Here is a 57,671-nt window from a genome sequence, read left to right on the forward strand (position 1 = left end):
TTTTTGCATCCTTGCCCTTGCTTGATGATGAATTCTTGTCGTTCTTTTGAGAAGAAGAAGACTTTGCATCATCCTTCGAATCTGAAGACTTTTTGTCATCATCTTTTGAATCCGAGGATTTTTTATCATCATCCTTAGAATCAGAAGATTTCTTATCATCGGATTTCGACGAAGAAGACTTTTCATCGCATTCATCAGAATCGCAATCATCCTCTTCAGAAGAAGAGGAAATTTCATCCTTGTCATTTACCGGAGACAAAGGGGCTTCATCTTCACCGCAAGCCGCAAAAAGGAATGCAGAAGAAACCAAAAGGGCAAGTAATTTTTTCTTATTCATGTTATGTAATATAAATTATTTAGTCCAATTTAGACCAATAAATGTTTACAATTTATACAGAAAAAGGGCAGAAAACGCCCCAAAGCGCCTTGTTTTAGAAGAAAACGTATTATATGGAAAAGCCCGAATTACTAGAAAGGGCAGCCCGGATGGTAGTCGAGATCTCGTTCAGCCTCATCAATGGACGGGGCTGCATCGTACAGAAATCCCGCCAAAGCCTGCTCGGCAGACACGCGCTTGCCACCAATCCAGTTTTTCAAGACAGCAAGGCGCTTCGATATCCACCACGGGAGCGGAACCATCAGGTGGTGTATCCCGGCGTCGGTCAGCACATGCTTAGCCATTTCCGCCATCGTCATTACCGTTGAACCCGCAAGGGCGTAGGTCTTTCCCACGGCACTTTTCATAAGTCCCGCCACGGCAATTCCCTTGACCAAGTCCACGCTGCGGACCGGGCGTTTTAAGCACATGCCGCCACCCGGCATAAAATAGACTGGGAAACGCTTTACGTAATCGCGGAACATGTTGAACTCCACACCGCCCCCATCGCCAATCACAAGCGTCGGACGCACAATCGTCCAGTCGAGTCCAGAAGCCTGCACCAAAGCCTCGCCCTTCTTTTTGCTTTCGCCATACGGCGTGAGTATCGGGTATGTCACCGAAATACTTGAAACATAGAGGAAACGGCGGACGCCTGCAAGCTTGCTAGCTTCGAGCACATTTCGCGTGCCATCCGTATTTACGTGTTCAAAAGCACCGCGTTTTGTAGATAAAAGAATTGCCGCCAAGTGATAGACGACATCGACGTTTTCAAACGCATCTCGGATAGAATCTAAATCGGTCACATCGCCATAACGGACGTCCACCTCGCTCGGTAAGGACTTCGCCAAAGAATCGCCCGGAAGCGTCAAGACGCGGACACACACTCCCCGTGCTATTAGTTCCCGGCACAACGCCTTCCCTACGACGCCGGCGCCACCCGTTAAAAGAGCAATCATGCTAGGCTTCCAGCATATAACGGATATCTTGAACGCGCCTTGCGAGGGACGCATCCGTTTCCATCTGCTTTTTCAGGGAATTAATGGCGGCGATTACAGTGGCATAGTCCCTGCAGAACATCGCACCGATATTCTGGAGCGAATCGGTCGTAAGTTCGCGGCAAAGGAACATCGCCACCTTGCGGGGCATAGAAATCGCGGCAGACTGGCGCTTGGACGAGAGTTCACAGACCTCGACACGGTAATCCATAGCTACCGCTTCAATAATGTTCTTGGCAGTGAGTTCCACATGGCCGCTATGTTCCGACGGAGCCACGAGGCGCTTCACGCCATTCAAGTTCAAATCTGCCTTGCAGAACATGTTCATCGCACCGAGGAAGTTCAAGAGACCTTCAATCAGGCGCACGTTCTTGCGCGGCGGCATCGAGAGGTAACGGCAAATTTCTTCGCGGTCAGCCTTTGCAAACGGCAAGTCCTCGGACTTCTTGCTAATCAAGTTCATACGGGTTGCAAGGTCCGGTTCGTCAATGCCCACAGCCACACAGGAGGCAAGCGGAGCAAGGAGCTTCTTGGAAATGCTCGGAATCGAAGATCTGGATAAACCACGAGATTCATTATCCGTATCGACAACCTTAAACAGGTTCGGATGGCGGTCGCAAGAAATCACGACCTGCTTGCCTTCAGCGCGCAAATGCTTAATCAAAATAGCAAGGCGGTCCTGCGTCCAGAGGCCTTTTTCCAAAAGCTGCACATCGTCGAGCAAAAGCACATCGCAAAGTTCATAGCGTTCGCGGAACTTCTGCGCAAGCTCGCGCACATTGCCCGTCTTGTTGTGGAGTGCAGACGCCATAGCCGTTGCATCACGCAAAAAGTCATAAGCGTGGCAATAGACAATGGATGCTTCCGGGCGGCTCTTCTGGATTTTTGCGGCAATGGACTGCAGCAAGTGCGTCTTGCCAAGGCCGCTTTCGCCATAGACAAAAAGCGGATTCAAAGCCGGGTCACCCGGATTTTCGGCAACCGCCTGGCAAGCGCGGAAAGCCGTAGAATTGCACTCCCCTTCGACAAAGTTTTCAAAAGTATAGCGGGCATAAAGAGCCAAAGGCTGCTTCGGGCGCTTAACCTCGGCCTTCTTTTTCTCTGGACGCGGAATAACAGGCATCGTGAGCTTGATTTCGGGAATCGGGTCCGAAGGAGCAATCTGACGGATGCGATAATCAACAAATTCACTACCAAATACAGCCGTAAAGGACTTGCGCAACAAATCGCCATAATGGGAATTCACCCAGTTCTCGCGAAGCTCGTCAGGAACAGTGAGCAAGGCATAACCATTGCACATTCCCTCATAACCAAGAGCGTCGAGAATTACGGCACCAAAAAAGTCCTTGCATTCCGAACGCACGCGGTCGAGCACCTGTTGCCAGGGCGACTCTGCAATATCCAACAAAGAAACAGTATTATCCACGATCTAAAAAACCAATCCAAAGTATAAAAGAGCAAGCAAAAAATAAGAAAGGAATTTTAAAGGAAAAGCACCCCGAACGAAAAAAATTTGAAAAGCGTGTTTTTGGTTCAAAAAAGGCAAAAAATTTTTAGAAACATTTTTTATCACCCTTTTTCCAATTTACACCACCCTTACGAACGTATGAGTGACAAAATTATCACTTACTATCAGCACAACTTATCAACAGGTATTTTTTTCAACATCCCTTGACAAGATTTTCCTTACTTAAAACATACAAATTCTTATACAATTGGCGAAATTTGCTCAAAAACGCCAATTTTCAACATTATAAAAAAATGTAACTTGGTGAAAATCAACAAGTTACATGCAGTAATTAGTTATTGAATTTTTGGTTATTAGTCAATAGTCATTAGTCAGTAGTTTTTTTGCTAATGACCTAATTAATTCTAGACGTTTTGCGACTCGTTGCTTGGAGTGGACTGAGGCTCGGTCTTATTTTCACCGAGCTTTTCTTGCAAGTGATCAATCCGGTTTTCAAGCAACTTTTCGATTTCTGGGAGCAAGCGGTCCTTGACCCTATCCAGATAAAGACACTGCAGCTGGATCATGCGATTGCGATGGCGACCAGCAAATTCCTGAATCCAGTGGCTCACGGCCTGCTGGCGGTCCTGGATTTTGTCATGCAAAGAACGCTGGATGAAAGTTCTCTGAACTTCCATATAGCGCTGCATATTGAACGGCATGCGGTAAGTACGAATAAACTGCTTCAACAACACCAACAAGCAAAGATGATCATTGCATTGATGATCGTGAATGAACTGCCGTAACTCTTCCAGATGTTTCTGGAAGAACGGCACAATCGCTTTATCATCAATCTGATAAAGTTCAAGTTCATCCTGTTCTTTTGTCGCTTTATCGACTGCCATGTTCCAAATCTATTTTTTTATGGTATATTATGAATTTGCACGTTTCACAAGAAAGCCAAATTTGGAGTTTTTTTCGCTATTTAAGGTGTTTTTTCCTAGGAAAACGCGTCCTTCCGTTCCCGGATTTAACCGATCTGCGGCAGCGCCGCGGAAATCCAGCATTTCCTCGACTTCGCACTTCTGCATGCCATCAGGAGTCATGAGTTCCAACGTATCATCCATAGAGAAAGGATTTTTCACGTTCACGAGGCATGCCCCCGTAGCTTCATCAAAATCCTTAATCTGGGCAGCAACGCAGCCACCAGCGGCATCCACATGCGTCGCTTCATAGTTCTGCGGCAACGGTCCACGCAAGAATCCAGGCATAAAGCCTCGCCCATCAACAAAGGTTATCGCACGGCGGCTTTCTTCGGGCACGGGCATTCCTTCTGCAACGGCGTCAATAGCCATGCGATAAGCGCGCACGACCTGGCTCAAGTAATACACAGAACGCGTACGGCCTTCAATCTTGAACGAATCAAGCCCACCCGCCACGAGTTCCGGAATCACATCCAGAGCGCAAAGGTCGCGGCTACTCATAAAGTAGGTGCCCCACGTATCTTCGTCGAGCGCAATCGGGTCAAGTTCCGGGCGATCGGTACGCTGGAGCGCAAACGAACCCTCATGTTCGCGATAGTCCTCGACCTGAGGACCGGAGTTCGCATATAAGCGATAAGGCATGCGGCAACTGTTATCGCAAGCGCCCTGGTTGGCATCGCGATGCGTTACCCAGTTCGAAAGCATGCAACGGCCAGACATAGCCATACAAACGGCACCATGAACGAACACTTCAAGTTCAAGGTCTGGAACTTGTTTCTTTATCTCCAAAATTTCAGACAGGCGAAGTTCACGGCTCAAGATGATACGACGAACGCCCAGATTTTTCCAGAACGAAGCTGCAAGATAGTTTGTCGTATTCGCCTGCACAGACAAGTGAACTTCGGTTTCAGGATGTTCTTTCAAAAGCCAGCCCACAAAGCCAGGGTCAGCCACAATCAAGGCATCCGGTTTAAGTTCCAAAGCAGCATTCAAAGCTCTCTGGAACGATTCCACCTTCACGTTTCGCGGAATCACGTTACTCGTGAGGTAGAACTTCTTGCCATGTTCATGCGCATAGGCAATGCCTTCGGCAAGGTCATCGAGATTTTTGAAACCGTTTTCGCGAGCACGCAGCGAGAACGCCGGCTGCCCAGCATAAACAGCATCTGCACCATAGGCAAATGCATACTTCATTCGTACAAGGTCACCCGCAGGTGCTAAAAGTTCTGGCTTTTTCATACACTCTACCACTTGAATCCAGCGCGGATATACGCTTTTTTATCATCAATCAACGTCAGTTCACCCAAGAACGAGAAGCGCAAGCCTTCATAGCAAATCGCAGGAGACAGCATATACTGAAGTTTGGCACCATCGAGGAACTTCTTGGGAATTTTTAAATGATTCTTTGGTGTCGTATCGTTCACAGCGCTACCATAATCCGTTCCCTTCCAGAACCACGTCTGGCGAACAGAAGCAAAGATATGTCCATCCAAACGCGCAAAGACATTCCAGTCAATCGTTCTGCTGTTCGGACCACCCTGGTTACCCAACGGGAATCCGAGATGCGCCACTTGAGCAGTATTCTTTTCAAAGTGCGTGTACACATAAGGTTCTACACGGGCGTATTCAAAAATCGTACCCGCTTCAATCTTGTGTCCTTTGTAATAAAAATCATGACCCGCCTGGAAACCCGCCATCCAAGCCCATTTCGCTTCAATGTTGTCATTACGGATCAAGCTAATCGGGGATTCCATATCATCCAGGAAAAATTCCGTATAAAGGCGCACCGCATTAAACAAGCGGTAGTTGAAGTCAAAAGAAATGGATCCGTTATTGCTGTTTTCAGAATAATTCCCCTTTTCCATAAACAGCGGTGCGGTCGGAATAAAAAGCCATGGTTTCATATTGTCGTAAAGCACCTGGAGTTCGCTGATACCAAACGTTGCATTCCCTACAGCAAGTTCATAGCGATGACCAAAAAGATTTCGCGTAGTCTTGTTCGACATGCTCATGCTGTTATTGTAAATGCGCAAGTCCGCATAAAAACTCATCACGCGGAGAGGGCCAATCATCATGTCGAGGCTCAACATATTATACGGAAGCGCAAACTGGTTCAAGGACAAGTTATTGTAGTAGCCCGGGCCCCAGTGCATCACGTCTCGGCCAAAGTCCAAACGCAACCAGTCATAGTTAAAAGCAAAATGTGTACGGTAACGGGCATAGCTTGTGTATTCCACACCGGAATTATTTTCTTCGTGCTGAACTTCCAAAAATTCACCATCAAAAGATTTCGGAGACTTGGCGGAATGCCCTTCGCTATAAATTCGGGCATCCAAGAAGAAGTCCACAGAATCCACAAAGCCGCGCAAGTAAATACCGCCATCAACGCCCGGCCAAATCGTATCACCAATGGATTTATTAGAAACACGATAATCACGCCCTGTCCAAACCTGGTCGCCGAGTGATTCTCCACTACGATAATCAATGCCGCCAATAATACTAGCCGCAATAGCAATTCTCGGAATCGTATCTTTAACAGAAAGCCCATTCCCTAAAATCCCCGCTCCATGAACATTATCAAAATAGAGAAGAGCGTTGCTTTCCGTTTTCGTGAAATTCTTGCGGAATGTCGTATCCCTGCGCGGATAAGTAAAATACTGGAGGTTGTTTCCTGTCGTCTGTCGATGGTATTCGAACAACATCGGAGCGGTTTCCAGATTACGCAAGTTACGAGAATGTTCCGGTTCAATAACCGGGGATGCAGCAAAAGATTCGCTTACGCCCGCAACCAGTAAAAAACAAGACAAAAAGGGGAATATTTTCTTTAAAAGCATTTTCCAAATTTAGCATTTTCGCTCGCCGGATTCGCCAAAAATGGAAAATTTGAGCCCTTTCGTTCCGTACGGAACTTTTTGTTCCGCTTAAAATTTCAATGTCCGTAAAAAAGAACAATACACACATTTAAAAGCGATTTCATCTAATATAAGTTTTAAGAAAATGTTGAATGGGAGATATTCTATGAATAAAAAATTTCTGACCATGGGCTGTATTTCGAGCCTTTCATTAGCAATGTACTCCGGCTGCTCGGACTCGACTTCGGCTGTAGATTTTTACAACGTCACCGAAGAAATCGCCTCCAGCGATAGCCAGGAAACGGGTTCTCTGGAAAATCCAACAAGTAGCGCAGGAAACGAAATCAGCAGTGCAACTAGTAGCGCCACAAATTCGGGCAACGTTACAGTTTCTAGCAGTTCTGAAATTGTTCCGACAAGTAGCGCCATCAACGCAAGTAGTGCAAGCAACGGCACAAGCAGCGCCGTAATCGCATCTTCAAGCAGCGTTGCCCCGGCCGTCAATTCAAGCAGCTCGACGATACCGACCGTACAGAGTTCCTCTAGCGTTCCTGTTGCACAAAGCTCTTCGAGCGCTCCTGTTACGCAAAGTTCCTCCAGCACTCAGCCTGAACAGGTTAGTGGCAACACCGGGGAACGCCCTGTAATCACTTACGCCGCAAGTGGCGCAACGGTCGCCAATACAAATAACTGCGTCACCGCTACGGGCGGTACAGTTACCATTACTTGCGGCGGCGAATACGACTTTAGCGGTTCTTACAGCGGTAGCGATGCCCAGATTCTCGTGAACACAGCCAAAACGGACTCCTCAGTTTACTTGAACATGAAGGGCCTCACGCTCACAAACACCGCGGACGCCCCGATTTACGTGCAAAAAGCAAGCAAGACTTTTGTCGTTGCCAAAAACGGCACGACCAACACGTTCACGGACGGTTCTTCGCGCACCAAGACTTACAACTACACCAATGACTCCGGCGAAGCCAAGACCGATACGACGGGCGCTTGCATTTACGCCAAGGATGACCTGACCATCAAAGGCGAAGGTACGCTTATCGTCAAGGCCAACTACAACAACGGTATCCATACCAGCAACGACTTGAAAGTGAAAAACGGCCTCATCACCGTGAACGCCAAGAATAACGGCCTCAAGGGTAAAGGCTCCGTCGAAATCAGCGGCGGTACAATCAATATCACCACGACCGAAGGCGACGGCATCAAGAGCGATACCGAGGACGCAACTGATTTGGCAAACGGCAAGGGTTCCATCGAAATCACAGGTGGTACAATCACCGTCACATCCGCTTTTGACGGCATCACGGCAGCTAACGCCGTTGTCATTGCCAATGGCGAATCTGCATCCCCGAGCATCAAGGTTACAGCTGGCGGCGGCCAAAACTGCCTCAGCCTCACCTCCTCTGGTAATGGAGGCGGATTCGGCGGCGGATTCCCAGGCGGCATGGGTGGAAGCTCCTGCTCCCCGAGCGAAAGCATGAAGGGCATCAAGGGCGATTCAAGCATAACCATCAGCGGTGGCGTTATTGACATCAACAGCCGTGATGATGGTCTCCACAGCAGTGGCACGATTACTCTCAGCGGCGGCACAATGACCATCGCTACAGACGACGACGGTGTTCACGCCGAAAAAGCACTCTACGTCAAGGACAACGCCAACGTGAGCGTGACCATCGCCTACGAAGGTATGGAATCTCCGGACATGAACTTTGAAGGCGGCATCACAAGCGTGATCACCACGGACGACGGCTGGAATGCAGCCGGCGGCACAAGCACGACCTCCACAGGCAACACAGGTCGCGGCGGCTGGGGCGGAGCAGGCGGAGGCATGGGCGGTAGCACAGGTTCGCTCAAGGTCACAGGCGGTTACCACTACATCTACGTCGGCACAGGCGACACAGACGGCATTGACAGCAATGGCGGCATCAGCATCACCGGCGGTGTCATCATCGTGGAATGCCGCATGAACGGCGGCATGGGCGGTATGGTCGATTCGGACGGAACGACATCGATTACAGGCGGCAAGTTGCTCGGATTCGGCACAAACAATTCCGAAGAAGGTACGCAGTACAGCGTTAGCTTCTCGACCAGCAATTACTACGGCTCTTCGGACATTGCATTCAAACCGAGCTTCTCGGGCAGCAAGATGGTCTCTAGCGTAGGTAAGCCGGGCGTCGTGAGCAGCGTGAGCGGCATGACCAAGACCTGCTTTGGGAACAGCACCGATCGCTGCGTTTATACGAAGTAGTGCGGCATAGCCGCAGTTACTAGTCAATAGTCATTAGTTACTAGAAAGGCGAGCAATTATGCTCGCCTTTTTCAAATTCAAAAATCGTAAATTTATTGCAGGAGCATTCTGTTTACTGCCTACCGCCTACTGTCTACTAATTACATCCAGCCGCGATCAGATGTACCAGAAATACCACGAATCTTAAGATCAAAGTCATCGCGGTTCGTGGCAGCGTTCATTGCCGTTTCAAGCGAAATCTGCTCGTTTTGGTAAAGTTCCAAAAGTGCCTGGTCGAACGTTTGGCTATGGTATTGAATGTGGCCTTCGGCAACAGCCTGTTCCACCATGTCAATCTTGTTTTTGTCCTGGATGTATTCCTTGATAGCGCCCGTATTCACGAGAATTTCGGCAGCCGGGACTCGCCCCTTGCCATCCTTCGTCGGCAAAAGACGGAGCGAAATAATGCCTGCCAAGACTTCCGCAAGCAAAAGACGCACTTCATCATGCTGGTGCGGCGGATACATCGAAAGCACACGGTGAATCGTTTCCACAGCATTCGTCGTATGGATGGTCGCAAAGACCATGTGGCCCGTATCAGCAGCGGTTAATGCAATCTGCATTGTTTCAAGGTCACGAATTTCGCCCACGAGGAGCACATCCGGGTCCTGACGGAGCGCTGCACGGAGCGCATTCGCATAAGAAAGCGTATCCACGCCGATTTCACGCTGCGAGATAATCGCGACATTATCTTTATAAAGATATTCGATCGGGTCTTCAACCGTAATGACGTTCACAGATTCTTTCTGATTGATATAGTCAATCATTGAAGCAAGCGTCGTAGACTTACCAGAACCCGTCGTACCCGTCACAAGCACAAGACCGCGCTTAGTCAAAGCCAAGTCACGAATCACTTCGGGCAAGTGCAAATCTTCGAAAGCAGGAATCACAGCCTTGATATGACGAATCACAACAGCAATTGTACCACGCTGACGGAACACGTTCACACGGAAGCGTCCCATATCACGGGCGCCCACAGCAAAGTCGCATTCCTTATTAGCCTCAAAACGCTGCTTCTGATCGCGGTTCATGATATCATCCAAGAAGGAATCCATCATAGCGCTATCGATGCGCACATCAAAAAGTCTTTGCAATGCACCATTGATACGGTAAACCGGCGGAACGCCAACTCGTAAATGCAAGTCAGACGCCTTGCGGTTTACCATCTCGCGCAAGAGCTGTTCTATGCGAAGTTCAGCCATATCAGCCTTCTCCAAACTTTTCGCGGCAAAGCTTTTCGACTTCTTCCAGGCGAGCCTTTATTTCGGCATCATCCGGATTTTTCTTGGCGAGGTCCGAATAAATTTCAAGAGCTTTATTGTAAACGCCCTGTTCCATATAAATGTCAGCAAGCGTACGCGTATTCAGACTATCGTCCAAATCAACAGCGCCACGAGAAAGCGGAGCTTCGGCATTTTCAACAAGACTTGCTGCCACTTCATCATCGGAATCGCCGGACATCAGGTAATCGACACCATTATTGTTCGGTTCATCCGATTCTGGCAAAGAGTCGTCTTCGTCAAAGAGACCCTTGAAGGCATTGGAAACTTCAGTGTCAATGGAATCAAGTTCGGCAGACGGAGCCGGTTCTTCAGCGACTGGTTCAGCAGATTCAGGTTCTGCTACCGGTTCTTCAAGTTTTTCTGCAACGGGTTCTTCTGCAGCAACGGATTTTTCGGACTTTTCTTCCGGCAAATCCAAATCTTCGTCTTTACCGAAAATGCTATCGAAAGAGTCGCCAACGCTATCCTTTACAGAGGCTTCTTCAATTTCAGCACCCGTGGCTTCCTGGCTTTCATCACCAAAGAGGGCATCAAAAGCACCATCCACTTCTTCTGCTGCAGTATCTTCTTCAGCAGTTTCCGTAGCAGGAGCAGCAGCCTCATTTACCGGTTCTTCAAGCTTTTCTGCAACAGGCTCTTCTGCAGCAACGGGTTCTTCCAAAATTTCTTCAGCGGTGGGTTCTTCAAGCGATTCAGAAACAGGAGCTTCAGTAGATTCTTTAGCAGCCGGAGTTTCTTCGTCCAAGTTCAGGACAAATTCATCGCCTTCTTTCAGCAAGTCTTCTTCATCCGAGAAATCCATATGGGATGTCGGAACAAGACCTTCTGCCGGAGCAATATTTTCAGCAGATTCAGACGGAACAAATTCCGGAGCCTTTTCAAGAGCAGTTTCGGTTTCTGCCGGAGTTTCTGCAACAGCCTCAGCGCTATTTTCAGCTTCTGCCGGAGCTTCATCGTCCAAGCTAAAGTCTGCATCAGCGGACTTTTCGAACAAGCTACCAAAAGAATCTTCATCTGATTTTTCTTCGGCAGCCGGAGTTTCTGCAACGGGCTCAGCAGTATTTTCTGCTTCTGCCGGAGTCTCATCATTCAGGCTAAAATCAGCATCTGCGGATTTTTCGAACAAGCTTCCAAAAGAATCTTCATCAGATTTTTCTTCAGCAGCCGGTTCATCCAAAGTCAATTCAGAGTTATCTTCTGTTTCAGCAGACTTTTCAAACAAGTTATCGAAGGAATCTTCAACGGATTCTTCAAGAGGCTTTTCTTCAGTTTTCTCGGTAGATTCCGTTGTTTCTGCAGCCGGTTCAACGTCTTCTTCCAGTGCGATTTCAGCTTCAGAATCAGAGTTGTCAGAAGATTCCGCAGTAGCATTTTCTTCGGGAAGTTCATCTTCACCAAGAAGTGAAGAGAATGCATCGTCTACATTCGTCGTAGATTCTTCAGACTTAACATCTTCAGACTTCGGAGTTTCATCTAAATCAAGAAGATTGGCTTCGCCAGCATCTTCTTCATCCGAGAAGTCCATATGCGTCGAAGGAATACCACTATCAGAAGAACCAATTAGGTTTTCTTCATCTGTCGGTTCTTCATCAGGTGCACCGAGATCTTCGGCAACGGATTCAGCAACCTGTTCTGCAGGCTGTTCTTCTGCGGATTGCTCCACAGGTTGTTCCGCAACAGGAGCTTCTTCCGGCAGTTCATCATCACCAAGGAGCGAAGAGAATGCGTCATCGATGTTCGTCGATTTTTCATCCGCCTCTTGCGGTTCGTCCAAACTGTCAAGACTGAATTCATCATCAGACTTTTCTTCAGCAACATCTTCGGACTTCGGTTCTTCCACCACATCGAGTTTTTCTTCTTCATCCGAGAAGTGCGAGAACAGAGACGATGTCGCAGATTCAGTTTTTTCACCAGACTCCGCCACATCAAGATCGTCATCACCGCCCAAGATTCCAGAAATAGCAGAAGAAACTTCGGACGAATTCAGCACATGACCGCTAAAGTCCGGAATTTCAGTACCATCGGGATTCCTTGCAATTTCATCCGAAGCAAAGTTCAGAGAATTGCGCAAGTCATCCATCGAGGCATTGTCTTCTTCGTCTGTATTCGGGAGAGACGCAGCGAGGTTTGCAAAGATGTTGTCTTCACCACCCTCTGCATTTTCAGCATCATCGGAAACATCCATCGTGAACGAGCTATCGTCCATCGGCGGAGCAACAAGCGTCTGGTCCTCTTCAGGCAGAACGTCGTATTCATCTTTCCAGAACGGATCGAGCGGGTCCATATCATGGACACGACGGAAACAAGCATTACGCTCAACTTCCTTGCCTAGCTTATCGTAGGATTCACCCATCCGCTTATGGGCAGAAAGGCAGAACGGATCCTTTGCAAGCACCTTCTTGTATTCTGTAATACTACCGGCAAAATCCTGCTGACCTGCTAATATTCTAGCACGAACCAACATAGCGGGTACATCGGACGGCAATGCGGCAAGTGCGGCATCCACAGTCTTGAGGGCAGCTTCGTAATCACCCGAAGCACGTTCCATATCGGCAAGCCAGGCCAAAGCCTGAGAACGCCCCTTATTCTTTTTTACAGCCTTTCTAAGAGAATCCAACGTTACAGCCATCATTACTCCAATGGAAGAAGAACAGCTTCGTCCGCTAAAAGTACAGGTATGCCTTCACGAACTGGATAGACTCGAGATCCATCAGGAGTCGTAAGCGCTTCGGTCAGGGGTTCAGTAATAGCTTCGCCAGCAACGTTCTTGAGCGTACCAGCCTTAATAGCATTGTTCAAAAGAGCGATGCAATCCTCGCCCGCCTGCGAAAGAGGCTCGCGAGTTTCCGGACAGCAAAGAATACTTAACAATTTAGAATCGAGCATAAGACCTTTCAAATTTGTTATTTCATCAAAAAAATAACACAATTTTTACAAAAAAGAGCGATTTAACGAAGATATTTGAGGTTTACAAGGGCAAAATTGCCGTTTTTGCCATTTCCAATGAGCAAATAGACGCACATCCCCAATTTATCGAGCCAATTCATGTTGAATTCTTCACGGTAACCCGAGAAATTCGAGACCACCAAAAGCTCGCGGCAGCCCGTGCGGTTGCAGATGGACTCCATGTCCGAAAGAGGACCAAGGAGGTGCTTGCGGTTTTCTTCGCTCAACTTTTCGGGTTCAGAACTCACACAGCCGAGAATTTCGATACCCGGGATCACGTTGTAGCTGTCGAACCAGTTGTTGAGGGAATCTTCGCGACCACCCAGCAAGATGGAACGGTGGCGTTTTTTCGCAAAAATACGGTAGAAATAGTTTATCCAGAACGCAATGCGACGCCAAGCGAGGAGCGCAAGCGGGATAAAGAGGCTGGAGCAGACCGCCAAGGTAATCCAATGAGAACCGTATGGCAAATAAGTTGTAGCACCATCGACAACGGGCGTTTGGGTAAAGTAGCGGAATGCCGAATACCCACCGACAATAAGCAGGTTCAACGGAATCAAGTAATGCAAGAACTTTTCGCCCGCGAGACTGGATACCGTATATTCCCCACGGAACATGAGGAACACGATGTTCAAAACAACAGCTAAAATAGCAAGGATCCAGTCTTCAGAACCAGAATGGATGATGACATCGCTTTTGCCTGCACAATCAAGGCATGTCGAGAACACGCCTGTTTCATAGCAGAGAATGAAAAACGCCCAAATCGCCACCACGCCCAAGTCGAGGAACATCTTCCAGAACTTCGGAATCAGGCGCGAGAACATGCCCACGAATGCGGCAAACAAGATACCGAAAGACACGAGGAAATTCGGGACAAAATAAAGGTCCTTGTGCTTCTTCACAAAGATTAACATCGCCTTGTAGAAGTCCACATAAGACCCCCAACGGCGCGTGCGGCAGCTCTGGCCCTTGAAATGCAAGATATTCGTGACCGGCGTGTAATAGTTCTTGAGGCCCATCTGCTTTGTACGGAAGCAGAGGTCCAAGTCTTCGCCGTACATGAAGTAGTCTTCGTCAAAGCCGTTCAGCGTTTCATAGACATCTCGACGGATGCAGAAGAACGAGCCGCTAATGGCATCGACTTCAATCATCTCGTCCGGGTCGGCGTACGTCATGTTGTAGCTGGCAAGCGTCTTGCTCTTCGGGAACATCGCCGCAAGACCAATCGTCTTTGAGACGGCAGACACAATCGTCGGGAAAGAACGGCGGCAGGCCCACTGGAGCGTACCGTCTTCGTTCAGAATGCGACAGCCGACCGTGCCCGCTTCCGGATGCTCTTCCATGAACTTGAGCATTTCGCGGAAGGCGTTCTTCGAGATAATCGTATCCGGGTTGATAAAGAACAGATACGGCTTGGTCGCATGCTTTTCAGCAAGGTTACAGCCCTTACCAAAGCCCAGGTTTTCCTTGGAGTCAATCCATTCCACTTCCGGGAAGAAGTTCTTGATTTCGGGAATAATCGGTTCGGTGGAACCGTTATCCAGAACGATAATCTGCGAATCGATTCCTTCACAAGCATCGCGCACAGACTTGAGGCATGCCGGAATGAAGTCGCAAGAGTTATAAGCAATGATAATGACTGAACAAGAAAGCATAGGCAAGTTGACAATTCCAAAATTAACTGGATCCTTCACGCTGCGCGTTCAGGATGACGAGATGCACAGACCTAAGCGAGTCCGAGACGAAGCTTGAGCACAAGGAAGAACGCTTCGGAGATGATTCCGCCGCTCATCTTGGAAGTGCCGCGGGTGCGGTCCGTAAAGATGATGGGGATTTCCTTGACGCGGAGCCCCTTCTTCCAAATCTTGAAGGTCGTTTCAATCTGGAAGCAGTATCCGTCACTCTTCATCTTGTCGAGGTTCAAAGCCTGCAAAGCTTCGCGACGGAAGCACTTGAAGCCACCCGTTGCATCGCTAATCGGGAGACCCGTCACAATGCGCGTGTAGACGTTTGCACCGTAGCTCAAAATCAATCGACGCAAGTCCCAGTTCACCACGCTAATGCGGTGATCCTGATAGCGGCTACCCAGCACGAGGTCAGCATCTTCAGCAGTTTCCAAAAAGCGGTTCAGGTCGGTCGGAGAATGGCTAAAGTCGGCATCCATTTCGAACACGCGTTCGTAATCGCGTTCGAGCGCCCACTTGAAACCCATCACGTAAGCAGAGCCAAGGCCCATCTTGCCCTTACGGCGGATCAAGTGGATTCGCGGATTCTTGTCGGCTTCGGCTTGAACGAGGTCGCCCGTACCATCCGGGGAGCCATCGTCCACTACCAAAATTTCCAGACATTCATTCTGTTCCAAAATCGCCGACATGATAAGGAGAATATTCTCCTTTTCATTGTATGTCGGAACAATTACCAAACTCTTAGGAAACGCCATTAAATACCTCTCTAAACACAAATCTATACAAAATTACAGTTCGCCAATGACATCAGAAACAGGATAAGTCCTCTTTTTATTGCCATTCATCATCTCGCCCAAAAGACCAAGCGAGAAGAACTGGATGCTCATGACAAGCGAAAATGCGCCAGCCAACAAGAGCGGACGAACATGCATTGCTCCCGTCTGGATCCATTCATAGCCAAAATAGCCGCAAGTGCCAAGGCCAAAAAGCATCAATATAAGCCCAATCAGACCAAAGAAATGGAGCGGCTTCGAAGAGAAGCTACGCATGAACATGAGGGAAACCAAGTCCAGGAACCCGCTCACCAAGCGGGAAACACCGTACTTCGAGACGCCGTGAACGCGAGCGCGGTGAGCCACCGGCATCTCGGTAATGCGAAAGCCCTGCCACTTTGCCATGACCGGGATAAAGCGGTGGTAATCGCCGTAAAGCTGGATAAAGCGAACCACGGAACTGCGGTAAGCCTTGATGCCACAGTTGAAATCGTGCAAGCGCTTGCCACAGACTATCGACACGGTCAAGTTGAAAAGCTTGGAAGGCATCGTCTTGTGCCACGGATCAAGGCGGCGGATTTTCCAGCCAGAGACGAGGTCGTAACCGGATTCGAGAATTTTGATCATCTTCGGGATTTCGAGCGGGTCATCCTGCAAGTCGCCATCGAGCGTTGCGACGTACTTGCCGCGAGCCTTGGAAAAACCAAGGGCAAGAGCGGCAGCCTTGCCGCAGTTGAACTGGAAACGGAATGCGCTTACCGAAGAACCCGGCTTTGCGTTGTATTCCTTCGCCAAGTCCTCCACCACTTCCCAGGTATTGTCTCGGCTACCGTCATCAATAACGATAACCTCGAATTCCATACCGGTCGGTTGAATGGCTGCCCAAATTTCCTTCATCAACTCAGGAAGATTTTCACTTTCTTCCTTAACAGGGATAACCAAGCTCAAATCCATGACAATACCTCGAGAACTAATTTACAGCAGGAGCAGCGTCAGTAGCCGGCGTTGTCACCGGTTCTTCATCTACTTTAAGCACATCATCGGTAATCGCTTCAATCTGCTGGAGGCACATCTTCAAGCGGCTACGGCCCGGACCATCGTAAGTCGGGATGTTTTCGAGACCACGATTTACGACTTCAAGAGCCTTAGCCTTCATGCCTGCAGAGGCATAAACGTAAGAAGCAGCCCAGTAGTTGCGCCATTCTCTCGGGAACTGGTACATGCCGAGTTCGAGATACTTAGCAGCGTTCGTGGCAATGCTTTCGACTTCAGCCTTGTCGGCGTAGGTAAACGGCTTCTTGGAGACAAGGGCAGCAATCTTTTCACGAGCGTCAAACGAAATCTGCAAGTAGAGCGAGACATAGCTGCTGAGCAAGCGTTCGGTTTCGGAATTGATGTAAGCAGAACCGTCACCGAGACCGCGGAACTTGTAAACGGTATCGATCATGGCTGCTGTAGCCTTGGCATCAAAGGAATTCTGACGCGGAGTGAGGTCGCCCTTTACAAGGTTATAGACCATACCTTCCTGGACCATGTACTTTTCAAGACCCATGAAGTTAGACGTACCGACCGTCGTCGAGATTTCAATCGGGCGATCCATGTTCTGGAGAGCAAGATCAATCACAAGCTTGTACTGCGTGAGCATCATGCTAGAACGGTTTCTCTTGGCCCAATCCAGGAATGCATCCCAAACCTGGTAATTCACCTTGAACTGGAGAAGCTTTGCAGAATCAGCATCGGAGAGGAAACCTGCAGCTTCCATCTGGTCGATACGTTCCTTGAGCTTCGGCTTGAGCGTTTCGGCACGGCGAACCCAAGTAGAAACGAGGTGGTTCGGATTGTTAGCGCTGCTATTGTCAAGGACCATATCGTTGTCGATCGATTCCTTGTTGTAAGAAAGCTTGAGAATCGGTTCGTTCGTGAGCATCTGCTTGATGTACCAATCCGTGTTGCCCAAGGAAAGGTTCACCACGCGAACGTCCTTACGGACACCGGCAACTTCCTGAGCAAACCACAGCGGGAACGTGTCGTTATCGCCATTCGTAAAGAGAATAGCATTCGGACGGCAGCTGTTGAGGAGGTTGTAGGCATAATCCCAAGGAACCCAAAGACCAGAACGGTCATGTTCCTTGTAGTTCGAAATGCACGGAACCAGGAACGAAACAAGCACGAGTGCGGCGGCAATCGGGGATGCAAAAGCCATTGTCGATGCAGTCGTTGCAGCGAGCAGCACGAGAATACCCGCACCGATACCGTAAATCATGCTCATGAAAATGAATGCCGGCGTATAGAAGTAGTCACGTTCACGGACTTCCATGTGGACTGCTTCCGGGAACGGGGCACGCTGACCAAAACGGGCAAAGCTTTCTTCAATCTTCTGCCAATTTCTCCAAGCAGACGTATTTTCGGCATCGCTAATCTTCTTTTCGAATTCAGCAATTCGAGAAGCCGGAGCATTGTTCATGCGAAGGCGTTCGATAGCGAGCTTGGAGTAGTCAATCGTCTGGCGGAGATCGATGAGTTCGTTCGGATCCGGGAGAGACGTAATGCCTGCACCAGCATTGTTCAAATCAGCAACATTGCGGGTCATGGCATTTACCCAGTAGTCACGGTCACGCTGTTCCATGCGAGTGCCATCGGCAAAATTGATGTAGAACAGGAGGCCAAGAGAGCAAAGGGCATAAAGCGTCGAGACGAAAATACCGACATGCTTATTGCGCTTGTAGACATACACACAAGTAGCAATAAGGAGGCCGTTAAACAGCAAGAAGAAAAGGAACTGCAAGAAGGTGTTGTCGCCCATGAACGACATCTGCGTCGGGAACTTGATACCAAGACGTTCGACCGGTTCGTTTTCAGAAGCGTCAAACGTATAGACACCGTTAGCATAGTTTACCCCACCCACCTTATACGGGAGGTACTGGGCCATCTGGTAACCACCATAGCTCATGCTCGGGAAAGAGAGCACCTGGTGAGCAATCTGGGAACGACGGTAGAAAGCACGGGAAATCATGCTTTCGGAACCATACTGCTTACGTTCAATGAACGCATTGAAGGCATCCCAGTTCTTAGCTTCAAAGAGGTTGCCGAGCTGGAGGTTGCCCTGTTCGTCGCGAATGTTGAGTTCCGGGTCGTTTTCGTCAATCGTCGGGTTAAGTTCCGAACGAATCGGGATGTAAAGGTGCGTGCTGTAACCGACCAAAGCAAAGAATGCAAAGGCGAGAGAAAGCTTGAACGCATGGTTCACGCGAGCCGGGAAAGCAGCTCTGATCGCAGGAACAAAGACAATAACAGAAAGGACGACAAGGCTAACCAGGGAAATTTCAATAAACGCAGAGACCATGTAAATCACGGAGCAAAGGAGCGTACCCGTAATCCAGATAGGAATGCGTTCGACAATCTTTTTCGGCTGAGCCACGAGAAGCAAGGCAAACACAGCCGGGACTGTGAGCATCGTGTAAAGGTGAGCGCCCACACCGAGGAATGCGATATAGCAAATGAAGATGAGGATGCGATCGCTACCCGCTTCATCACGCTTGTTGTACCACACGAGACCGAGGTAAGAGACAAGCATCAAGATGAGCATGGCGACGCCATAGACTTCGGCTTCAACCGCGTTGAACCAGAACGTATCGGAGAACGTGAGGAGGAAGCCAGCGACGAGAGCGGCAGTGCCAAGCACAAACGTGCGCATCTTTTCAGAAATCTTTTCGGCAAGGGCGTCCGTCTTGAGGACCGTTGCCAAAAGTTCCCAGGCAAAGAGGGCTGTCACATAGACCGTTGCGGCAGAACTCACCACAGAGATGTAGTTCACGCGCTTTGCGATTTCACCCACGAACGGCAAAAGGAGAATGACCGCACGGGCAAAAAACACGAAGAACGGCGTTCCAGGAGGATGAGGAATGCCAAGCGTGTTGGCGCAAGCGACGAATTCACCGCAGTCCCAGAAAGAGACCGTCGGAGCCATCGTCATCATGTAAACGATCAAAGCAATAAAGCCAGCGATACCGGCAAAGATGTGCTTATGCCACTTCTCGTTAATCTTCATAAAAATTAAGCATCCTTCTTAGTATTGTTTGCAACCATGCCACGCTTCTGCAAGAATCCGGCGAGGAGTCCGTTCACGAACGTGCCCGAAGAATCCGTGCTGAACTTGGCGGCAACCTGAACTGCTTCAGAGATGACCACCTTCATCGGGATTTCAGGAACATACAAAAGTTCAACCATCGCGATGCGCAGCACAATCCTGTCGAGAGTCGCCATGCGCTCAATTCCCCAATGAGCGGAGCAGGCTTCGATTTCAGAATCGAGTTCGGCCTTGTGAGCAAGGACCAAGTCGACAAGCTTCATGCCGTACTTTTTCATGTTGTCCTGGAGCGGCTGGGCTTCCAAAACGCCCGGGAGAGCATCAGCAACCGTACCGCCAGAAATTTCCATTGCGTAAAGCAACTGCATCGCAAAGACGCGAGCAGGTCTAAAACTTACTTGTGCCATAATTATTTTCCAATCTGCTTGTAAAGATTTACCATTTCAACGGCAGTTCTTGCCCAGTTGCAGCCGAGGTTGCCGGCCTTGAGACCTGCGCGGTTCATCGCCTGGTCAACCGTGTCGGTCGTTAAGATTCCGAGAATCACCGGGACCTTGCCTTCGGCAGCGAGCGATGCGATTCCGCCCGTAGAATTGTTCACGACAACGTCGTAATGCCCTGTTTCGCCACGGATAACGGCACCGAGAGCAATCACGGCATCGTACTTGCCAGAATCCACAAATCTGCGGCAGAGGCCCGGCAGTTCAAAAGCACCCGGCACATGAGCCACAGCGATATCATCGCTATCGACGCCGAGCGTTTCAAGTTCGCGGACAGCGCCTTCAAGGAGGCGGTCAGTCACCACTTCATTGAAGCGGGCGACTGCAATCGCGACCTTCAAACCAGAACCATTGAGGGAATTTTTGAATTCTTTCATCTTATTTTCCTTCATCTAAAACTTCGGCTGCGCCATGATCCGCATTGTCGAGATGGAGCTCGTGGCCCATCTTTTCTTTCTTGGTGCGCAGATAAAAACGGTTGATGTTGTTCGGCTTGATTTCAATCGGCACGCGTTCCACGATCTTTAAGCCGTAAGCGGAAATGCCAGAAATCTTGCTCGGGTTGTTCGTGAGGAGTCGCATTTCCTTCACACCGAGGTCTGCCAAAATCTGGGCGCCCGTACCGTACTGGCGCAAGTCGGACTTGAACCCAAGGTGGAGGTTCGCCTCGACCGTGTCCATACCCTTTTCTTGCAATTCATAAGCGCGGAGCTTATTGCAAAGACCAATGCCACGGCCTTCCTGACCGCGCATGTAGAGGAACACACCACCGTGTTCGCCAATGAACTTCATGGCTGCTGCAAGCTGGTCTCCACAATCGCAACGGAGGCTACCAAAGATATCGCCCGTAAGGCATTCGCTGTGGACGCGCACATAGACAGGCTTGCTGAAGTCCGGATTACCGGCAACCCAGGCCACATGTTCGACGCCATCGGTCTTGCTGCGGTAGGCATAAGCCGTGAAATCGCCGTACTTGGTCGAAACGTGCGGAGCGGCCACGCGCTGCACCAGCTTTTCCGTTTTCAGGCGGTAGTCAATCAAGTCGCGGATGGAGATAATCTTGAGGTCGAACTTCTTGGCGACTTCCTGGAGCTGCGGCATACGAGCCATCGTGCCGTCTTCGTTCATGATTTCGATGAGAGCGGCAGCCGGGCGGAGTCCGGCGAGCTTGGCGAGGTCCACTGCGGCTTCGGTGTGGCCTGCACGGCGCAAAACGCCTTCTTCCTGGGCGTAAAGCGGAGAAATGTGACCCGGACGACCGAAGTCACTCGGTTTGGAATTCGGATCGGCGAGAGCCTGGATCGTTGCGGCACGGTCGTGGGCAGAAACACCCGTAGTGCAGCCTTCAAGCTTATCGACCATGACGGTGAACGGAGTGCCGAGCATGGAGGTGTTTTCGGCAGTCTGGCGCGTGAGATTCAATTCGCGGCAGCGGGAAATCGGAAGCGGGCAGCAAAGCACGCCACGCCCCTCGTGGAGCATGAAGTTCACCTTTTCGGGAGTAATCTTTTCGGCGGCGATAATGAAATCGCCCTCATTTTCACGGTCTTCGTCATCAACCACGACCAAGAACTTGCCGTTCTTGAAATCTTCAATGGCCTCTTCAATCGTATTAAGCAAGGTCACGTTCCTTTAGATAGTTTTCAATATATTTGCCGAGCATATCGACTTCCACATTCACCACGGTGCCAGGCACCCAGTTCCTGAGATTCGTGCGGGCTAAGGTCTCGGGGATAATGCAGACGCGGATGTAATCCTCCCCTTTTTCGGCCACCGTAAGGCTAATGCCGTTCAAAGTGATGGATCCACGACGGATGACATAGCGGCGCAAGTCAGCTGGCAGAGCCAAATCGACTTCCACGCCCGTTTCACGCGGAGTGACGCGCAAGACTTCGGTGGTGCAGTCCACATGCCCCATCACAAAGTGACCGCCCATAAAGCTATCGGCGCGGCAAGGATACTCGAGATTCACGAGATCCCCAACTTTTGCCTGCTGGAAGGACGTATTCACGACGGTCTGGTGCATGAGACAGAACGTAGCTTCGTCATCGGTACAGTTTTCAACGGAGAGGCACACGCCGTTATTGGCAATGCTGTCGCCCAGTTTGCTGTTTTTGAAGAATCCCGGCGACTTCATGCGCATTGTAAGCGCGTCTCCCCTGTTTTCGAGGGAAATGATTTCGCCGGTTGCTTGAATTATACCCGTAAACATACGAGCACAAATGTAGAAAAAATGGCGTTAGTTATTAGTTATTAGTTACTAGTTACTAGGGGAAAAGGCGGATTAGTTTTCGCCTACCCCGGATAATACACCGTCAAGACATCGGGGCCGATGACAGCGGATTCTTTGGCGACGATGTTGGCAGGCAATTCAGGGTATTCGAGGCCAGCCTTGACGACGCCAGACTCGATGAGATTTTCAAGGGATATATCGACAGAAGAATCGGTGGAGCGCCAAAGATCGAGGCGGTTCCAGAGAGATTCGCCGTTGAACAGTTCGCGGGCAAGGCGTGCACCCGGTTCCACCATCAATCGGTGCATTCCACGAGCAGACAAATCGTCAACCATCGCACGCCAATTTTCAGCAAAGGAATCATTTAGGAGTACAACGCATTCCGCAACATTCAGCAATTTCGGTTGCGCCACGCACGAAAACACGATAGGCTTTGCATCACTAGCACTGAAAATTTTCAAACGCGAAATTTCATCAGCAGTAAATTCGTGATGCCCCGCCCAGACGATTTTCACAGGATTGTTGCCTGCGGCATAACGCACGTCAAGGCCCGGGTTATCGGCAAGGAGCGTGCCCGCACCAACAAGAACAGCATCACTCATCGCACGGAGTTCATGATTCCAACAGTTTGCGCCTTGCTTTGTAATTGCTAGCGGCAAATGGTTCCCCGCCTTATCCACGCAGCCCATAAAGCCATCCTGAGAAACAGCAGACTTGACTTCCACAAAGGTGCGCTTGGTGCGTACAAAATAATCATACGCTTCAAAATAGCGTTCGACTTCGGCAAAGACCGCTCGACCTTCGGCTTCACGAGAAGCTTTATCCAACGGCAACGAGCTCGTAAACTCAAAGACGCGGCATTCCGTACAAGATTCACCGTTCGAGCAATCCTCGACGCAAGCGAGAATGCAAGCGTCCACGCCCTCGTGAACTTCAACACCCGCCTCTTCAAGAATCTTGCGAGATTTCCCATGCACAACGGGATTCGGGTCGGAATGTGCAAAATAGACTTTCTGAATTCCCGCTTCAATAATCGCCTTGGTGCAAGGCGGCGTGCGACCGTAATGGCAACAAGGTTCCAGAGTCACAAAAATAGAGGCTCCGCGAGCGAGTTCACCCGCATCGCGTAATGCCATGACTTCGGCGTGAGCGCTCCCAGGACGCTGCGTGCGCCCCTTCCCCACGACAATTCCATCTTTGACGACTACGGCACCGACCGCCGGATTTGGGCGGCTCTCGCCAATCGCAAAGAAAGCTTGCTCTAAGGCAAACTGCATGAAGTTTGTGATTTCTGGAGTCATTACAGCCATTTAAATTTCACTGGATCCTGCTCCTTCGAACCTAAGAATTGTAAGGTAATAAATCACCAACAATTCTATATCAACCCTTACGGGTTTCAGGATGACGAGTCTGGATGACTGGGTTTCAGGATGACGTTAGCACTTAGTTCTGCGGCGGGAGAGCGAGGATGCCACCTTCGACGTTGAACACACGGGTGTAACCGTTTTCAACGAGGAACTTGGAAGCGGCCATGCTGCGTTTGCCACTGCGGCAGTAAATCAGCAAATCCTTGTCCTTCGGGAATTCGCTCAAGCGCTGCGGCATTTCCTGAAGCGGAATATTAATTGCAGTTGGAGCAGCCATGCCCTTTGCCACTTCGGCCGGGGTACGCACGTCAATAAGGACAGCACCAGCCTTATGCATTTCAAAAGCCTTTTGCCAATCCACAGTCGTAATCGGAGCTACTTTCTGTTCAACAACAGCTGCGGCCGGCTGGACAGCCTCGACCTTTTTAGCAACAGCCTGCGGCTTCGGTTCTTCAGAAGAATTGCAAGCCGTCGTAAGTAACATGGCACAGAAAGAAATAGCCAAAAATTTATTCATTTACGTACTCCTTGAAAATACAAAGTAAAAGATAACTGTTTTTTTAAGATCAAATAAAATATGCGCTGAATTCTTCACCCCTTTGGGGGTCAGAATGACGTAATATTCTTTGGGATTCAGAATGAGATAGCATTTAATCTTTCTTTACATGGGAATCGATAAAACCAAACGCTTCTTGGTAAGCCTTATCGCGAACATCCTTGCGAGAGAGGAACAAGTCGTGCAAGCCATCGGGAATTGTACGCGTCGTTACCTTTTCGCCCAAATTCGGAGCCCATTCCTGGATGTGATCCACGTTCAGCACCCCATCACAATGCATGTAATCGTCCGTCCATTCATCGCCATCTTCAGAGCAATCGCCATGCATCACAAGCACCGGAGACTTAATATCAAGCTTGGAGTGAACACGCTTTTGACCATTCATAATGGCACGGAGCCAACCCAAAAATTGTTCCGGGCGAGATTCACTTTTTAAATTTTCGTTGTATTCCCATTCACCCTTTTCATGTTTCAAAAGGGAGTAGGCATAGTTGGGATTTCCCGTAGAACCGACAGAAAAATCCGGCAAGAATATGGACAAGTCCGCAATAATAGGGAGCCCAATTTTACGCAGGAACCAATTAAAGTTCATATCCAAGAACGGGCTGTTGAGCACAAGTGCCGCAAAATGTTCATCACTACGGTCATTCACGTAAAGTGACGAAATCAAGCCACCCTGGGAATGCGCCACAATCACAAACGGAACGCGTTCCGCCTCTTCGTAATCGTCCACGGCAATTTTTTTGCTGAGTTCTACAGCGACATCCAGTTCAGCGTAAAATTCCTTGATATTACGCATGTCACCACGCGGTTCGCCATCCACATACGAACGTCCGCAATAGTGCAAATCAATCGCAAAGAATGCAAAGCCCGCAGAATCCGCCTTTTCGGCTAGTTCCTTCTGGAAGAAGTAATCGTTGTAGCCATGCACGTACAAGATGATACCACGCAAGCTCACGTTATTCTGCGAATCTGCACGCGGAGAACTCCCAAATGGATACTCAATCAACGTCGAGCGGAAAACTTCCTCGCTATCGGGGCTCGTTTCAATCGGGTAAACTTTAAAAGGCTCGCCGAGTTCCATGTCCACCTGCACTTTAGACAGGGACTTTTCAATAATATCGGGATCCACATCAATCTTGGACGTACTATCCAATATCACATCGTGCATCGCTTCGGCATTCGCAAAATACACATAAACCGCCGATGCAATAAAGAAAAGCACCAGCGGAATAATCATGACGATTATTTTAACTTTTTTCATGAGCTACATAATACTAAAATTAGCGACGCTCGGTCATTACGATAGGAGTTGCATCACGTCTTTTGCGACCTGCGACGGATTCAAGTGATTTTTCTCACAGAGATCCGCAAAGCTCACCTTGTCGTAGAATTCCTTGTAAAGCCCACGCACAAGCACTTTCGCCTTTGATTCGCCAAGAGCTGCAGCCACCTTCTGACCAAAACCGCCCTCAACCACGCCATTTTCGAGCGTGACAAACACATCGTGAGTCTTTGCAAGTTCCAAAAGCAAATCCTTATCCACACCGCTTGCATAACGCGGGTTCACAAGCGTTGCATCAATACCTTCGCGACGCAGTTCAAGCGCCACAGCTGCGGCACGCTGGTAGAAATCGCCAAGACCAATCAAAGCTACGCGCTCGCCACGATGCACGACCTTAAACTTGTTGAGTCTGGAGTAATCCTTCTCGAAAATATCACTCCTATGGTGCACGGCATTCGGAATGCGGATTGCCACCGGATGTTCCGTCTGGTCAATCGCCCAGTCCGCCATCGTCTTGAATTCTTCGACGCATGTCGGGCAAAGATAAACTAAGTTCGGAATATTGCTAAGCATCGGGATATCGAAAATGCAGAGGTGCGTCGTATCGTTCATACCATCTGCACCCGACATTGTCACGAGAATCGTAGCGGGATTATTGTTCACGCACAAGTCCTGCGAAAGCTGGTCGTAGGTGCGTTGGATAAACGTGCCATGGGTACTGTAAATCGGCTTTGCCCCGCCCTTTGCAAGCCCAGATGCAAGAGCCACCGCATGTTCTTCAGCGATACCCACATCTATGTACTGCTTGCCAGCCTCCTTACGGCGAGCCGTATGGAAGCCGATTCCCGCCGGAACTGCGGAATGTATCACGACAACCTTCGGGTCACTCTTGATTTTTGCCATCAGATAAAGGCCGAGAATTTCACCGTAATTTTCGCCACTGCCCCAATTGATTTCGCCCGTTTCGATGTTGAACGGAGCCGCCCAATGCCAGCCTTCGCGGTTTTGTTCGGCATAGGAATAGCCACGGCCTTTTTGCGTATGCAGATGCACCACGACCGGGCGCGTCGAATTTTTCACGGACTTGAAAATTTCAATGAGCGAAGCGATATCGTTACCTTGTTCAAGGTACTTGTAATCAAAGCCAAGAGACTTGAAGTAATTGTTTTCAGACTTGCCTGCAGTCGCGCGGAGATTCGCCAAGGACTTGTAAAGCCCGCCGTGGTTTTCGGCAATGGACATTTCGTTATCGTTCACCACAACGATAAAATTCGTAGCGTATTCGCCTGCATTGTCAAGGCCTTCAAACGCTTCGCCACCGCTCAAGGAACCGTCACCAATTACAGCAATCACATTGCCCGATTCACGCAGCACATCGCGAGCAGTCGCAAGGCCAAGCGCAAGGCTCACCGACGTAGAGGTATGCCCCACCATAAAAAAATCGTGTTCGCTTTCGGTCGGTTCGCTATAGCCCGTCACATCGCCGTAATGCGATTCTTCCAAGAACGCCTGGGCGCGGCCCGTGAGCATTTTGTGGCTGTAGCTCTGATGGCTCACGTCGTAAACAATCTTGTCCTTTGGAGAATCGAAAACGTAGTGGAGCGCAATCGTCCCTTCGACAAAGCCGAGGTTAGGTGCCACGTGACCGCCACGCTTAGAAAGCTTTTTAAGGAGTGCTGTGCGCATTTCGGCGGCAAGCTGTTCGAGACTCTTGATGTCCAACGCTTTCACGTCGGCTGGGGACTTGATTTTTTCTAGAAGCATGAGACCTCATGATGCCCGTCAAGCGGGGATAATACATTGCGATAGAAAAACTTTTAAAATAATATATACAAAAACGCCCGCAAAAATTGAGATTTCCGCGGGATTTTGTTACATAAGTATACAGAAGCTACAGCACGTAAAGCGCAAGAACAACAACTAGTGCAATAAACGGGAGCACAAAAAGCGCAAGGAATCGCAAGCAATAAAGAGCGACTTTCATATTCCAGAAGAAAAGCCGCCACCTTCCCTGCTTAGTCTTGCGGATTTCGGCCTGACAATCGGGGCAGATATTGCCGATTTTATTGCGATAACGGATGGCAAGGTTACTTTCCATCGGGGACATCCCCACCTTGTCATTAAATTCCTTTTTGCAAATTGAACATGTACTTAGCATGCTGCTAATATAACAATTTAGTTATTAGTCATTAGTCTTTAGTCAGTAGATTTAAGTTTGGCGCCAATGGCGCGGTTATAAAACCATTGACTATTAACCAATGACCAAAGTCTAAATTCCCTTAAAGAGCGTAGTTATTTCCAGGGAGCCACTATTTCCTTTAAAAGAATGTCCATTATAATAACTGTATTTCAATTTCCAAGTAATCAAAGTATCTTTTTCTAAAGACGCTTCAAGATTATTCCAAAGATAGAATGGCTTTTTGTTGTATAACGTGGGATAAGTCGTAAGCATTGATATTGGACGAAGAATATCTTTATAAATACAGACACGTAAAGAATCTTCCTTCGTTGTGCACTTTGTAGTATTCGAAGCCCAGTCCGGCAAGCCCTCCACTGTAACGGTATATGCCGAGAACAAAGTATCTATTCCAAAGATTGGCTTTTGCGTGTCGAGCGAATCTAGCGCATTGCGGAATGTAGCCGTATCAAATGCTGGCGCATTGATGGCAGGAACATAATCCGTCCAAGCTCTTGGACCATAATTCAAGAAAGTTGTGTCACGAGCAATTGTTCGATATGTTTTATGAAGAACATCATGGAAAACAGTATCACGCACACAGCGATACCCCGGTTGAGAACACAGTGGCTCATTCGTTATTAATACAGGATCTAAACGAACGACAGCAACCTCGGCAGAACTCGTTGCAAGATTATCTGTCTGATTATACATATAACACACACTGGAAATTTCGCAACTAAACGTCTTTTGCGTATCAGAGGAATCAAGATTGCAATAAACAGGAACTCTACCGCATGGGCCTGAAGTCCCACTTTTTGCAGCACTTTGCTTAGTAAGTGTATCGTATTTTTCCGTATAACGATCAAAATAAATAAAGCTGGTGTACTTTTCATTGCCTGTAATCAAAGTATCGTCGTAAACAGTGTCCTTATAAACATTCAAGACACTATGAACAAAAATGGTATCACAAAAAGTACGCAACGAGTCCAACTGTTCCTGAGTTTTGTACTTTAACATATCAATCGTACATTTGCCATCCGGAGTGTAACTTATCGGTTCCGAAATTGATTCCGGACCAGATGTTGAGCTATTGCACGATGCGAACAACGCCGCCACCGAAGAAAGCAAAAGAGTTTGGACTAAATTTTTCATGTAAATAAAACTATAAAATGATTACAGAAAAGCGAGTGCAAAAATGAATGAAAAACGGGCGTGGACGCAAGAAACTACGCAAAAAAAAGTCAAAATGTATTATATAGAACTTAGTTGTTTGTAATTGGTCACTAGTCAATAGTCATTAGTCAGTAGATTTTAGTTTGGCACCTACGGTGCGACTATTCTACTTTTTCACAGCCACCAGCATGGTAGAACCGAGAATCAAGGCGATACCCGCAATAATGCGAGTCGTTAGCGTTTCGCCGAATACAGTCACGCCAATGGTCACGGCGGTCACGGGTTCAAGCGCCCCGAGAATTGCCGTGGGTGTGGAGCCGATGATTTTCACAGCCTTGACCATGAAGATAAGCGAAAGCACCGTCGGCACGAGGCCAAGCATAAAGCCCCAGCCCCACGAACTTGCCTGCGTAAAAACCGGTGGGAATCCAGAGCCAAGCGTCACGGAATAAAGCAACAGAAAGCACAAGCAAAAACAGATGGCGTAAAAAGTCATCTTCACGGAGCCCATCTGTAGGTTCACACGATTCGCCATCACGATGTAAATGGCGTAAGTAAACGAGGAAATAAAGACCAATAGCCAGCCGATGGAACTTACAGAAAAGCCTTTATCACCGTTGTACAAAAGCGAGACCCCCACCATCGAAACTGCGATAGACGCTATCACGCTCTTTTTCATTTTTTCTTTGAAAAATAGCGACATGATAACCGCCACTTCAAGTGGATACAAGAAAAGGAGCGTTGAGGCAAGCCCTGCATCCATGTACTTGAACGAGGCATAATACATTAGGGAACTAATTGCAAAAAAGAAGCCGAATGCCACGAGAATTTTGCATTCACGAGCATTGATTTTGAAGCTCATTTTTTGCAACAGCATAATTGCAAAAAGGAGAATCGCCCCCGTAAAGAAACGATAAAAAAGGACTGTTTCTGTCGAATAGCCTTGCGCATAGAGATGCAACGCACCCAGCGGATTCGTGCCGTAGCAAATGGCGGACGCCGCCGCAAAAGCGAAACCTTTCAGAGAAGGCAGACGAGAGACGAAAGACGAGAGAATCATGGATGACAAAAAAACGACAATAGAGCCGAGCGGTCTATATAGCAAACTTCGTAGCGTCAGCAAGCTGAACGCTGGCGATGCGGGAAATACCCTTGATTTCCTGCGTCACGCCGTAGAGCATATCGGCTTCGGCCATGGTACGCTTGTTATGCGTCACGACGATGAACAAGGTCTGCTTACTGAATTCACGGAGGAGCGCCATAAAGCGACCGACGTTAGCGTCATCAAGCGGACCGTCGACTTCGTCCAGCACGCAGTACGGAGATGGCTTTTCCATGTAAATAGCGAACAAAAGCGCCGTTGCCGTAAGCGCGTGTTCACCACCGGAAAGCGCCTTGATACCGCGCATTTTCTTACCGGTCGGGCGGACGTTGATTTCGATGTCGGCATCGAGAATGTCCATCGGCTTGCCCATTTCGTCCACACGTTCCACGAGGTTCATCTTCGTTTCGCCATTGAGGAACAGCTTACTGAACACGAACTGGAAGTTCTTCTGGATGCGTGCAAACGTATCCAGGTAGCGCTGGCGGGCAATGTCGTCAAGCTTTGTGATAGTGCGGTCGAGCGATGCACGGGCGCGATCAAGGTCGTCGAACTGTTTTTCGACTTCTTCGAGGCGCTTCTTTTCATCTTCGTAATCTTCCATCACATTGACGTTGATCGGGCCCAGCTCTTTGATCTTGCCGCGAAGTTCACGGATTTCACGATCCGCTTCTGGCTGCGTATATTCCACGCGTTCAACGTTCTCGGGATTGTCCAAATCTACAGTCCATTCGTTCGTAATGCGTTCGCGGAGGCGGTCGAGATTATTCTGGAGGGATTCCTGACGACGGCCGACGTCATTCAGTTCCTTCATCTTTTCAATCATGTCATCGCGGAGGCGGTTGACTTCGTCGCGCCATCCTTCAAGGTCGCCGCTCACGAGGTCGTAGCGTTCACGAGCGAGGTCTCGGTTGCGTTCAAGTTCGCGGAGCGCGTTATCTTTCACTTGCGCTTCGTCGGAGAGCTTGTTGCAATCCGTCTCAAACTTTTCAATAGAAACTGTATTCTTTTCGATTTCGTCACGGCGGTTGCGAATCGTATTGTCCAAGAATTCCATCTGGTCGGCAATAGCGACCACGCGGTTCTGGTTCTGCTTTAAGCGAGAAGTCTTGTCTTGCGCGCTTCGTTCAAGTTCACGGACATCTTCTTCTTTTTCGCGAAGCATCGTCTCGTTTTCACCGAGCTGGTCCGAAATCGTCTGGTAGCGTTCTTCGACCTTTTCGACTTCGGTTTCGGCTTCGGCAAGTTCCGCATCGCTGTTCTTGGACTGCGCCGCCGCATCAATTCTGTTCTGCGCATTCGTCACTTCACCATTCAACTGGTTCAAACGACGGGTGCAGTTTTCAACCGTATTCCGGTGAATGCGGATAGAAGCATCGCCACCACGCAGAGAATCGCGCTTTTCGCGGATTTCATCGACCAAGGACGAGAGCATTTGAGCGTCTTCTTCAGTCAATTCACGCAAACGGTCTACGTTTTCTTCGCTAGCAGAAATATCGCCAAGCACCTTCTCCAAAAGCGCTTCGGCATCAGCAATTTCGTTCTTGCGGGAGAGCGCTCCCGACGTCGAAACGCCAAACGACACAAGACCGCTTGTACGCACAATCGTATCGGCGGTGACAAAATTCAAGTTTTCGCCACGGTATTCCTTCGCCAAGTTGAGTGCGGTCTGCAAAGAATCTACAACAAAATAGCGAGAAAGGATTCCCGAGAGCCACGGAGAAACTTCGTCATCCGTCTTGACAAAATCCTTGAGCGAACCGACAACGCCCGGATTGTTCACCGGCTTGTCGTAAGCAGGGGCTGCACTCGAAACAAGCGACATGAGCACCTTGCCCACGTTTTCGCTCTTGAGCGCATCCACAATTTCGTTCACGGCACTGTCACCATTCACGACAACAGAATCCAGAATTTCACCGAGAGCGGCTTCGACACTCGATGCGTATTCAGGCGTTGCCTCGATGCGTTCCGAAACAAGACCGCCAATGAGGTTCGCCTTATTTTCCTTGAGGTAACGGTTGGCATCCGAGCCTTCGTTCATCACGCTCTGGAGCACGTCAATTCGAGACTGCAAGCGGGCTTCTTCGTTCTTCAAGCCCTGCAATTTCTGTTGCGCTTCGGAGAGTTCGGCACGTTCAGATTCCAAACGTTCTTCACGCGTGGCGCGCTGTTCTTCAAGATTTTCAATTTCGCGATTCGTGTCTTCAATGCCCGCCTGGATTTCGGCGATGTTTGCTTCGGCATCGGACTTTTGCTTGTCAAGGCCTTCAATTTCAGTCTGCCACTTCGCAATGTTTGACTGAAGCATGTTGACTTCGGCATCCATGCGTTCGAAGCGCCCGCGGAGGGAGTTCACGCGGTTTGTGGCCTGCAAACGAGCATTTGAAAGTTCACGGGACTGCGTACGCAAGTCATCGACCTTGTCGCGCATGACCTGGAGCGTTTCGCGCTCGCGTTCCAAAAGAGCATTCAGCTCGTCCATGTCGTTTTCACTACCGAGAACGGCAATTTCTTCTTCAAGGCGAGCTTTTTCTTCGGAGAGTTCCTGCGATTTCTGTTCACTGCGTTCGATTTCGCCCTGAGCCTTTTCGTTCGAAGATTCTAGGGCGGCCATGGAATCGCGCAAACGCATGATGTTGTTGTTCAGGTCGTTTAAGGCAATCGTTGCCGCCTGGACATTGCGTTCCAAATCGCGGTAAGTATTTTCGTCTTCGCTAATTGCAAGCTTCTTTTCTTCAATCTTAGCCTGCAATTCCGTCGCCTGCGTCTTGGAAGATTCCACTTCGTGGTTCATGCGCTTGGTCGTAGAATCAAGCGTAGCGAGACCTTCCTTGTAGTCCTCAAACTTGTCCAAGCTGACAGACAAATCAAGTTCGCGGAGGCGCGTATTTAATTTCTTGTAAGCATTGACCTTTTCGGCCTGAGTTTCATAAAGACGGACAGAACGGCGCACACTGCGCAAGTTATCTTCGACGCGTTCCATATCCATCTGCACGCGTTCCAGCTGGCGGCGCGTTTCCTTGCGCTGCTGTTTATACTTGCTCACACCTGCGGCTTCTTCAAAGAGCACTCGGCGATCATCCGCCTTGTCCGAAAGAACCGCCTTGATCATGTCGGCGTTCATCTGCGAATACGTACTGGAACCAAGACCCGAGTCAAAGAGCAAGGCGTGAACATCACGCAAACGGCATTCCTGGTTATTGATGAGGTATTCGCCCGAACCATCGCGGTGCACACGGCGGGTCACGATGACTTCGGAATAATCAGAAGCAAGCGTCCCATCGCTATTATCGATGACGATAGAAACTTCGGCAAGACTCATGGCAGCACGTTCTTCGGTACCGCTAAAGATAACGTCTTGCATTTTACCCATACGCAAAGCGGCGGCTTTCTGTTCGCCAAGCACCCAGCGGATGGCGTCCGTAATATTGGACTTGCCACAGCCGTTCGGCCCCACGACCGCCGTAAGACCCTTCGTCGGGAAGTTAATTTCCGTCCTCTGCGCGAAGGATTTAAAACCAAAAATCTTTAACTTAGTTATCTGCACTGTAGCAAAAATTTAATAATTATTATCAGTCTCTAGTCTATAGTCATTAGTCAATAGTTGTTTATAATCGCGGCAACGCCGCCAAACTTTAAACCAAAAACTACTGACCAACAACTAATTACTTATTTCAACTTAAACGCCACATACCCGTTTTCGTCTTGCGAGACTATGAGGTACTGACTGCCGCCTTCGAAATCAAGTTCTATATAAGAATTATTTTCTTTTCTAATAATGGTGCATTCAGTAATCTCTGTAACATTAATTTCTTTTACTACAGATTTAGTTTCCTTAGCGGGATTCACAACATTACCGGAATCGCCATTCTTCAACAAGCGAGTTTCACACTTGCCGTCTTTCACGTAAACAAAACCGCCCCACCGCACTCTCACGCGGAACGTTCCGACCCAGTCCTCTTCAACGACCTTGCTCTTTTCGCCCGGTTCAATCGCATCGCGAATCCACGGCTGCACAGACGTTCCGTCTTCAGAAATAATATCGACCCCCAAAATCGTGACATCCGTCTTGTTTTCGACCTGGAGTCTCGTCGTCGTATCAATAAACACGTGGCTCATGCAAGCCGTCAGAGAAAACACTACCAGACAAAGGAACAAACGCAAGTATTTCATTAGTTACCTCCCTGAGTTGCAGAACCATCAACTTTTTCGTAGCGAATTCCCTTAGCCTCAATTACCTTATTGCCCTGAGCATCAACCTTCGTATTACCCAAATTTTGCTGTTCAGCACGAACCTTCATAAATTTATTCAAATCAAAGGTTTTATTCGACGTTTCCATCGGAGCCGCCTTCGCCGCCCCACGACCAAAGAACTTGCCTTCGAAAGCGCCCAAATCAATATGGAATTCGGCAATGAACGTTCCCTTCGCACGGAACATGTTGTCGTAATCAAAGGCAGAATTATAAGCCAAGCGAAGAATAAAGAAGTCAATGGCTCCACCCCAGAGCAATTCCCTGGAACCGCCAATTTCATTACGGCGCAAGCAAGAAGCCTCAAAGCCCATCAAACGCGAAGGATCCGGGAAATACTTCAACGTTGCCGAATGGAATCCACCCTTCGGGAAGTCATAAGACACATCGGCATAAACAGTTTGTTTGTAAAGATTCTGTTCCCAGTTCAAACGGACAAAGTTTTTATCGTCATCATTATCCTTACGGCGATAAACTGTAGCACTCAAATTCGGCAAATAAGTCTTGTACCCGCTTTTAGCGCCACCATAAAGTTCTCGCGATTCCAAATCCAAAGAGAATCGAAGCGTCTGAAACGTATTGCTATAGAAACTTCCCTGGAAGCTCACATTCTTATAACGAGCGTGTCCCCAGTAGAACAACAACGAATCGCTTTCGTCCGGATAAGCCCGCCACCCCGCTTTTTCAAGATTCTGGTGCTGTAAGCCCAAAGCAACGGTAGCGTCAAGTTTCGTATTCGTGTAAGAAAAGCCCCACGTGAGCACAGACGAAATATGGGCAAAATCGCCATAATGCGGGAAGAAGAAAAAGTCCTGAGAATCCCAACCGGCGCGTTCATACCAAGTCAAGAAACCCAAATGCGAAATCGAGTCCAGCACCCAGCTCCCGAAAATACCGTAATGATGTCTAAAGGCAAAACCGTCGTGGACACCGTACTTGCTTTTGAGCTGCAACTGTTCAGACGAAGGCGTATAGGTATAGCCAATATCAATATAGCCCCCACGCCCACCGCGCATCACAAGTCCAATATCCTGAAGCTGTCGGTCACGCATCTGGAGACCGCCCTGAGTCAACGCTTCAGCGGGAATCGGGTCTGCAAAGGCAACCCCAGCCGCCATAGAAAGCAAGAGAAAGACTTTTTTTATTTTCATAACTAGAATTGGAAATAAAGGAACGGGTTGTAGCTCTGGGTAAAGAGCGCAAGCGTTGCCAAAATAAATAAACCAAGTGCAATGAGCGACTTTTTGAACGAAACGTCAATACACCAGTCGTAACTGCGGAACTTCCAGAACGAAAGCAGCCCCGCCAGCAACATGAACACAATGCACGTCGGCGTGAAAATTTCAGCAGACAAAATCACGTCGGAAGCAGCCGTTGCGCCAAGCCCAAGCATATTCTTCCACATGCGGACGGCATCGCCAATAGAATCCGCACGGAACAGCACCCAGCCAAAGAGCACTATCACCTGGGTCAGAAGGATTTGCACCACGCGAGGAGCCTTGTAGTACCAAGCGTTCTTGTTGTTTGCACGTTCGACAATCATGAAGAAGGCGTGGTAAAGGCCCCAGCAGACAAACGTCCAGTTCGCACCATGCCAAACGCCACTCACGAACATCACGAGGAAAAGGTTGAAGTACATGCGCCCCGTTGGCACGCGGTTGCCACCCAACGGGATGTACAGGTAATCGCGGAACCAGCTCGTGAGGGAAATGTGCCAGCGCTTCCAGAAGTCCGTAATGCTAACAGAGCGGTACGGACCGTTAAAGTTGCGCGGGAAATGGAACCCGAGCATAAGTCCAAGACCAATCGCCATATTAGAATACGCCGAGAAGTCAAAGTAAATCTGGAACATGTAGGCAAGCGAGCCCCACCAGCTGTTGATGACGCCCGGAGCATCGGCCGCAAAAACGCGGTCAGCGATAATGCCCACCTGGTTTGCAAGGAAGATTTTTTCGGCAAAGCCAAAGCAGAAGAACAAAATACCGCGCACAAAGTTTTCAAGCGTATGCGTGCGTGTTTCAAGTTCTTCGGCAACCGTATTGTAACGCACAATCGGACCCGCCACAAGCTGCGGGAAAAGCGCCACATAGCATGCGAATGTCGCAAAGTTCTTGACCGGAGGTGCCGTACCACGCCACACGTCAATCGCGTAACTCATCGACTGGAACGAGTAGAACGAAATGCCCACCGGCAAAAGAACCGTCATAATAGAGAACGGTTCACAGCCGAGCATAGTCGCAAAATCGTTCACGATTCCCATGCCGAACATGTAATACTTGAAGAACCCAAGCGCACCGAGGTTTACCGCAATCGCCGTGCCAAGCGCAAAATTTCGCTGGAACTTGCTTGCGTTAGGAGCCGAGATAAACCGCCCCGCCACGTACACCACGAGCGTACAGCCAAACATGAGGAACACGAGCCATGGTTCGAGCCAGCCGTAAAAAACGTAACTGAAGATGGTAATGAACAAGTTCAGGAACGAATGCTTAGCCCCGAGCTTGAAGAGAACAAAGTAGCCAACCAAAAATGTCGGCAAGAAATAGAAAAGAAAAATCTGGGAAGAGAAAACCATTAATTACTCGTTCACTTCAATAGCCAAGTAGCGCGGGGATTCGTCGTCAAAGTATTCGTCTTCGACAGCACCGTCCCAGTTGCCTTCGAGCGGAATGAGTTTGAGCGTGTACTTAGACTTAGCCTTGAATTCGCCGACGTTACCCTTGGACTTGTCAGCCATCTTGTCCTTGACCTTACCGCGGGCAATCAGCGGGTTATAAACGCCCACGAGAACTTCCTTGGCGTCGAGCTTGCCCGAAACCACCTTCGAGACCTTGTACTTAAATACATAGACATAGCTATATAAATCATTGCTCGGCATTTTTCCCGGGATTTCGGTCAAACGCCCTTCAATGGTGATCGGGTCGGCGGCAAACACGAATGCAGCCGCAAGAATCAGCGAGAGAAAAATCTTTTTAATCATAGAATTAAATTAGAAAATTTTATGGCGAGAGATTAGGTCGTTGGTCATTAGTCAATAGTTATTAGTTGTTGTCGTCGGATATTTGTGAAGGCGAATCGGTTTATGGAGATATTTTCTGCATACTAATCCATTTTCACGCATTATTTTGGACGTAAAACCTTCAAACAATCAAATTTTAAATTAAAAATCATCAATTTTTACTTTACCACAATTCATCAAATTCAAACTTTTAACAAAAATCATCAATTTTTACATTTTTTAGACTTCAAAAATTAAAATTTTTACCAAAAATTTCAAAAATTTTTACAAAAGTCGGATTTCACCTCTTGCCACCCTCAAAAAATACTCCTATATTTCAGCCCATCTAAATTTTCATCTATTCTTTAAAAGACAGGATAAATTATGGCAAATAAGACCTTAAGTGGTGCCGAAGTGATTATCGAATGCCTCAAGCGTGAAGGCGTTGATACAATTTTCGGCTATCCCGGTGGATCGGCCATTCCGATGTTCGATGCCATCCTCGACTCCAGCATCAAAGTTGTGCTCAGCCGTCATGAACAGGGCGCAACCCACATGGCTGACGGTTATGCCCGCCAGACCGGTAAGGTCGGTGTAGCTCTTGTCACTAGCGGTCCGGGTGCAACGAACACGTTTACAGGTATTTATACAGCTCTCATGGATTCTAGCCCGATCGTCGTGCTCACGGCACAGACGACGACTCCGAACTTGGGCAAGGACGCCTTCCAGGAATGCGATACTAGCGGTATGACTTTTGCAACCGTGAAGCATTCTTACTTGGTGAAGGACACGAACGACCTCCCACGCGTGATGAAGGAAGCTTTCCACATCGCACGTTCTGGCCGTCCGGGCCCGGTGCTTATTGACCTCCCGAAGGACGTGACTGCAGGCCCCTGCACCGCTCCATTCACGGACCAGATGGACCTTCCGGGTTACAAGATTCCGACCTACGCTTCTACTGAAAGCGTCGAAAAGGCCGCCGAATACCTCAAGAATTCCAAGAAGCCGCTTTTGCTCGTGGGCCACGGTGCCATGATTTCTGGCGCACACCGCCAGGTGAAGGAACTCGCCGAAAAGCTCGGCGCTCCGGTTTGCTGCACGATGCTCGGCCTCGGTGCATTCCCGACCGACCACGAACTTTCTCTCGGCATGCTCGGCATGCACGGTACAATTTATGCCAACAAGGCCGTCCTCGAATGCGACTTGATCCTTTCGATCGGTAGCCGTTGGGACGACCGCATTACCGGTAAGCTCAGCGAATTCTGCAAGAACGCCGTGAAGATGCACATCGACATCGACCCTGCCGAAGAAGGCAAGGTGTTGCAGCCGGATGTGTTCATGTGCGGTGACGCCAAGCTCGTCTTGGAACAGCTCCTCCCGATGGTAAACAAGCTCGATACCGCCGACTGGATCAAGACTTGCCAGACTTGGAAGAAGCGCTACCCGCTTACCTACGCCAAGCAGGGCGGCCTCCGTATGCAGCACATCGTTGCTACCGTGAGCGAACTTACGCAGGGCAAGGCCATTGTTACCACAGACGTGGGCCAGCACCAGATGTGGGTCGCACAGTTCTTCCACATCAACTATCCGCGTCAGCTCCACTCCAGCGGTGGCGCAGGCACGATGGGCTTTGGCTTCCCGGCTGCTATCGGTGCCGCATTCGGCAACGAAACCGGTTGGCCGGTTTGCAGCTTCAGCGGTGACGGCGGCTTCCAGATGACCGAAGCAGAACTTGCAACGGCCGCCATCCACAAGCTCCCCATCAAGATTTTCGTGATGGACAACAAGTACCTCGGCATGGTGCGCCAGTGGCAGGAACTCTTCTATGACCACCGCTACTCCAGCGTGGACATGAGAGGCAACCCGGACTTCGTGAAGCTCGCCGAAGCTTACGGCATCCCGGGGCTGCGCATCAAGCGCCCGGCCGATGCTGAACGCGTGATCCAGAAGGCTTTGGACTACAACGATGGCCCGATTCTCATCCACTGCGAATGCGAAAAGGAAGACAACGTGTTCCCGATGATTCCGGCAGGCGCTCCGATCACAAGCATGATCACCGAACAGCCGAAGACGCAGCTCGAAAAACCCACCGGATCGACGTAATAGGAGAATTTGAAAATGAAAGATATTGCACATTCTATTAGCTTGTTAGTGGCAAACCGTCCGGGCGTGCTCGTGCGTATTGCACTCGTGTTCTCCCGCCGTGGCTACAACATCGATTCTCTCGTCGTCTCCCCCACGCTCGACCCGAACTTCAGCCGCATGAACATCATCGCTCACGGCAATCCCGAAATTTTGATGCAAATCATCAAGCAGCTCGAAAAGCTCGTGGACGTGGTTCAGGCCAAGGACCATACCGGTACGGACGCTGTGGAAAAGGAACTCGCCCTCATCAAGGTTCGTTGCACAGCAGAACAGCGCACCGAAATCTTGCAGCTTTGCGACCATTTCCACGCCAACACGGTGGATATGACGATGACTTCCATGATTATCCAGATTACGGGCAACAGCCAGAAGGTCGATACCCTCAAGAGCTTGTTGCAGAAGTTCGAAATCGTAGAATACATCCGCACGGGCAAGGTCATCATGCTCCGCGGCGAAGACAAGACGTAGTTCGCGACTTCGTCGCAGTTACTAGTTATTAGTTAATAGTTACTAGTTAAGAGAACTTAATTACAAAAGACGCTCGGGAAACCGGGCGTTTTTCTTTTGCCCCCTCTATATGCAACGGATGCAACAAAAACGTACGGGCGAAAATATTAAAACAAGCTAAAAGTGGTCTTTATACTCCAAAACAAACTATATTAACATGGTGTAAGGATGTAAGGAGGAAAATTTTTATGAAAATCGAAAAGAAGAAAGTTACCGGAAATTCACGTTTGTCGAATGCATCCAAGGCAGGTGTTGCCTCAATGCTTGGCATGTCCGCAATTTTGATGAGCGGCTGTACAGGCGATGCTGAAAGTGGTCAGGTTATCGGCCCTGTTGAACCAGACAACAACAATCCAAACAGCAGCGACGCCTCCGAAAGCCCCGAAATACAATCAAGTTCTTCTGTAACCGATATTCCGCTGAGCCACGAACGACTCAGCAGCGAAGCCATCGAAGCGCTTTCTTCTTCATCTGTACAATCGCCGAGCAGTTCTTCTGTTGCACCAATTCAAAGCAGTTCGTCAGAAGAAATCGTCAGCAGCTCATCCGAAAGTTCTAGCAGCACATTTGTCGAAAAGCCCCGCAGTTCGTCGAGCGTCAAGGAAGAATCTAGCAGTTCCACAGAAGTCGTCCCACCATGGCCAAGAGATTGCAACAAAATTGATTCTATGGGCGTAAACGTCATTATGTGCCATGACGACGATGACTTTCCGCTAGTGAGCATGGTGTCCACATACGAAATGTTTGACAATGTATAAGATCTGCAAGTGTTAGGGGGAACCATGAAAATTGAGAAGAAGAAAGTCGTCAAAAGCTCAAAATTGAGCCATTTTACCCAAAGTGCGGTCGCAGCTGCACTCGGAATTGCGGCATCCATCGGTGCAACAGCTTGCGACGACAGTGTATCGGCAAATAGCGGAGACCATCCCAAGCAACAGCCAGAGAACGAACCGACATGCGGACAGGCGGCATGCGGAGAACAATACAGCAGTTCCAGCTATACCGACATTTCTTCAAGCGGAGAACATCTCAGCAGCGAAGCCATCGAAGCACTATCCTCTGCAATGCAGCCATTGAGTAGTAGCTCCATGGTGAACCCGCCGCCGGAATCGGGGTCCCCGATGGTCATGTCTTCTGAACGTCTCAGCAGTTCTTCCGTCGAAAAACCTAGCAGTTCGTCTTACGAGCCACCTCCAGAAGCAGGCATTCTCCCGCCGTACGAAGAATCCTCTTCAAGCGAAACGCTGTCAAGCAGTTCCATAGAAGAGCCCGAACCTCTCGCAGGCGACCCCATTATTACAGAAAGCAGCTCGAGCGAAAGTACGCCAAGCACACAGTCCAGCAGCAGCAAAACAGCAATCCCAGCCACTCAAACCACACCTGCCATAGATACGCTCAACCCTCGCATACACATCTGCGATGATGGCTCGTGTATGATATTCAGCATGGTCACCACGTTCGAGCAAGACGACATTCAAGCATGAATTTAGTCCTTTGCCTTACAGAACAATGTAATTTACGTTGTACCTACTGCTATTACAAGGAATCGCAAGCAGACCGCAAAACGGTCATGGACGACGCGACTCTCGAGCAGGCGATTAAAATCGCACTCGACCGTACGATTTTCTTTAGGCAGTCGTACTTGAACATCACGTTCTTTGGGGGGGAGCCGCTTTTGCGAAGAGATGCTATTTATAAAGGTGTCGAATTCGCAAAGGCGGTTGTCGATGACGCGATGGACAATGGCAAAATTTCCAAAAATTTCAGGTTGCAATTTGCAGTCAACACGAACGGCACACTGTTCGATGATGAATTTTTTGACTTTTGCGAGTGTGAGAAATTCCGCATTTACCTTTCACTCGATGGGCCAGAATACCATCACGATATCGCCCGCCGCACCGTCAACAATACGGGAAGTTTCAAGGACATCGAAAAGCACATTCCGCGATTCGTAAAACTCGGAGCAATTGCATTAAGCACCGTTACGCGCGCCCATGTCAACACGCTTTTCGAGAGCGTTAAGTGGTTGCACGAACAGGGTTTCCAAAGCCTTACGACGAGCGTCGATTTTGATGGCAAGTGGAGCGGCGAAGATTTTGACAAGCTCGCTTTGCAGTACCAGAAAATGGCAGAGTATTGGAGAGCATGTCGCGAAAAGGGTGACAAGTTCTTCCTCGGCACAATTCATGACAAAATAAAAATAGCGCTTATCAATTCGCGATACAGGCTTTATTCGTGCCATGTGTACAATGGAGCCATCGGAGTCGCAACAAATGGAAATATGTTCCCTTGCACACGGTTTATCACCTCAAACCCAAACACCCACTATGTGCAGGGGAACGTTTTTACCGGCTTTGACGAGACCGCTTGCGACAAAATTCGAGAATTTTTGGACAACGACAAAAAAGAATGCGAGGGGTGCGACATTCGCTACCGCTGCTGCGCGCATGAATGCGCCTGCACGAGCTACTACACGACGGGGACAATAGAAGGAGTGTCTCCCGAAGTGTGCACGCACGAAAGAATGCTCGCAGAAATCTGCGATACATTGCTAGAAAAAATGGCGGTGTAGAATATTCTACCCGCCGAATTTTAGCGAACAGTAATCTTGCGAGAATAGCTTTGTTTACGGCTAACAGCCTTCACAACATAGATTCCGCTTTGACCACGGGATTTCCAGAGGAAATCTTTACCCGAGGCAGTCGCCACAACGTGACCATTTAAGTCAAAGATTCTCCACTGAGCCATTTCAGGGACAGACATCTTCACAGCGCCATCCAAATGGCTAATCTTCATGCCCGCCACACGAGCCATGCGATGTTCTGCAATTCCAACAGCAGGTTTCGTCAGCGAAGAAGAATCCCCAACTGTAGCCATCTTCGGATTGTCAATGGCATCAACAACGTTCACAAAAGCACCACTCATCATGGAGGTGCCGAACCAAGCCAAGAACTGGTCAAAATACATCTCGTTATGAAGCGTATCTTCGAGCGCATCCGTTTCGTTCTTTGCAAGTCCAAAGTAATCGCCACCTTCGTAGAACTTGCCCATTTCTTCACTAAAGGCAATGCGGTCTTCCTTCTCGCCCACAGCCATTGCTGCAGTCGCCCACATGCCAATCGTCAAATGGCTATGTTCGCTACGGTAACGCCAAGTCGTCGTATCCTTAGAATTGTTAAAATCGTACCACTTGTCTTCAGGAGGCAACAGCTCACCCGCTTTTTCGATCTGGTAGAAGTTTGCAGCCTTTGCGCCACCTTTAGAATTAATAAAGGTCAAAGCATTCTTGAGGAACGTCTTTGCGCGTTCTTCATCAAACCAAATAGCGTCAATAGCGACACGCCACAAAATGCGGATTGCATCCTTGAAGAAAGCCTTGCTTTCGAAATAGGCGTTATAGCCAAGCCCTGCCGAGCCTACCCAGCCGCCATCAGGCGTCATCCAGTCCGGGACCATACCCATGCTGTAGCCTGGGCTCTTAGAAATAATCTCGTAAGACTTATCGACCACTTTATTCCAGCGATCGCCATTAGAATCAAACTTGGCAAAGACCTTATACCATGCCGGAGAGAAATACCCCGGATTGACAAAATCATAGCCACCCCAACCAGCACCCGGAGCCAAAATACCATTGCTCGTAATCTGTTCGGTGCTCCACATGCAATCGAGAATTTTCTGAGCATGGGACTTGTAATCGTAACCAAACTTTGTAGAAGTGTACGGTTGCCACTTACCCGCAGAAACAAGCTTATCGGCAAAAATCAAAGCAAGAGCAATATCTTCTTCGGCATCAGAAGCGGCACCTCTACCGACAATTTTGCCTTCAACGGACATTTGCCAGTTGTAATAGCAGCCACCCCACATTGAAGAATTCGCTTCATCCCACATTTTATTGAACGAAGCCTGATCATTGGCATAAAGCGAAACGAGCATTCCATAGCCCACGCCTTCGCTCACAGCATCGCCCGGGGCTTCACTCTTTGGACGGTGAATCAGCCCAACACCAGCACTATACGGCTGGATATTTCGACGAATTAAGCCTTGCCAAGTACTATCGAGAGCCTTGTTCCAATAAGATTCATCGACTTTGGGCTGCGCATTTGGCAAGTCCAAAACAGCAAGTGACGTGGTGAATGCCGTTGCGATGCAGAACGGCACAATACGGGATAAAAACATAAAACCTCCACACACCGATTCCAACCCGAAATATATTTAGAAATTAGAGAGTCAAAATGCAAGTAAAAAAACAATAGCGTTTACACGAGCAACCATTCATATAACTTTTATCACATTACAATCTGCTTATATTACCCTTTATCAAAAAACATTCTACTTGGCTAGATTAAATTTTGTCGTTTGTTATATTTGCGTTTGATGAAAACTTTATTAACAATTCTACTGTTTTGCGCCACAGCTTTCAGTGCAAATTTAAACTTGCACGATACTGTTTTTGTGGAACAAATTGTCCGCGATACCGTTTACATTCCGATAAAAGCAAAAACCGATACGATTTACATCAAGAACACCGCGGTAGCCAAACAACAATTGCAAGAGAAATGTTGCACACCGACCGAACGCAATCCACTCGGAGAAGACACCACAAAATTTTTACGTTACGACACAAGCTACACGCACCATTCTGTTTATTTGCACTTTGATATTGTTTCGTTTCTCTGGCTCATGAGCGATTCTACGCTTACATCTGTTGGCGGGAATTTGGAAATTGCCGGAAACCGCAAAAATTCTTTTATGATGAATTTCCGTTACAGTAAAAAAATTCCTTGGGGAACATCCAGTCATATTTATAATGGTTACATCGCGCAATACGATATTGGCATTGGCTACCGCCATTATTTTAGACCGTCAAAATACAGTGGCTTTATTGATATCGGAGGAAACTGGCTCATCCGCAAACACGACTACGACAACACCTGGGACAACACAAACCTCATCAACGACAGACCGCACAGCAGACACGAAAACGCTTATTTATACTCCCCTTATATACACAGCGGACATATTTTCAGAGGGGACCGCAATGTTTTCAGCATTGAATATGGTTTAGCCTACAATTTCACAGACAAGGAATTGCTCAACAAGCAATATTCCTACATTACCGGCGGGCTTCAGCTTGACATCAGGATAAACTTTGGCGTGGGGATTTTCTAATGAAGTTCAATCGATTTGGTTTAATTTTCGCTGTATTTTTCGCCATCGCCATTAGCCCAGCGTTGGGTATAACCGACACGGTCTATGTTCAAAAAAGAATCACAGATACGCTTTACGTAGTATCCCCGCCTGATACCGTCTACATACAGGAAACGGGCTTTCAAGCAAGCAACGATAATGATCAGCAAGCTAAAACAGCCGAACACAACGAAGCATTTAAAAGTACAACTAAGCCTGTAAAGAACAAATTCATCACGGAATATAGTACCGACACCATTCCGCCTGCAAATAAATTATACATCGGCGCCATAACAGGTCTTACCCTATTTTCGATATGGTTTGGAGTTTCCATGCTCGACTTCGATTACGAAATAGAAAACTCGTACAGAGGTTCGCTCATGTTTAATTTATCTAGCATCATCCTATTTTATGAACACCCAATTGGTCAAGAAGACCGTTCGTGGGAAGGTTTTAGAAGCATCTTTAGCCCAGGTATCGGATATCGCCAATACTACCTCACATTTACAACAACTAAAGTCAACCCGAAAAAGCACCCCGTAAAATTCAGGAACACTCCGCTAAACAGTATTTCCTTCTACATCCAGACCATGGCAAGTCCCGCATTTAAGATAGCCTACGACAAGAAATATAAAAGCGCCGACCCCAAAAAAGGAAGTATCGATGTCGGCATTGCCCCAAGCGCCACACTGGGCATGGCTTGGAACGCCGAAAACATGCTTTGGTCATTTGGGTTCATTGTCGGTTATCAATACTGGGGCGATAATTCTCGTAAATACCTGACTCATGATCCTTATCGAGAAAAGACGACATACCGTTTTATGAATGGATGGTGCGCCAAAGGATTGTTCTTTGGAACAGATGCTAAAATAGGATTCTAATATGCGACATACACTAGCTTTTATTTTCATCTGCGTTGTTTGCGCGTTTTCACAGGAACGAATCGTAGATACAGTCTACACGGACACGCACAAGGTAACATACGTTATCGACACGGCAAAGGCAACTTCTGAACGCGCCGAACATACCGCAACATCCACACAACAAGAAGCACTCCCGCAACAAGAGGAAGTTGCAGACACATTCGGATTAAATGCACCGCCAAACAATTCAAACAGAGTGACACTTCTTTTGGTCGCACAAAGTTTAAGTTTTTCTTTAAGTTATGAGCACCTGTTCGCAGACTTCTGGAGTTTTGCACTGAGATTCGGTTATGACGGATTCAACAGCAAGAACATTCGCGAAAACACAGATGCCGAAGGAACCATACAGACTTTTGCCGTTCCGCTTGCATTGAGATGGCATTGGGGGCGACGTAACATCGGCAGTTATAGCTATGTGAGCATCAATGGCGAAAACCACCATAAAAAAAATCGTCAGTTAGAAGGCTTTATCCAGGCACAAATCGCCCCTGTTCTATACAATATAGACTTGCACCGAGATTCAAGTTCTTACAAACAAGCGCTAAACCTTAAAGAAAAAGAATACGCCCTATATTACACACTCGGATTTGGCTTCAATTACTGCTACGAACATTTCATTTTCAGCACAGAAATAAACATTGGTACATTTATCCAAAAGCCAAAATTTCAAGAACACACACAAGTTTACAGGAGCCGATATGGCACACGACTTTTGGACAAGACAATCGCTGAAAGCGTTCTCGCCATTGGCTGGATGTTCTAAGCGAACTTAGAACATCTCTTAGAATCCAAGTACAGCTTCGGAGATTTCATTTGCCTCGTCAGAACCATCATCGGCACGATCGGCATTGAATTCGCCCCAGCCTTCGCTAGTGCCACAGCCAATACCCACGTCCATCGTAGACCACTTGAACACGGCGTAAACACGCTCGAAGCGTTCCAAAATCTCAGTCAGGACATCCTCTGGAGGTTCGTTTTCGACAAGGAACGTTCCATCGACCGCATACAGTTCGGATTCAGGAAGTTCTTCAAAACGGCATTCGTATTCATCGGTCATATAATCTTCGACGGAATACCATTCTCCGGAATCGATGCTCGGCAGTTCAGCCTCAGGGAAATGTTCCAAGAACGCATTCCACAAGGCATCAAGATCCTCTTGGACTCCAATGAAACGGACTAATATTCTGCAATCCATACAACCTCCTTTTGAATTCAATTTAGAAAGATTTTGCAGAAAGTGAGCGATAAGCGACCCGTATCAACGGGTCGTGTTCGTGAGAGCGAGGCGAAGATGGATTTTCCCGATTGCGCAAGAGCCGAGCGGTTCTTATAAAACAGAAAAAAAGAACTCACATAGTGAGTTCTTTTTTTTCTGGAGGTGAGGGGAGTCGAACCCCTGTCCAAAATCACGTCCATGTACGTTCCTACAAGTGTTCCCTTCGTATTTAAGATCTCGTCTTATCCACGCCCAAGAAGGTCGGCGCGGAGTTTGACCAGCTTAGTAAATCTCGGGAGATGCCCCCAGGCATGACACTTCCCTATCCCATATTGCGTCCGGACGTACATCCCGATGGGAGCGGAATGAGGCCCGGCGTTGCCGTTAATTAGGCAGCGAGTGCGTAGTTTTCGTCAGCACTTATTTTTTTTCAGACTTTTTAACGAGTTGCCCTCGTCTGAGACCTCGACTTGCAACTAACACTTCGGTAACCCTGTCGAAACCAGAGCACCCCCGTATATTAGTGGTTGAACACAAATATAACAAACATCAGGTTAAAATGCAAAGGTATGTTCAAATTATAATCTGGTTGAGACAGACCTGTCGACTAAATGCGAGCTAGCGAGCATTTAAGCTCTTGAGAACGCATGCGTTCGAAAGACCCGGAGGGCAAAATTGCTGCGAGTAGCAGAAATTTTGGCAAACCAGAGCACCCCCGGTGCTTGCTCTAATATAGTAAAAAAACTAAAACTTGACTTTATAAATCTGCGGCCAGAGCTTGCCTGTGATCCAGAAATCCTTGCCATCATAGGCAATGCCGTTCAAGACATCGGCGTTGGGGAAATTTTCTCGAATCTCCCCCGCTTTTTTCGAAAAATCGATGTAGCGGAGCACATTCCCACTTGGGAGCTCGATTTCTGCAATCAAGCCCGTCTGCCAAATGTTTGCGTACAAAAAATTTCCAACGACTTCAAGTTCATTCAAGAGCTTGATTGAATAACGACCGTCAGTTACTTTAATGATTCCCGACACCGCAAAGCCACCCGGAGCAATTTGCAAAAGTTCATCGGAACCATTACTCATCAAAAGCTGGTCACGCCAAAGCGTAAGTCCCCAGCCTTCGGTCGGAATACGGAACTCCCCCTTCTTTTTGAACGGCTTGCGAGAATAAATAAAAGCCTTGTGCGATTTCCATGTGAGGTAGTAAATCTCGTCACCAAGCACAACGGAGCCCTCGCCAAAATAGCGATCTTCAATGCGAGCGGAATCTAAGATTTTTCCATCGAGTGTACGACGATACAGCCCCGATTGCCCATACTGCCCCGTAGTTTCAATCAAATCCTTGCCATCAAACGATAGCCCCTGCGTAAAGTGAGACATTTCGTGTGGCACAGAATCGAGAATCGTCGGCACAACACGCGGAGCCTCGGCATAGGCAGACAAGAGAGCAAAGACGAGAAAAGCACAAAAAGATATACTTCTAAACATATCGTAAAATTACTAAATTTGCGTCCTTCGGACGCATTTAGTACGGCTCGGCCATGTCAAAACATAAATGTTTTGACGTCTACGACGTCAGTGGCTGCAACTCGAAAATGCAAAAATAAATTTTTGCGCTTTCGAGTTTTGCACACTTTTGCCGCGTCACTCGCCTTTTGATGCCTTCGGCATCCGTGGCTTCGGCTCAAAAATGGGTCTGCAAGCAGCCCCGCTTTCTCGCCTTGCACACTTTTACTAAATTTGCGCGCATGGGTGAAATAAGAACTCCTGCCAAAGTGAAAATCATCGTTGGCATTCTCGCAAAAGATGCCGAATCCGTAGAAGCGGTCCGCGGAGTGCTCAAATCGCGTTTCGGCGAAGAAGACCTGAACTTGGAACCGTTCCCGTTCACATTCACCAACTACTACAAAGAAGAAATTGGCGAAGCGCCGGTACGCGCGTTCTTTAGCTACGAGAACCTCGTTGACCGCGAAACGATTGTCGACATCAAGCTTTGGACAAATGACATTGAACTTGAAATTGCAAAAGCAAACGGGACTCCGGGACTGCGCCCTGTGAATCTCGATCCGGGCTACATGACGCTTGGGCAGTTTTTTTTGGCAACGACCAAGGATCAACGCCAACGCGTTTACATGCAGCGCGGGATTTTCGTGGAGCCGACGCTTTATTTCCAGGACGGGCACTTTCACGCTTTCGATTGGACGTATCGCGACTACCAAAGCGAGAACTACATCAAGTATCTCGAAGAGGTGCGCAAGCGCCTCGCCTACCAAATGACCACAGGAAGACCGTATAGTCAAAGAAACAAGAAATAAACTATGAAAGCTGGTATTTTTACAATTCTCCTTCTCTGCTGTTCCAACATCTTCATGACGTTCGCTTGGTACGGCAATCTCAAACTTAAAGAAATGCACATCAGCACCGATTGGCCGCTGATTCTCGTGATTCTTGCTTCGTGGGGCATCGCACTCCTGGAGTACAGTTTCATGATTCCCGCGAATAACATCGGGAGCCGCATCAACGGTGGTCCGTTCAGCTTGATGCAATTGAAAATCATTCAGGAAGCCATTTCGCTTACAGTGTTCACGACAATTGCAGTCACGGTGTTCCATACGGAAACACTCCAATGGAATCACATTGTCGCTTTCTTGTTCATCATTGCAGCTGTTTTCTTTGCTTTCTTGAAGTAAACTTTCAAGTCAAATAAATCTAAACAACAAAAAGCACCGATTTTCATCGGTGCCTTTTACATTTTTATCAGTTACGATTTATTTGCTCGGGTTGCAGAGATCATCCGCACCAGAGATGTCCGAAATGTTAAACGGTTGCGTCCATTCACTCCAGTCGGTTTCTCCATTAACGTCCTTCCAGACAATACGGATTTGTACGTAGTAGTCGCAAATACCACGGACATAGCCAGGAATACACATCGACATACCAGTTTCATGAGCCATGATTTCTTCCCATTTATCAGCCGACGTGGACGCACTATACAATAGGGAATGTTCGTCAGCGTCATAACCAGAACTTTCCTCGCAAGAAGCAAATATGGTTTTCGTTTTAGCTTTGTCAACAAAATCGGTTTCATCGAAGCGCTTCGTAATAGACGGTTCTTCATACGGGAACGGTTCAACCCAATAGCAGCTATCACACTTATCGCCTTTTTTCTTTCCTTCGCAAGAACCCTTGTAGTAATTATACTGTTCAAGAGAAGTAAACCAACGAGCTTCGTAATAAGCCGTATCCGTATATTCCGATTCAACGATATACTTACTGATAAAATTATCCGTTATGGTATAAGTAGCCCTTGCATTAATAAAAGTGATATCATCCTTCGTTGCAGTGTCCTTATCCGCTTCGTATGCTGTGGTGTAGCCCAAAACAAATTTTTCAGACGGCACAGGAACTTCAAGAGCCATGTAATCGCGGTACTTGATTTCCGGAGTCAGCTGGATAACATCGCTATAGGCAGACGTATCACCGTCATTGACAACAGCCATACGGTAATAGCTTTCAATCTTGTCGCGTCCCTGAATATAGTAGTTACGCACATTGCCCTTGATGTTAGAAGCGACACTCACCCACTTGAAATCCTTAAGCTTTGAGCTCTGGATGATGAATTTACGATCCGGATTTTCATCGGATGCACTGTAGCTCCAGCTCAATTCCCAAACGCTCGGCGCAATACGAGTAAGAGCAATATCAGCCGGGGGTTCAGCAACGTTTGTTTTCTTGCTAATCTTAGGAATTTCAATTTCAGAGGAATATTTCGAAACGCCCTTGGAATCCTTAGCGGCAACACGAACATAGTAGCCACCCTTCTTCGTGGCATCGATAATAATCATGTACACGCCCTTGTTTGTCGAATCCATGACAGCCCAGGACGGTTTCTTGTCTTCCAAATTAAGGCTCTGCAACTTGAAACCATTTTCAGGACGATTCGTATTGTCCGTATAGCTCCAAGAAAGTTTGTACTTACTAACATCGATAGAGTCCAGCTTCAGATTTGTGGGGACCGCCAGATCCATACTGTTCGAAGTACTTGTGCTATCGGAGACACGAGGAATCGTAATTTCTTCAGAGTATTCGGAAACACCCTTATCATCCTTAGCAGCCACATGGTAAAGCAAGCCACCCTTCTTATTACCATCAATCTTTACGACATGAACTCCCTTGTTAGTCGTTCCGTCATCAGACCACTTCGGGCTCTTGTCATCGAGATTCAAGCTCTGGAGCTTAAAACCCTGTTCTGGACGATTTTCATTATTTGTATAGCTCCAGGAGAGCTGCCACATGTTGTCGCCGAGGTTTTCAAGCTTAAGATTCGACGGGACTGCAAGGTTTGCGTTAGTCGTAGCCGTTGAGCTATCTCCAATAATTTCAACCATGTCGCTTGCCTTGGAAACGCCACATTCATCCATAGCAGATACGCGATAGTACTTATCGGCATTAGATGCACCAGACAAGTTATACATGACCACTTCTGCATTGGTTGAGTCAAAAGTTTTCCACTTAGGCTGCTTATCCGACATATTGAGAACTTCAATAAGGAAGCCAGACTCGAGACGTTCGTCATTGGGGGTATAATCCCAAATAAGGACCCACTTGTTTTCGCCATTCTCGACCACCTGCAAATTTGTAGGTGCGGCTAAAGTTTCAGAAACAGACTTACAAATCTTAGAATTGGATGAGGAAGATTTTGCATCTTTGGAAGATCCTCCTGCGGACGAATATTCAGTATCGTCTTCTGCAGATGACGAAGACGAGCTAGAGCATGCGCCCAACGCAAAAAGAAACGCTGTCGCCAGACTTAATTTCCATTTTATGTTCATGATAAAACTCCACTAGAAAATTTTCTTTTACAATCAAATATATCATTTTTATGTCAAAAAGAATACAAAAAGTATAATTAAGCCCAAATAAAACTAAAAATTGGGGAAAAGCGTATTCTAGCTAGAGTTTTCTATGAAAATTACAGCCTAAAGCGCAGACCTTGGTTGCCGGAACGAATAAAATACAAACCACGAGGCATAGCATTTGCATGAATTTCGCGACCAAAACCAGACTTGATTACAACGCCGTTCATGTCAAACAGCGACCAAGGGGCATCCATCGAGAGATAAATCGTTTGGGAACCGCGATCAAAAGTGATGTTGAGTCCAGAATGCGCCGCAGAAGCTACGCGAGGATTGTCGTAAAGTCCGACTGAACTTGAGTCCGCCGCCTTCCCGAACTTGATGTTCCCAACAAGAGTTTCGCCACCGAGGCCTTCTGCCGTAAGGTAAAAGTCCTGTATGCCCTTGAGTTTCGGCAAGTTTGAACATTGCACGTCAGTCCACTTGGAATCACCTGCGGTCGGCAATTCGCATTTAGAAATCACATCACCTTTTTTACTTTCGGAGCGGAGCGAGAGCGTGCCGCCCGCGCTATTTTTCACCTGAACGCTGACGCCAACGTCTACAATGGAGTCGGTAATCACATTCTCGAAAATCGCATAGCCACCATCCTTGATGGCAAATTCATCATTGTCCGTGAGGCGCACGCGGATGCCGTTGTCAAAGCCATTTGCCGGGATTGTATCGCGGATAATGCGCAAAAAATCGAGGCGGTCAAGTTCAGCGTAATGTTTGCCCTTCGTGATTTCAATGAAGTTTGATCCGCGTTTAAGCTTTGTCGGGATGTACACGACGGACTTTTCAGGGAATTCACTCCAGGCACCAGTCAACGGCAACTGCACTTCTTGCGTCTTGCCATTGATGTCCACAAAATGCGAGCTGCCGTTTGCGCCATCTTCGGTCCAGTTGTTGTCGTAACGGTAACGGATAAGGTAATCGCCCGCCTGCGGGATAATCATCGGCAAGCGAATCTTGCTGTCATCGTAATTGATGTAAGCGCAAAATTCTCCGTTCGAAGCCTTGGAGCTGCTCGAAATATCGACATGCGTCAAGATGCCGTGTTCCGCTTCGGCACTCAGGTAACGCCCCATAAACGGTTGACCAAGTTCCGGCCAATTGTCGTCGGTCCACACGATATCGCGCACTTGTATGTAAGAATTACCGCCATCATTCTTATCGTAATAGTGATTCACAAAGCGTTGGCGGTTCACGTCCTCAAAAGCTTCACCGCCCGCAGGCCCGTAGTAGCGTCCGTAACGGCTGAGGAGAATCGTACCACCGCCATTCAAGAGAGCCTTGCCGCTGCGGTCCACATATCCACCATCAATGCGGTTGGAGCGCCCGACCGTTGTCTTGTAAGAATTGTTTTCGAGGTCTGCACCTTTTTTACAGCAGTTGTCCCAAGCGGTAAAGAGGAAATATTTGCCATTGTGTTCAATGAGGCTTGCGCCTTCGACGCCTGCGCCACCGCGGTTTGCGATATTCTGCATTTTCGCGCCGTCTTTCACCTTACCCGTTTTTTCGTCCAGTTCGAGAATGTGGATACCCGTTCCCCACGAACCAAACGCCATCCAGACCTTGCCATCGTTGTCCTTCAGCACCGCTGCATCAATTGCGTTGTACGAATCACTCTTGACCGTGTGAATCACCTCGCCCTGGTCCGTCCAGCCGTAGCCTGGCTTTGTCGGGTCGATTTCCTTACTCGACATGAAGCCCATGCCCGACGAGCGGATGCCCATTTCGGAACCGCAATAGTACATGCGATATTCTCCGCCGATGTAATGAATATCCGGCGCCCAAATATCAATCATGTTCGGGGCGTATTTATAAAGCCACTTCGAAAATTCAGGCATGGCGGGGTCGCCATTTTTCCAGTTCAACGCGTCTTCAGAAAACTGCATGAGCATGTGGTTGTCCGTCGTCGCAAGCGCATAGCCGTCCTCGTAACGGATGATGTCCGGATCATGGCCCGCCCAGCGGGTTTCCTTGGCATACCAATCAGCGGCAAACGCGGCCTCAAACGAGAGGACAGCGAGAACAAATGCAATGGTGGAAATTTTAGAACAACGAATCATAAGACTCCTTCAACCACACACCAGCATACACTATTTAATCTATATTCCGAAAGGATTTTTCGGTACAATTTATTTGCAAAAAAACGCCATCCCAGAAAATCTAGGATAGCGCGATAAGCTTATTTCACCTTGACAATGAATCTGCCTTTGGGAAGGTTATTAAATTCAATGTCACTACCATTAGTTTTTTGGTGGGAGACAATTTGTCCCATCGGATTCAAGAGGTAAGCCTGATGAGCGCCGGCATTATCAAAGTGTACGCGGTAGCCGTTAGGAATTTTGGCAATCGAATAGTTCAATGACGGACGGACTATCGGGAGTGCCACAGGAGATTCGCTCGAACTGCTCACAACCATTTCGCTGGAGCTAGATTCCGCAACAGCACTGCTAGAACTTGATTCCGGCAAGGGGGCACTCTTGAAGAGAATGTTTCCGACAATCGCTTCGCCAGAGACGCCCGAAGCAGTCAAATAAAAGTCCTTGATACCGCCGAGGCTCTTGAGGTTCGAGCAATTCACAGTCGTCCAACCTTTAGCCGTAGATTTTTCGTTCGCAGCCACCAGTTCGCATTCCGAAAGAACGGTTCCGTCCTTCTTGCCATCGCGAATGCTGAGTTTGCCGCCAGTAAGACTTTTCACCTCGATTGCCACTTCCGTAGACTTGATGGAATCCGTCACGACGTTTTCGAAAATGGCGTAACCGCCGTCCTTGATAGCAAATTCATCCTTGTCCGTGAGGCGCACGCGAATGCCGTTATCAAAGCCGTTTGCCGGAATCGTATCGCGAATCACGCGCAAGAAGTCGATGCGGTCCAGTTCCGAGAAGAATCCGTTCGGTTGCGGTTCAATTTCGATGAAGTTGCCACCGCGCTTGAGTGTCGCTGGAATCATCACGATAGACTTTTCCGGGAACGTGCCCCAAGAACCTGTCGGCGGGAGCGTCACGGTTTGCGACTTGCCATTGACGGTGACTTTGTGCGTAGCATCGCCTTCGCCGCCGTTTGCATAGCGGTAGCGCAGCAAGTAATCGCCCGCCTGCATGATGTTCATCGGCAAACGAATCTTGGAGCCCGCCGTATTGATGTAAGCGAGATATTCGCCGTTCGAAGCGGTATTGCTGCGAGTGATCGCAAGGTCGCCCGAAACCGCACGTGTCAAAGCGCCATGTTCGACTTCGGCACTCAAGTAACGTCCGAGGAAGGGCTGTCCCATCTCAGCCCAGTTATCCTCGGTAAACACAACATCACGGATGTGAATGTGATTGTACTTATCGCCATTCAAATCGTAATAGTGATGCACAAAACGCACGCGGTTCAAGTCTTGGAAGGCTTCGCCGCCGCCTGGACCCACGTAGCGACCATAACGTTCCATAAGAATTGTGCCACCGCCATTCGCCATATCGTAACCTGCGCGATCTTTGTACGGACCGGTTACTTTATCAGCACGACCATAAGCGGTCTTGTACGTTGTCTGTTCAATGGTCGGACCTTGCTGACAGCACTTGTCCCAAGCCGTAAAGAGGAAATACTTGCCCCCGTGTTCAATGAGACTCGGTCCTTCTTCGGCACCACCGCTTGCCTTGCTTGTACGGCGAGCAATGTTATAGACAGTCTTGTCATCGCTCGCCTGATTGCCCGTCTTTGCATCCAACTTAATCAACTGGATTCCAAGACCGAACGAACCAAACGCCATCCAATAATTGCCTTCGGTATCGCGAACGACATCGGCATCAATCGCATTGTACTTGTCCGACGCCACCGTATGGAAAACGTGGCCATGGTCCGTCCAGCCATAATCCGTCGTGCCAGGCACAATCGACTTCGTGGACTGATAGCCAATGGCAGACGTGCGCTTGCCGAAAACGGAAACGCAGTAATACACGCGGTATTCACCGTTCATGTAATAAATGTCAGGTGCCCAGATGCCCTCGGTCGTAGGCGCATAAGTGTAAGCCCACTGTGGGATTTTGCTCACCGTTGACTTGTGGTCGCGCCACGTGTAAGCATCTTCGGATGTCCACAGTTGCAAATTATTGTTCGTGCTCATGAGGGCGTAACCGTCCTCAAAGCGCACCATGCTCGGGTCATGACCCGGCTGCAAATTGTCCTTAGCATACCAATCGGCAGCCGACACAGCGGAGACGCCAAAAGCGCCAATCGTTGCGAGAGTCGCAAGTTTCGCGCCGCTCACAAGATTTGTAAAATTCAAAACCTTCATTTCCATACTCCTTAAAAATTCATTGGATCCTTCGACTCCACTATGTTTCGCTCAGGATGACACAGTAGCATTACCTTACCATAACCATTGCGGTATTTTTCCCAGTGCGAACAAAGTACATTCCCGAACGAACGAAACGCACTTGGATTTCACGGCCATAACCACGACGCACAACAACACCATTTACATCAAGCAAAGCCCAGGACGTTTCAGCGGCCAAACGAATCACGCGAGCACCATCGTCATAGCGAACCTGTTGCAAAGTTGACGTATTCAACGCATCCATAGAACCGCGCGCAATCCCAGTCGTCCCACCATTGCCGGAGTCCGGCAGAATCGAATCTGTCGGCGGTTCAACCTTCGGCAATTCAGCTTTTGCAAATTGCACTTTTTGATTATCCGTTCCCGTACGAACCCACGTGATGACAGGCATACCGACTTCCTTCGAAATGTTCAGCACATCGCCCAAGTAATCGCTATCGTAATCCGCAAACAAGAAGTACCCCTTCTTTGCCGATGCATTTTCAATGCGAATTTCACAAGCAGTCTCAGAAGTTTTCACCGTATCCAACAACGTCTTGGGCGGACAATAGTAGCGGCCCGTCGCAAAATTTTTGAGCGTGTAATAACGCGCCGAATCGCCATGCGCAAGCACCCAAAGTTGCGCTTCGTTCTTTTCGTCCGCAGTCTGCTGCACCACAACGCCATCGTTATCTTCGAGAGCCAAATTGCTGTGCGAGACCGTCAAGCGGTAACCGCCCTCTTCGATAAGCGCATTGTTGACCGGATCCACGCCATCCGTATGCTTGATTTTCTGGATTAAGCCATCGCGGTCGTAATAGAGGTAGTCGATATTCACGGAACGGCGATACGTCCAGCCGCCCGGAGAATTCGCACCGTGATACATGAAATACCAGTGCCCGAGATACTTGAAAATCGCCTGATGGTTCGTCTCGGAATTTTCCATTTTGTCGTTGATGACGCCTTTTTGTGTCCACGGTCCGTTCAGGCTTGGAGCCATGGAATAATTCGTCGTCGAGGGGTAACCCGAAGCATAACTGAAGTAATAATTGCCACGGAAATAATGCATCCACGGAGCTTCAAAAAAATCCTTGATTTTGATATCTTCGGGTGTAC

Annotated in this window: 47 protein-coding genes and 1 other RNA gene (2 of these 48 only partly in view); 11 read left to right on the forward strand and 37 right to left on the reverse strand. The window is 48.4% G+C overall.

Going from position 1 to position 57,671, the window contains the following annotated elements; genetic code table 11:
• From B9Y77_RS03175 to B9Y77_RS03200, 6 genes are all read right to left on the reverse strand, one after another.
• Positions 1 to 337 carry the start of a hypothetical protein gene (locus B9Y77_RS03175; protein ID WP_085490445.1) on the reverse strand. Its footprint begins 1,046 nt before the window's first position, so 337 of the gene's 1,383 nt are visible here — the first part of the coding sequence; its start codon is at positions 335 to 337; the stop codon falls past the left edge of the window.
• A 131-nt stretch (positions 338 to 468) separates the two neighbouring features.
• Entirely contained in the window at positions 469 to 1,335 is an 867-nt protein-coding gene (locus tag B9Y77_RS03180; protein ID WP_176221705.1) for an NAD(P)H-binding protein, read from the reverse strand.
• Between the two features lies 1 nt (position 1,336).
• Positions 1,337 to 2,800, reverse strand: coding sequence for a DnaA ATPase domain-containing protein (locus B9Y77_RS03185; RefSeq protein WP_085490447.1), 1,464 nt, complete (start codon positions 2,798 to 2,800; stop codon positions 1,337 to 1,339).
• 446 nt (positions 2,801 to 3,246) lie between these two features.
• Entirely contained in the window at positions 3,247 to 3,726 is a 480-nt protein-coding gene (locus B9Y77_RS03190) for a hypothetical protein (protein WP_073424126.1), read from the reverse strand.
• Positions 3,727 to 3,753: 27 nt separating this feature from the next.
• Positions 3,754 to 5,043 carry a U32 family peptidase C-terminal domain-containing protein gene (locus B9Y77_RS03195; protein WP_085490448.1) on the reverse strand — a complete coding sequence of 430 codons (1,290 nt, stop codon included), beginning with the start codon at positions 5,041 to 5,043 and terminating at the stop codon, positions 3,754 to 3,756.
• A gap of 5 nt (positions 5,044 to 5,048) precedes the next feature.
• On the reverse strand, positions 5,049 to 6,611 hold the full coding sequence (locus B9Y77_RS03200; RefSeq protein ID WP_254899900.1) for a capsule assembly Wzi family protein: 1,563 nt from the start codon (positions 6,609 to 6,611) through the stop codon (positions 5,049 to 5,051).
• Positions 6,612 to 6,822: 211 nt separating this feature from the next.
• On the opposite strand from B9Y77_RS03200, the gene B9Y77_RS03205 reads away from it, so the two are divergent.
• Entirely contained in the window at positions 6,823 to 8,916 is a 2,094-nt protein-coding gene (locus B9Y77_RS03205) for a carbohydrate-binding domain-containing protein (RefSeq protein ID WP_085490450.1), read from the forward strand.
• 140 nt (positions 8,917 to 9,056) lie between these two features.
• Here B9Y77_RS03205 and B9Y77_RS03210 read toward each other — a convergent pair whose 3' ends face one another.
• From B9Y77_RS03210 to B9Y77_RS03320, 23 genes are all read right to left on the reverse strand, one after another.
• The gene (locus B9Y77_RS03210) at positions 9,057 to 10,157 is read right to left on the reverse strand and encodes a type IV pilus twitching motility protein PilT (RefSeq protein ID WP_073424123.1); all 1,101 of its coding nucleotides are present in this window, start codon (positions 10,155 to 10,157) and stop codon (positions 9,057 to 9,059) included.
• Position 10,158: 1 nt separating this feature from the next.
• Positions 10,159 to 12,870, reverse strand: coding sequence for a tetratricopeptide repeat protein (locus B9Y77_RS03215; protein WP_085490451.1), 2,712 nt, complete (start codon positions 12,868 to 12,870; stop codon positions 10,159 to 10,161).
• Entirely contained in the window at positions 12,870 to 13,124 is a 255-nt protein-coding gene (locus tag B9Y77_RS03220; protein ID WP_073424121.1) for a Trm112 family protein, read from the reverse strand. Before B9Y77_RS03220 ends, B9Y77_RS03215 begins: the two co-directional genes overlap by 1 nt.
• A 62-nt stretch (positions 13,125 to 13,186) precedes the next feature.
• Positions 13,187 to 14,839 carry a glycosyltransferase family 2 protein gene (locus B9Y77_RS03225; protein ID WP_085490452.1) on the reverse strand — a complete coding sequence of 551 codons (1,653 nt, stop codon included), beginning with the start codon at positions 14,837 to 14,839 and terminating at the stop codon, positions 13,187 to 13,189.
• Positions 14,840 to 14,910: 71 nt separating this feature from the next.
• Complete coding sequence (locus B9Y77_RS03230; RefSeq protein ID WP_073424119.1) at positions 14,911 to 15,624, reverse strand: polyprenol monophosphomannose synthase; 714 nt, start codon at positions 15,622 to 15,624, stop codon at positions 14,911 to 14,913.
• Between the two features lie 33 nt (positions 15,625 to 15,657).
• Positions 15,658 to 16,596, reverse strand: coding sequence for a glycosyltransferase family 2 protein (locus tag B9Y77_RS03235; RefSeq protein WP_073424118.1), 939 nt, complete (start codon positions 16,594 to 16,596; stop codon positions 15,658 to 15,660).
• Between the two features lie 16 nt (positions 16,597 to 16,612).
• Positions 16,613 to 19,690, reverse strand: coding sequence for a glycosyltransferase family 117 protein (locus B9Y77_RS03240; protein ID WP_085490453.1), 3,078 nt, complete (start codon positions 19,688 to 19,690; stop codon positions 16,613 to 16,615).
• A 5-nt stretch (positions 19,691 to 19,695) separates the two neighbouring features.
• Positions 19,696 to 20,136, reverse strand: coding sequence for a transcription antitermination factor NusB (gene nusB / locus B9Y77_RS03245; RefSeq protein ID WP_014547329.1), 441 nt, complete (start codon positions 20,134 to 20,136; stop codon positions 19,696 to 19,698).
• A 2-nt stretch (positions 20,137 to 20,138) separates the two neighbouring features.
• Positions 20,139 to 20,606, reverse strand: a complete 468-nt coding sequence (gene ribH / locus B9Y77_RS03250; RefSeq protein ID WP_073424686.1) for a 6,7-dimethyl-8-ribityllumazine synthase — start codon at positions 20,604 to 20,606, stop codon at positions 20,139 to 20,141.
• 1 nt (position 20,607) lies between these two features.
• A complete protein-coding gene (locus tag B9Y77_RS03255) occupies positions 20,608 to 21,855 on the reverse strand; it encodes a bifunctional 3,4-dihydroxy-2-butanone-4-phosphate synthase/GTP cyclohydrolase II (protein WP_014547327.1) in 1,248 nt (415 codons plus the stop codon).
• Positions 21,842 to 22,441: a riboflavin synthase gene (locus B9Y77_RS03260; protein ID WP_014547326.1), complete on the reverse strand. Its 600-nt coding sequence runs from the start codon at positions 22,439 to 22,441 to the stop codon at positions 21,842 to 21,844. Before B9Y77_RS03260 ends, B9Y77_RS03255 begins: the two co-directional genes overlap by 14 nt.
• A gap of 83 nt (positions 22,442 to 22,524) precedes the next feature.
• The gene (ribD, locus tag B9Y77_RS03265; protein WP_085491429.1) at positions 22,525 to 23,763 is read right to left on the reverse strand and encodes a bifunctional diaminohydroxyphosphoribosylaminopyrimidine deaminase/5-amino-6-(5-phosphoribosylamino)uracil reductase RibD; all 1,239 of its coding nucleotides are present in this window, start codon (positions 23,761 to 23,763) and stop codon (positions 22,525 to 22,527) included.
• A 142-nt stretch (positions 23,764 to 23,905) separates the two neighbouring features.
• Positions 23,906 to 24,346 carry a rhodanese-like domain-containing protein gene (locus B9Y77_RS16170; protein ID WP_085490454.1) on the reverse strand — a complete coding sequence of 147 codons (441 nt, stop codon included), beginning with the start codon at positions 24,344 to 24,346 and terminating at the stop codon, positions 23,906 to 23,908.
• Positions 24,347 to 24,479: 133 nt separating this feature from the next.
• A complete protein-coding gene (locus B9Y77_RS03275) occupies positions 24,480 to 25,649 on the reverse strand; it encodes an alpha/beta hydrolase (RefSeq protein WP_254899901.1) in 1,170 nt (389 codons plus the stop codon).
• 36 nt (positions 25,650 to 25,685) lie between these two features.
• The gene (locus tag B9Y77_RS03280) at positions 25,686 to 27,434 is read right to left on the reverse strand and encodes a 1-deoxy-D-xylulose-5-phosphate synthase (protein WP_085490455.1); all 1,749 of its coding nucleotides are present in this window, start codon (positions 27,432 to 27,434) and stop codon (positions 25,686 to 25,688) included.
• 127 nt (positions 27,435 to 27,561) lie between these two features.
• Positions 27,562 to 27,828 (reverse strand): hypothetical protein, encoded by a 267-nt coding sequence (locus B9Y77_RS03285; protein ID WP_139829249.1) that lies wholly within the window; start codon positions 27,826 to 27,828, stop codon positions 27,562 to 27,564.
• Positions 27,829 to 27,939: 111 nt separating this feature from the next.
• On the reverse strand, positions 27,940 to 29,001 hold the full coding sequence (locus B9Y77_RS03290; protein WP_085490457.1) for a hypothetical protein: 1,062 nt from the start codon (positions 28,999 to 29,001) through the stop codon (positions 27,940 to 27,942).
• 187 nt (positions 29,002 to 29,188) lie between these two features.
• Positions 29,189 to 30,082, reverse strand: a complete 894-nt coding sequence (locus B9Y77_RS03295) for a DMT family transporter (RefSeq protein ID WP_085490458.1) — start codon at positions 30,080 to 30,082, stop codon at positions 29,189 to 29,191.
• Between the two features lie 34 nt (positions 30,083 to 30,116).
• The gene (gene smc, locus B9Y77_RS03300; RefSeq protein ID WP_085490459.1) at positions 30,117 to 33,671 is read right to left on the reverse strand and encodes a chromosome segregation protein SMC; all 3,555 of its coding nucleotides are present in this window, start codon (positions 33,669 to 33,671) and stop codon (positions 30,117 to 30,119) included.
• A gap of 122 nt (positions 33,672 to 33,793) precedes the next feature.
• A complete protein-coding gene (locus B9Y77_RS03305) occupies positions 33,794 to 34,297 on the reverse strand; it encodes a hypothetical protein (RefSeq protein ID WP_085490460.1) in 504 nt (167 codons plus the stop codon).
• Positions 34,297 to 35,526, reverse strand: a complete 1,230-nt coding sequence (locus B9Y77_RS03310; RefSeq protein ID WP_085490461.1) for a hypothetical protein — start codon at positions 35,524 to 35,526, stop codon at positions 34,297 to 34,299. Before B9Y77_RS03310 ends, B9Y77_RS03305 begins: the two co-directional genes overlap by 1 nt.
• A 2-nt stretch (positions 35,527 to 35,528) precedes the next feature.
• A complete protein-coding gene (locus tag B9Y77_RS03315; RefSeq protein ID WP_085490462.1) occupies positions 35,529 to 36,947 on the reverse strand; it encodes an MBOAT family O-acyltransferase in 1,419 nt (472 codons plus the stop codon).
• Between the two features lie 3 nt (positions 36,948 to 36,950).
• The gene (locus B9Y77_RS03320) at positions 36,951 to 37,352 is read right to left on the reverse strand and encodes a hypothetical protein (RefSeq protein ID WP_085490463.1); all 402 of its coding nucleotides are present in this window, start codon (positions 37,350 to 37,352) and stop codon (positions 36,951 to 36,953) included.
• Between the two features lie 402 nt (positions 37,353 to 37,754).
• Between B9Y77_RS03320 and ilvB the strand changes: the two genes are divergently transcribed.
• The 5 genes from ilvB to B9Y77_RS03345 all read left to right on the forward strand — a co-directional run bounded on the left by ilvB (position 37,755) and on the right by B9Y77_RS03345 (position 42,594).
• Positions 37,755 to 39,473, forward strand: coding sequence for a biosynthetic-type acetolactate synthase large subunit (gene ilvB, locus B9Y77_RS03325; RefSeq protein ID WP_014547308.1), 1,719 nt, complete (start codon positions 37,755 to 37,757; stop codon positions 39,471 to 39,473).
• 15 nt (positions 39,474 to 39,488) lie between these two features.
• Positions 39,489 to 39,983 carry an acetolactate synthase small subunit gene (gene ilvN, locus B9Y77_RS03330; RefSeq protein WP_014547307.1) on the forward strand — a complete coding sequence of 165 codons (495 nt, stop codon included), beginning with the start codon at positions 39,489 to 39,491 and terminating at the stop codon, positions 39,981 to 39,983.
• A 227-nt stretch (positions 39,984 to 40,210) separates the two neighbouring features.
• The gene (locus B9Y77_RS03335) at positions 40,211 to 40,780 is read left to right on the forward strand and encodes a hypothetical protein (RefSeq protein ID WP_085490464.1); all 570 of its coding nucleotides are present in this window, start codon (positions 40,211 to 40,213) and stop codon (positions 40,778 to 40,780) included.
• Between the two features lie 24 nt (positions 40,781 to 40,804).
• A complete protein-coding gene (locus B9Y77_RS03340; protein WP_085490465.1) occupies positions 40,805 to 41,506 on the forward strand; it encodes a hypothetical protein in 702 nt (233 codons plus the stop codon).
• Positions 41,503 to 42,594: a radical SAM protein gene (locus B9Y77_RS03345; protein ID WP_085490466.1), complete on the forward strand. Its 1,092-nt coding sequence runs from the start codon at positions 41,503 to 41,505 to the stop codon at positions 42,592 to 42,594. The genes B9Y77_RS03340 and B9Y77_RS03345 overlap by 4 nt, the downstream gene beginning before the upstream one ends.
• Positions 42,595 to 42,614: 20 nt before the next feature.
• Here the strand turns inward: B9Y77_RS03345 and B9Y77_RS03350 are convergent, their stop codons facing one another.
• A complete protein-coding gene (locus tag B9Y77_RS03350; protein WP_085490467.1) occupies positions 42,615 to 44,198 on the reverse strand; it encodes a glycosyl hydrolase family 8 in 1,584 nt (527 codons plus the stop codon).
• 198 nt (positions 44,199 to 44,396) lie between these two features.
• Here B9Y77_RS03350 and B9Y77_RS03355 point away from each other — a divergent pair, with 198 nt between their 5' ends.
• From B9Y77_RS03355 to B9Y77_RS03365, 3 genes are read left to right on the forward strand one after another with little or no spacing between them, the layout of a single operon-like run.
• On the forward strand, positions 44,397 to 45,191 hold the full coding sequence (locus B9Y77_RS03355; RefSeq protein WP_139829250.1) for a hypothetical protein: 795 nt from the start codon (positions 44,397 to 44,399) through the stop codon (positions 45,189 to 45,191).
• On the forward strand, positions 45,191 to 46,090 hold the full coding sequence (locus B9Y77_RS03360) for a hypothetical protein (RefSeq protein WP_085490469.1): 900 nt from the start codon (positions 45,191 to 45,193) through the stop codon (positions 46,088 to 46,090). The genes B9Y77_RS03355 and B9Y77_RS03360 overlap by 1 nt, the downstream gene beginning before the upstream one ends.
• Position 46,091: 1 nt before the next feature.
• On the forward strand, positions 46,092 to 46,895 hold the full coding sequence (locus B9Y77_RS03365; RefSeq protein WP_085490470.1) for a hypothetical protein: 804 nt from the start codon (positions 46,092 to 46,094) through the stop codon (positions 46,893 to 46,895).
• A gap of 18 nt (positions 46,896 to 46,913) precedes the next feature.
• Here the strand turns inward: B9Y77_RS03365 and B9Y77_RS03370 are convergent, their stop codons facing one another.
• From B9Y77_RS03370 to B9Y77_RS03380, 3 genes are all read right to left on the reverse strand, one after another.
• Positions 46,914 to 47,327, reverse strand: coding sequence for a hypothetical protein (locus tag B9Y77_RS03370; protein WP_073424097.1), 414 nt, complete (start codon positions 47,325 to 47,327; stop codon positions 46,914 to 46,916).
• Positions 47,328 to 47,502: 175 nt separating this feature from the next.
• Positions 47,503 to 47,863, reverse strand: a transfer-messenger RNA (tmRNA) gene (gene ssrA, locus B9Y77_RS03375).
• 229 nt (positions 47,864 to 48,092) lie between these two features.
• Positions 48,093 to 48,836: a glutaminyl-peptide cyclotransferase gene (locus B9Y77_RS03380; RefSeq protein WP_085490471.1), complete on the reverse strand. Its 744-nt coding sequence runs from the start codon at positions 48,834 to 48,836 to the stop codon at positions 48,093 to 48,095.
• A 260-nt stretch (positions 48,837 to 49,096) separates the two neighbouring features.
• Here B9Y77_RS03380 and B9Y77_RS03385 point away from each other — a divergent pair, with 260 nt between their 5' ends.
• Together B9Y77_RS03385 and B9Y77_RS03390 are read left to right on the forward strand one after the other, a co-directional pair.
• The gene (locus tag B9Y77_RS03385) at positions 49,097 to 49,663 is read left to right on the forward strand and encodes a DUF4416 family protein (RefSeq protein ID WP_073424095.1); all 567 of its coding nucleotides are present in this window, start codon (positions 49,097 to 49,099) and stop codon (positions 49,661 to 49,663) included.
• A gap of 3 nt (positions 49,664 to 49,666) precedes the next feature.
• Entirely contained in the window at positions 49,667 to 50,038 is a 372-nt protein-coding gene (locus B9Y77_RS03390) for a DMT family protein (protein ID WP_014547227.1), read from the forward strand.
• A gap of 78 nt (positions 50,039 to 50,116) precedes the next feature.
• On the opposite strand, the gene B9Y77_RS03395 is transcribed toward B9Y77_RS03390, so the two are convergent.
• The 4 genes from B9Y77_RS03395 to B9Y77_RS03410 all read right to left on the reverse strand — a co-directional run.
• A complete protein-coding gene (locus B9Y77_RS03395; protein ID WP_254899902.1) occupies positions 50,117 to 52,180 on the reverse strand; it encodes a fibronectin type III domain-containing protein in 2,064 nt (687 codons plus the stop codon).
• A 140-nt stretch (positions 52,181 to 52,320) separates the two neighbouring features.
• Complete coding sequence (locus B9Y77_RS03400) at positions 52,321 to 54,318, reverse strand: family 43 glycosylhydrolase (protein WP_085490472.1); 1,998 nt, start codon at positions 54,316 to 54,318, stop codon at positions 52,321 to 52,323.
• 119 nt (positions 54,319 to 54,437) lie between these two features.
• Positions 54,438 to 56,534, reverse strand: coding sequence for a family 43 glycosylhydrolase (locus B9Y77_RS03405; RefSeq protein WP_085491432.1), 2,097 nt, complete (start codon positions 56,532 to 56,534; stop codon positions 54,438 to 54,440).
• Between the two features lie 70 nt (positions 56,535 to 56,604).
• Positions 56,605 to 57,671 carry the 3' portion of a family 43 glycosylhydrolase gene (locus B9Y77_RS03410; protein WP_085490473.1) on the reverse strand. It continues 628 nt past the right edge of the window, so 1,067 of the gene's 1,695 nt are visible here — the last part of the coding sequence; the start codon falls outside the window, past its right edge; the stop codon is at positions 56,605 to 56,607.

Origin of the sequence: Fibrobacter sp. UWB13, assembly GCF_900177805.1 — a bacterium.
In the GTDB taxonomy this organism is placed as follows: domain Bacteria; phylum Fibrobacterota; class Fibrobacteria; order Fibrobacterales; family Fibrobacteraceae; genus Fibrobacter.

Bases quoted from the DNA above. Each gene is read 5' to 3' on its own strand.
- B9Y77_RS03180 (WP_176221705.1), bottom strand. From the start codon at position 1,335: ATGATTGCTCTTTTAACGGGTGGCGCCGGCGTCGTAGGGAAGGCGTTG.
- B9Y77_RS03190 (WP_073424126.1), bottom strand. From the start codon at position 3,726: ATGGCAGTCGATAAAGCGACAAAAGAACAGGATGAACTTGAACTTTAT.
- B9Y77_RS03195 (WP_085490448.1), bottom strand. From the start codon at position 5,043: ATGAAAAAGCCAGAACTTTTAGCACCTGCGGGTGACCTTGTACGAATG.
- B9Y77_RS03205 (WP_085490450.1), top strand. From the start codon at position 6,823: ATGAATAAAAAATTTCTGACCATGGGCTGTATTTCGAGCCTTTCATTA.
- B9Y77_RS03210 (WP_073424123.1), bottom strand. From the start codon at position 10,157: ATGGCTGAACTTCGCATAGAACAGCTCTTGCGCGAGATGGTAAACCGC.
- B9Y77_RS03215 (WP_085490451.1), bottom strand. From the start codon at position 12,870: ATGATGGCTGTAACGTTGGATTCTCTTAGAAAGGCTGTAAAAAAGAAT.
- B9Y77_RS03220 (WP_073424121.1), bottom strand. From the start codon at position 13,124: ATGCTCGATTCTAAATTGTTAAGTATTCTTTGCTGTCCGGAAACTCGC.
- B9Y77_RS03225 (WP_085490452.1), bottom strand. From the start codon at position 14,839: ATGCTTTCTTGTTCAGTCATTATCATTGCTTATAACTCTTGCGACTTC.
- B9Y77_RS03230 (WP_073424119.1), bottom strand. From the start codon at position 15,624: ATGGCGTTTCCTAAGAGTTTGGTAATTGTTCCGACATACAATGAAAAG.
- B9Y77_RS03235 (WP_073424118.1), bottom strand. From the start codon at position 16,596: ATGGATTTGAGCTTGGTTATCCCTGTTAAGGAAGAAAGTGAAAATCTT.
- B9Y77_RS03240 (WP_085490453.1), bottom strand. From the start codon at position 19,690: ATGAAGATTAACGAGAAGTGGCATAAGCACATCTTTGCCGGTATCGCT.
- nusB (WP_014547329.1), bottom strand. From the start codon at position 20,136: ATGGCACAAGTAAGTTTTAGACCTGCTCGCGTCTTTGCGATGCAGTTG.
- ribH (WP_073424686.1), bottom strand. From the start codon at position 20,606: ATGAAAGAATTCAAAAATTCCCTCAATGGTTCTGGTTTGAAGGTCGCG.
- B9Y77_RS03260 (WP_014547326.1), bottom strand. From the start codon at position 22,441: ATGTTTACGGGTATAATTCAAGCAACCGGCGAAATCATTTCCCTCGAA.
- ribD (WP_085491429.1), bottom strand. From the start codon at position 23,763: ATGACTCCAGAAATCACAAACTTCATGCAGTTTGCCTTAGAGCAAGCT.
- B9Y77_RS16170 (WP_085490454.1), bottom strand. From the start codon at position 24,346: ATGAATAAATTTTTGGCTATTTCTTTCTGTGCCATGTTACTTACGACG.
- B9Y77_RS03275 (WP_254899901.1), bottom strand. From the start codon at position 25,649: ATGAAAAAAGTTAAAATAATCGTCATGATTATTCCGCTGGTGCTTTTC.
- B9Y77_RS03280 (WP_085490455.1), bottom strand. From the start codon at position 27,434: ATGCTTCTAGAAAAAATCAAGTCCCCAGCCGACGTGAAAGCGTTGGAC.
- B9Y77_RS03285 (WP_139829249.1), bottom strand. From the start codon at position 27,828: ATGCTAAGTACATGTTCAATTTGCAAAAAGGAATTTAATGACAAGGTG.
- B9Y77_RS03290 (WP_085490457.1), bottom strand. From the start codon at position 29,001: ATGAAAAATTTAGTCCAAACTCTTTTGCTTTCTTCGGTGGCGGCGTTG.
- B9Y77_RS03295 (WP_085490458.1), bottom strand. From the start codon at position 30,082: ATGATTCTCTCGTCTTTCGTCTCTCGTCTGCCTTCTCTGAAAGGTTTC.
- B9Y77_RS03305 (WP_085490460.1), bottom strand. From the start codon at position 34,297: ATGAAATACTTGCGTTTGTTCCTTTGTCTGGTAGTGTTTTCTCTGACG.
- B9Y77_RS03310 (WP_085490461.1), bottom strand. From the start codon at position 35,526: ATGAAAATAAAAAAAGTCTTTCTCTTGCTTTCTATGGCGGCTGGGGTT.
- B9Y77_RS03315 (WP_085490462.1), bottom strand. From the start codon at position 36,947: ATGGTTTTCTCTTCCCAGATTTTTCTTTTCTATTTCTTGCCGACATTT.
- B9Y77_RS03320 (WP_085490463.1), bottom strand. From the start codon at position 37,352: ATGATTAAAAAGATTTTTCTCTCGCTGATTCTTGCGGCTGCATTCGTG.
- ilvB (WP_014547308.1), top strand. From the start codon at position 37,755: ATGGCAAATAAGACCTTAAGTGGTGCCGAAGTGATTATCGAATGCCTC.
- ilvN (WP_014547307.1), top strand. From the start codon at position 39,489: ATGAAAGATATTGCACATTCTATTAGCTTGTTAGTGGCAAACCGTCCG.
- B9Y77_RS03335 (WP_085490464.1), top strand. From the start codon at position 40,211: ATGAAAATCGAAAAGAAGAAAGTTACCGGAAATTCACGTTTGTCGAAT.
- B9Y77_RS03340 (WP_085490465.1), top strand. From the start codon at position 40,805: ATGAAAATTGAGAAGAAGAAAGTCGTCAAAAGCTCAAAATTGAGCCAT.
- B9Y77_RS03345 (WP_085490466.1), top strand. From the start codon at position 41,503: ATGAATTTAGTCCTTTGCCTTACAGAACAATGTAATTTACGTTGTACC.
- B9Y77_RS03350 (WP_085490467.1), bottom strand. From the start codon at position 44,198: ATGTTTTTATCCCGTATTGTGCCGTTCTGCATCGCAACGGCATTCACC.
- B9Y77_RS03355 (WP_139829250.1), top strand. From the start codon at position 44,397: ATGAAAACTTTATTAACAATTCTACTGTTTTGCGCCACAGCTTTCAGT.
- B9Y77_RS03360 (WP_085490469.1), top strand. From the start codon at position 45,191: ATGAAGTTCAATCGATTTGGTTTAATTTTCGCTGTATTTTTCGCCATC.
- B9Y77_RS03365 (WP_085490470.1), top strand. From the start codon at position 46,092: ATGCGACATACACTAGCTTTTATTTTCATCTGCGTTGTTTGCGCGTTT.
- B9Y77_RS03370 (WP_073424097.1), bottom strand. From the start codon at position 47,327: ATGGATTGCAGAATATTAGTCCGTTTCATTGGAGTCCAAGAGGATCTT.
- B9Y77_RS03380 (WP_085490471.1), bottom strand. From the start codon at position 48,836: ATGTTTAGAAGTATATCTTTTTGTGCTTTTCTCGTCTTTGCTCTCTTG.
- B9Y77_RS03385 (WP_073424095.1), top strand. From the start codon at position 49,097: ATGGGTGAAATAAGAACTCCTGCCAAAGTGAAAATCATCGTTGGCATT.
- B9Y77_RS03390 (WP_014547227.1), top strand. From the start codon at position 49,667: ATGAAAGCTGGTATTTTTACAATTCTCCTTCTCTGCTGTTCCAACATC.
- B9Y77_RS03395 (WP_254899902.1), bottom strand. From the start codon at position 52,180: ATGAACATAAAATGGAAATTAAGTCTGGCGACAGCGTTTCTTTTTGCG.
- B9Y77_RS03400 (WP_085490472.1), bottom strand. From the start codon at position 54,318: ATGATTCGTTGTTCTAAAATTTCCACCATTGCATTTGTTCTCGCTGTC.
- B9Y77_RS03405 (WP_085491432.1), bottom strand. From the start codon at position 56,534: ATGAAGGTTTTGAATTTTACAAATCTTGTGAGCGGCGCGAAACTTGCG.